Source organism: Oscillibacter sp. (assembly GCF_040505565.1).
In the GTDB taxonomy this organism is placed as follows: Bacteria; Bacillota; Clostridia; order Oscillospirales; family Oscillospiraceae; genus Oscillibacter.
Window position 1 is genome coordinate 1 of the sequence record NZ_JBEUWZ010000002.1, and the last position, 45,334, is coordinate 45,334.

The following is a 45,334-nucleotide window of genomic DNA, read 5'->3' on the forward strand; positions in this document are numbered from 1 at the left end:
AGCCCGGCGCACCCGGAGACCGGAAGCCGTTTGGCAAGCCCGGCGCACCCGGAGACCGGAAACCCTTCGGCAAGCCCGGCGCACCCGGAGACCGGAAACCCTTCGGCAAGCCCGGCGCACCCGGAGAGCGGAAGCCCTTCGGCAAGCCCGGCGCACCCGGAGACCGGAAACCCTTCGGCAGGCCCGGCGCGCCCGGAGAGCGGAAGCCCTTCGGCAAGCCCAGCGCGCCCGGAGACCGGAAACCCTTCGGCAACCCCGGTGCACCCGGCAGAGGGTCAAATCCCTTTGCACACAACCATCCCGTGAAGCACGGGAAAGGCTCCTTCCCCAAGAAACACGACTGAAAACACTCCCCCGTTCCGGGGGTTTAAGCAGAGGGCGACGCTCCCTTTGCTTCGCCACACGGCGGCGAGAGATAAATTGCCTTTCCGGCGGCACATCCGCGGAGAAGAACCCTGACCCACCCGCCCAAGCAGGCGGCACGGGCCGCAGAGAGGAGACGGCGTCCCCCCTCGCAAGCGAACGATGGAGGTGGCTTTATTGAGTACGAGCACAACGAATAAATACAGAGTCCGAGAACTGGCTAAGGATTTCGGCCTGAACAACAAGGACGTGATGGAGATTTTGGGAAAGTACGGCGAGGCTCCCAAGAGCAATATGCAGGCTCTGACCGACGACGAACTGTCGCTGGTGTTTGAGTCCTTGACCCAGGCCCATCCGGTGGCCAGCATTCAGGAGATTTTTGCCGATACCTATCAGGAGTCGAAGAAAAAGGACCAGCCCGCGGGAATCTCTGCTCCGGCTGCTTCCGCTTCGGTTTCTGCCGAACAGCCGGCCCAGACGCAGCGGCCCGCCGCCCCAGGGGCTCAGTCCCAGAAGGACACTCCTCCCGCGGCCCACGCGGTTCCCACTGCCCAGCCGGCCGCCATACAGGCAAAGTCCGCGCTGCAGCAGCCCACTACCCGTGTCCCCCAGAAAAAGGTCGTGGATACCCGTAAGGGCGGAGACGTGAATCTGGCAAAGTATGACGAGCGGCTGGAGCAGATGGCTCCCGAGAAGGCCCAGCGGATGCAGGCGCCTTCCGGAAACAAGCAGAAGTTTCGGCCCAACAACAACCGCCGTCCCACCCCCGGGATGACCTTCTCCAACAAACGGCGGCAAGATGAGCAGGAGAAGATGCGCCGCCTTCAGCTGGAGATTGCCAAGAAGGCCCCGCTGAAGGTGTCCATCCCCGATGAGATCAGCGTGGGCGAGCTGGCCTCCCGCATGAAGAAAACCGGCGCGGAGGTAGTCAAGGTGCTGATGAAAAGCGGCATTATGGCCTCTCTGCCCCAGATTATTGACTATGACACCGCTGCATTGGTGGCGCTGGAGTTCAACTGCAAGGTAGAGCACGAGGTCACCGTCACCATTGAGGAGCAGCTGATCGACTCCCACGAGGACACCGTGGAAGACCTGGTTGACCGCGCCCCTGTGGTGGTGGTCATGGGCCACGTCGACCACGGCAAGACCTCCCTTCTGGACGCCATCCGCAACACCTCTGTTGCCGAGGGGGAGGCTGGCGGCATCACCCAGCATATCGGCGCGTATCAGGTCCAGCTGGATGGCAAGCCTATCACCTTCCTGGATACCCCGGGCCATGAGGCATTTACCTCCATGCGTGCCCGCGGCGCCATGATTACCGACATCGCCATTCTGGTGGTGGCGGCGGACGACGGCATCATGCCCCAGACCGTGGAGTCTATCAACCATGCAAAAGCTGCGGGTATCCCCATCGTTGTGGCAATCAACAAGATCGACAAGCCCAACGCTAATCCGGAAAAGGTCAAGCAACAGATGACGGAGTATGGTTTGTTGACCGAGGACTGGGGCGGCGACACCATTTGCTGCCCGATTTCCGCCAAAAAGAATATCGGAATTGACAAGCTGCTGGAAATGGTGATTCTGACCGCTGAAATGGCGGAGCTGAAGGCCAACCCGAACCGCGCCGCCTCCGGTACGGTGATTGAAGCAAGACTGGACAAAGGCCGTGGTCCCATCGCAACGCTGCTGGTCCAGAACGGCACCCTGAAACAGGGCGATACCATCATCGCCGGCACCGCCGTGGGCCGTGTGCGGACCATGACCAGTTCCAAGGGCAAGCGCCTGGAAGAGGCCGGCCCCTCGGTCCCCGTGGAAATTGCGGGCCTTTCCGAGGCACCCGCGGCTGGCTGCACCTTCAACGTGGTCGCCGACGAGCGCATGGCCAGAGAGCTGGTGGAGCAGCGCAAGGCGGAGGAGAAGCTGAAATCCGCCGCACCGGTCCAGAAGGTATCTCTTGAAAATCTATTTGATCAGATCCAGGCCGGTGAGCGCAAGGAACTGGCTCTGATCGTCAAAGCCGACGTACAGGGCAGCGTTGAGGCTGTTCGGACCTCTCTTGAAAAGCTCAGCAACGATGAGGTCGGCGTCCGGGTCATACACGGCGGCGTGGGTGCCATCAGCGAATCTGACGTGATGCTGGCCGCCTCTACCGGAGCCATCATCGTGGGCTTCAACGTCCGTCCGGACGCCGCCGCCCGTGACGGAGCGATCCGGCAAAACGTGGATATGCGGATGTACCGCGTGATCTACGACTGCATCGACGAGATTGAAGCCGCCATGAAGGGTATGCTGGCTCCCAAATTCAAGGAAGTGATCCTGGGTCACGCGGAGGTCCGCCTGACCTATAAGGTCTCTTCCGTGGGCACAGTTGCAGGCTGCTATGTGCAGGACGGCAAGCTGACCCGCGACTGCGACGTGCGCGTGGTGCGGGGCGGTATCGTGGTTCACGAGGGCAAGCTGGGCTCTTTGCAGCGGTTCAAGGATACCGTCAAAGAGGTCACCACCAACTACGAGTGCGGCTTGACGGTGGAGAAGTTCAATGACCTCAAAGAGGGCGATATCATCGAGGGCTTTGCCATGGAGGAAATTCCCCGGTAATTGGACACAATAGGGGCGGCGCATGGTCGCCGCCCCATACTTTTTTATGATCGCCACAGGCGGATATTTTTCTTGGAGGACCCCCGCAGAAAGGAGCATTCTATGGCAAGCAATCGCATCGGCCGAATCAACGAAGAGATCCAGCGCGAGCTGGCGGCCCAGATACGCAGTTTAAAGGACCCCCGCGTCAGCAGCACCGGTATGGTCTCTGTCACCCGAGTGAACACAACGCCGGACCTTCGCTATGCGCAGGTGTTTATCAGCGTTTTGGACAAGGCCCAGGAAAAGGATGTACTCAAGGGCCTGAAGTCTGCCGCTGGATTTCTGCGGCGGGAGCTGGGCGCGGCTTTGCGCCTGCGGTATACCCCGGAGCTGCAGTTTGTGGCGGACGACTCCATTGAGCACGGCGCTCACATTCTGGAGTTGCTCCGGAGCATGGAGCGCAAGGACGCCCAGAGAGGCGGACAGGAGGAGGACGAATGACCGATCTGACGGTTTCTCAGGCCGCCGCGCTTCTGCGGCGGTTTGACGACGTGCTTATTCTGACGCATGTGCGCCCCGATGGAGACACCGTGGGCTGCGCCGCGGCGCTGTGTGTTGGGCTGCGGGCGCTGGGCAAGCGGGCATATTTGCTGCGTAATTCCGGCCAGACCCGCACCACTGCGCCCTATATTCAGCCCTATGAGGCGCCGGAGGATTTTATCCCCGCGAAGATCGTGTCCACCGATATCGCTTCCCTGGGGCTGCTGCCCAAAAATGCGGAGCGCTACGCAGATAAAGTCGATCTTGCCATCGACCATCACCCCTCCTTTGAACGCTTCGGCAGGGAGAATATTGTGAGGCCGGAGGCTGCGGCCTGTGGAGAGCTGATTTACGATATTTTGCGGGAGCTGGGACCCGTCACGGCGGAGATCGCTCTTCCGCTCTACGTGGCGGTTTCCACGGACACAGGCTGCTTTCAGTACAGCAATACCTCCGCAAACACCCATCGGGTGGCGGCGGAGCTGCTGGATACCGGTATCGACTACCAAACGGCGAACAAAATTTTCTTCCGTACAAAGAGCCGCAAGCGCATGACCATGGAGGGCGATATGCTGGCCAACATGGAGTTTTATGACGGCGGCCGCGTGGTGGTGCTGAAGGTTCCCATCTCTTTGATGGAACGGGTTCAGGCCGACGAGGGGGACGCCGAGGACCTCAGCTCTCTGGGCGGACAGATCGAGGGCAGCGATTGCGCCATCACCATGCGGGAGCTGAAGCCGGACGTGTGGAAATTCTCCGTCCGCACGGGCGAACGCGTCAACGCCAGCACCGTCTGCGCGGAGCTTGGCGGCGGCGGGCACGCGGCGGCGGCGGGCTGTACCGTGGAGGCCCCCCTTTTGGAGGCAAAACGCAAAATGCTGGACGCAGTCGAAAAAGTGGCCGGGAAATTTACAGACTGACGAAGGTATTCCCATTTGGAAATCTGGACCGGGGAGGGCGCTGTATGCCCAATGGAATTATCATCATCGACAAGCCCACGGATTGGACCAGCATGGACGTGTGTGCAAAAATACGCGGTATCCTGCGGGAAAAGCGGGTGGGTCACGGCGGAACGCTGGACCCCATGGCCACCGGTGTTCTGCCCGTTTTTGTGGGACAGGCTACCCGGGCGGTGGAGTTCGCGGAAAACGGGAGCAAAGAGTATGTGGCGGGGCTTCGACTGGGACTGGTCACCGACACGCAGGATGTGACCGGGACGACCATAGAGACCCATGAGGCGGCGGTTTCACGGGAGGCGCTGGCAACTGTTCTGCCGCAGTTTACGGGAGAAATCCAGCAGCTTCCGCCTATGTATTCCGCCATCAAGATCAATGGCAGGAAGCTGTGCGACGTGGCCCGAAAGGGCGGCGAGGTGGAGCGAACCCCTCGAAGCATCACCATCTATGAGCTGGAAATTCTGGAACAGACCGGCCCCGCTGATTTCACTCTTCGGTGCGTTTGTTCCAAGGGCACCTATATCCGCACCCTCTGCCACGACATCGGCCGGGCGCTGGGCTGCGGTGGGTGCATGGCGTCCCTGCGGCGGACCATGGCCGCGGGATTCACGCTTTCCCAGGCGGTGAGCATCGGCGACGTGCAGGAACAGGGCGAGACCCTTCTGCTGCCAACAGACCGGTACTTTGCAAAGTACCCTGCCTATACGATCACTGCACAGAGGCAGGAAAAGCGCTGTCGGAACGGAAATCCGATGGACGCCCCCAACTGTCCGGATGGGATTTACCGGGTGTATGGGTGCGGAGGCGAGTTTCTCAGTCTCTCCAGGGCGGAGGGCGGAGTCCTGACATCGATGAAGAATTTTTTTGGAGCGTAACATATGAAAGAACGCGTGATTGCGCTTGGCTTTTTTGACGGCGTACATCTGGGCCACGCCGCTCTGCTGCGCCGAACGGTGGAGGAAGCCGCGCGGCGGGGCTGCGTCCCGGCGGTATTTACCTTTGACCGGGCGCCGAAAGAGGTGGTCACCGGAACTCCCTGCCCCCTCATCAACTCTCCGGAAGACCGGCGGGATCTGGTCCGCCGGCTGTTCGGCATCGACGATATTTTGATGGTGCCTTTTGACCACGAGATGATGACCACTCCGTGGGATGCGTTTGTGACGGAAATTCTGGTAAAGCGATACCACGCCATTCATCTGGTGGCGGGACACGACCATCATTTCGGATACAAAAATCAGGGTTCCCCGGATCTTTTGCGGGGCAAGTGCGCCGAACTTGGAATCGGCTGTGATATTATTCCGAAGGTGGAGCACGCGGGAATCACCGTCAGCTCCACCTATATCCGCCGGTTGGTGGAACTGGGTCAGATGGCGCGGGCGGCGGAATTTCTGGGCCATCCCCACGTGCTGTCCCAGGTGGTGAAGCACGGGCGGCGCATCGGGCGGACCATTGGCATCCCCACCATCAACTTCACGGTTCCGCCCCATGTGCTGGTGCCCGGTCACGGGGTTTACGCCACGAAAGCCTGCCTGCCGGACGGCAGGGAGCTGGGTGGTGTCACCAATGTAGGGACCCGGCCCACCGTCCACAACGGGACGGATATCACTGTGGAGACCTATTTGTTGGATTTTGACGGCGACCTGTACGGGCAGACCGTCCGGTTGGAATTCTGCCGACACCTGCGGGACGAGGTCCGGTTTGACTCTCTGGAGAGCCTGAAATCGCAGATCGCCGCAGATGCTGACGCGGTCCGGGCGCTGTTCGCGGCAAAATGAATGCGCGTCACCGATCAGGCGCCGGCTTGTAAAGAGCGAAGCAGGGCCTCTCCCAGGAGAGGCCCTGCTTCGCTCTATCCGAATTCATGTGGATCCTGGGACCCGTGAAAACCTTATGCCAGATACAGCAGCTTTTTCAAAAATTCCACGCCCTTGGGCAGAATCAGCTCGTCGTCGAAGTTAAAGGTATTGGCGTGAAGCTGGGCGGTATCCCCCACGCCAAGGAAGAAAAATACGCCGGGAACACACTGCTGATAAAAGGAAAAGTCCTCAGCCGCCAGCGCGGGCTGGGGAAGCAGGGAGAGTGCGCCCGCACCCAATCCGGACCGGACGGTCTCAAACAGCTCCTCGTGGTTCCAGACGGGGGGATAGCCCTCGTTGAGGTGGAGCTTCACATCGCAGCCGGTAGAGCGCTCCACCCGGTCGCAGACCTCTTCCATCCCCTTGCGCAGAAGGGTGAAGGATGCGTCGGAAAAGGAGCGGAGACAGCCCAGCAGCTCCGAGTGGCCGCTGACCACATTCCGGGCATCGCCGGAAGTCAGCTTGCCGAATCGAAGGACCCGGGGCTCCTCCGGCGGCAGCGCCTCCCTCTCCATGGCCATGGCCCGCTGCACCAACTCCACAGCGGCCAGCAGCGCGTCCCGTCCCTCGGCGGCCTTGGAAATGTGAACGCTTTTTCCGGTGATACAAACGGTCATCTCACTGGCGCGAGCCATCTGGGGACCGGGTTTTGCCCAGACCGTCCCCGCCGGAAGACCGGGCCACAGATGCAGTCCGAACACACGGCGGACCCGCCGCCGCTCCAAAATGCCCGTCTCGCAGAGCAGTCCGGCTCCGCCGGTGGTCTCCTCCGCAGGCTGGAACAAAAACAATACGTTTCTGGGCAGCTTCTCCAGATTCTCACTGACGTATTCTGCCAGCGCCAGCGCCATGGCGGTGTGTCCGTCGTGGCCGCAGGCATGCATATTACCCGGGTGCTCCGAGGCAAAGGGCAGATCCGTCTCTTCTGTCTCCGGAAGCGCGTCCATGTCCGCCCGGAAGGCTACCGTCTCCTCTTTTCCAGCGTCAAAAAACGCGCAGACGCTGCCGCGGATGGGATTTAAAATATGGCAGCGCAGAGTCTCCAATTTGCTCTGCACGAAAGCTACCGTCTCCGGAAGATCGCTGTCAAGCTCCGGAATGCGGTGCAGCAAACGGCGATATGTGATGACAGAGTCCATGCCGTCACCTCCTATTTTGCTCAGTATAACACCTTCATGGCAAAAAAAACAGAGGAGGAAGTGCTTTTGTCGAAACACACAAAGCGAGCCGGGGAAGACAAAAAGCGTTCGCCGCAATCTGCGGCGAACGCTTAAGTTTTTGCAGCTCTGTGCCCTTTTCCTGCGCGTCAGCCCAATTCTGCCCTGCGTCTCAGCTGGAAACCACCGAGACGCCGACAAAGCTGAACCAGCCCCGCGCGTCGCGGCAAAGACCGGACCAGCCCTCCCGCAGCTTCCAGCCCGTGCCGGTGGTATAAAGGGGGCAGACCGCAGCTTCATCCAGCAAAAGCGCCTCAGCGTCGTGGAGGCAGGCAAGCCGCGCTGCCGGGTCCGACGCGCTGTCGATGATGTTCAGCAGGGTATCGTAGGCGCCGTTGTCGTAGTGTACCGTGTTTTGAGAGGACTTTTCGGAAAAGGGAGCGAGGAACCCCTCCGCATCGTTCAGCAGCGCAGACACGGAGGTTCCCGCCATACAGTAATCCCCGGAGCTCAGCGCCGCGGACATTTCATTCGGTGCTACTGCCCGCGCCCGGACCTTTATGCCAAGTACGGATTGCCACTCGCTTATCAGTTCGCCGGCGATCTGGGCCGCCGGGCCCTCGTCCACGTAGATATATTCCAGATTATAGTGGCTGTCATAGCTGCTGTCGGCCAGCAGCCCTTTTGCCTGAGCGCAGTTATTTTCGTAATCCTCTTCTGCCGTGTTCAGAAGATCACCGCCGGCTGTGCGGAAATCCTGCTCTTCGCTGCCGGGGATACCATAGGGTACCAGTCCCTCCGCCGCCTTTGCGGTGCTGCCCGCCAGCGCGGCTATGGCCTGCCGGTCCACAGCCAGAGTCAGAGCCCGCCGGACTGCGGGGTCGTCAAAGGGCTGCTGTTTACCGTTGAACAGGACCGTGTAGGTGGAGAGCTGCGGCGTAAGGGACTGTCCTTCCGAGATCAGAGTCTCCAGCTGCGTCTGGGGCAGGGCGTATGTGAAATCCACGGTTTTCTTGTCAAACAGCGTCCAGGCACCCTCCGCACGGTCAGCAAAGAGGAAATGAACGCCGTCGTTGCCGACACGGCCGTAATAGCGGTCGCTGCGCGTCAGATCAAGGGTTTTGCCGGATTGATAGTCGGACACCTGATAGGCCCCGTTGGTCACAAGGCGGGTGGGGTCATGCCACCATTTCAAAGGCGCAACTCCCTCCCCGGCGGATTCTGCGGAGGTCTGGGCGCTCTCCTTCAAAGACTGCACCACATCCTGCCGCAAGGGGCTGGTGGCAGGGGAGGTGCAGACCTGCGTCAAAAACCATTCGTATTTTCCGGAGAGGACGACCTCCAGCGTTGAGTCATTTTTCGCGGTAACAGCAAGCTTGCTGGGGTCTCCCCCGGCGCGGACGGCACCGTAGCCCTGCACTGCGGACAGCAGCTCGGCATTGGGGGACAGCGTCAGCGGATTGGCCAGACGCTGCCAGGCATATACAAAATCATCCGCGGTGACCGCCTGCCCATCGGACCAGCGGGCGCTGCGCAGGTGGAAGGTATAGGTCGTGGTACCGTCAAAGTTTTCCTTCACATCCACACTTTTTGCCATGCCCGCCACCACGGTGGTGCCACCGCTGGTACTGCAGGTCATGCGCATCAGGTTTTCATATAGATTGCCCACCACCGTATTGTCTGCGGCAGTGGAAACATAGGCGGGGTCAAAGGTGGTCACGTCACTTCCTGCGCACACCGGCAGAATCGATACCTCCTCCGTGTCGCCGCAGCCGCACAGCGTCCCGGCGCACAGCACCGCAGACAGCGCCATGGCCACCCATCGCTTCATTTGTCTCATGTGTATTTCTCCTTACAGAATACGGCGCCCGGAGGCGCGTTTTGCCGCATTCACCGCTTTGCGGTGTAAAAGGATTTTCGCAAGGACGCGAAAACATTGAATATTATTATACGTGCTTTTGCGCACGGTTGTAAAGGCGAAGAAAGAAAAAAGTAACAAATATTTACAAATTTAAGAAATTGTTAACAAGTTTCTTCTGCTTTAAACATCCGGGGACTCTGCAAGACTAAAAAAGCTGTTGAAAAAGCACCGGCTTTTTCAACAGCTTGACGGCGGCAGAGGAAACTCCTTCTGCCGCCAAAATATCGGATCAGTGGCTGAGAATATACCGCTCCAATTCCGCGGCGGTCCGCACCACCGCCACAGCCCCGGCTTCTTCCAGTTCACCGGGGGCGGCATAACCGAAAAATTCCACGCCCACGCAGTCGATGCCGCACTCCTTCGCACCCAGCACATCATACTTCCGGTCGCCAACCATCAGGACGGAGGGCTTGTCCGCATCGCTCAGGCCAAGGCGGCGGAGCGTATCCCGAATGACGTCGGCCTTCGTGTAATCACCGTGGAGCGGACTGCCCGCGATGGCGGTGAGGAACGGCGCGAAACCGAATCGCTCACAGATATCCAGGCACAGCTCCTCCGGCTTGGAGGAGGACAGCGCCAACAGGTACCCCGCCTTCTTCAGCCGGGCGCAAAGCTCCGGCAACCCAGGCGCTGCCGCATTCTCGAATTTTCCAATCGGCTCATACCGTTCCCGGAATGCCTCAATTCCCACCGTCGCCTGTTCCTTTGTCAGACCGCCCAACTCCATGAAGGTGTCCTGCAGTGGAGGACCGATAAACTTGATCAGCGTCGCCTCGTCGGGTATGGGCTTGCCCAGCTTTTCAAACGCATAGCGCAGACAGTTGAGTATCCCCTCTTTGGAATCCGTCAGCGTTCCGTCCAGATCAAATAAAATAACATGATACATAAAGTTTCCCTCGCTTCCGTTCCGAAATATTTTATCATGTTCTGCCGCGCCGCGCAAGTCGGCAATTCATGCATGTGATGCTCAGAAAAAGCGGCGTCCTGTAAAAATTTACGGCGGAGGTCTTGACTTTTTGAAAGTCTGTGTTAATGTATTACGTGCGTAATACATTGAGCGGGCGCTTCTGGATGTTCTGGAGATCGTCGCCTGAATTGGGTCCGGTTTCAAGCTTTGTTTAAGGTGAATGATGGAAACTGTCCTATAGTACATAATACGGCCCAAGGCCGGATGCGAGGCTTATGTAAGGAAATGAGGAATAGTATGAGCGAAGAATTGCAGGAAAAAACCGAGGTACAAAAGCCGGACGCCGCGCCGGTGAAAAAGAAAAAGTTTCGAGTTCCCGGAAAGCTGAAGGGACTGTGGAGCCATAAGAAGCTGCGCAAATGGCTGATTTTGGCGGTGGTTCTGGTGGTGGCGGCATCTCTGGTCTTTCACAGCTTCAGCAAAAAAAAGGATGCTGCCGCGGTTACCTATGTGGAGGAGGCCGCGTCCTACCGAGCCATTACCCAGTCCCTCAGCGGCACCGGTACGCTTCAGCCTGCCAACTCCTACACCGTTACCACCCTGAAAGAGGGCGAGGTCCAGTCGGCGGATTTTGAGGAGGGCGATACCGTGACCAAGGGCACCGTCCTCTATAAGCTGGACGGCTCCGACGTCAGCAGCAATCTGGAAAAGGCCCAGCTTTCGCTGAACCAGGCTCAGCGCAGCTATGAAAAAGCGGCCTATGCCCAGTCCCCGGTGGCGGGCACCGTAGCCTCTCTGGACGTGAAGACGGGCGACGTGGTGAAGGCCGGTCAGACCATAGCCACGGTACGCGACAATTCCGCCATGACCCTGAAGGTACCCTTCGCGTCGGACGACGCGGCCGGTTTTTATGTGGGCGAGAGCGCGTCCGTGATTCTGGACGGATCATTTGAAACGCTTGCCGGCCGGGTGACCGCAGTCTCCGCCGCCGATACGGTACTCACCGGCAACCGCATCGTGCGCTATGTGACAGTCTCCGTGACCAACCCCGGCGGTCTTACCAACACGCAGGTCGCCACCGCCACCATCAATGGCTGCGGTTCCAGCGAGAATGCGACTCTTTCGTATAAGGCGGCGGAGGATGTGACCGCAGCCTCCGGCGGCACTGTGGCCGCCGTCAACGTGAAGGAGGGCGGAAACGTATCCGCCGGGCAGACCATCGTCACCTTTGCCTCCAACGCGGCCAATGACTCCGTTCAGTCGGCGGAGGATAATCTGCAAAATGCGGAGCTGAGCATGGAGAACTCTCAGAAAGAGTTGGACGATTACACCATCATCTCCCCCATCGACGGCACCATCGTGGATAAGAAGATCAAGGCCGGTGAAAAGGTTAAGTCCGGTGACACTCTTTGCGCGATCTACGACCTGAGTTATCTGGAAATGAACCTCAACGTGGATGAGTTGGATGTGACGAAGGTGTCGGTGGGCCAGAAGGTTACCATCACGGCGAATGCCGTGGAGGGTCAGACCTTCACCGGCGAGGTGACTAAGATTTCCATGGCCGGAACGACCAGTAACAATGCAACCACCTACCCCGTCACCATTCGCATTAGCGACTACGGCAAGCTGTGGCCAGGTATGAATGTGGACGCGAAGATTGTTACTGCGGAAAATGACAATGCGCTTTCTATCCCCAGCGCTGCTGTGGAGCGGGGCAACAAGGTGCTGATCACCGCTGCTTCTCCCAGTGCGGCCAACGCTCTGAAGGACGCGGCGCCCGAGGGCTACGTCTATGTCTCCGTGAAAACGGGCGTCAGCAATGACGATTACATCGAGGTCACCTCCGGTCTTCAGGAGGGCGACAAGGTAGCCTATCTGCCCTTCGTCAGCACCTCTTCCGCCATGGACGTTTTGATGGGGGATGACTCCGAAAACGGGCCCAACGGCAGCGAAAATAGAGACGGCCGAGGACCCAGCGGCAGCGCTCCCAGCGGCGGAGGTCCGACGGAATGAGCGCGCTGATTGAATTTCAGAATGTCTCCAAGGTTTATGAGATGGGCGATTCCGTTGTCCGAGCCGCGGACCACATTTCCATGCGGATCGAAAAGGGCGAGTTTGTGGCTATCGTGGGCCAGTCGGGTTCCGGCAAATCCACCTGCATGAACATCATCGGCTGTCTGGACGTCCCCTCCTCCGGCACCTATCTGCTGGACGGTCAGGATGTGGGCAAAATGAATAAAAATCAGCTGGCGGAAATTCGCAACAAGATGCTGGGCTTTATCTTTCAGCAGTACAATCTGCTGACCAAACTGACGCTGCTGGAAAATGTAGAGGTCCCCATGATGTATGCCGGTGTTTCAAGGAGCGACCGGCGGGAGCGGGCCAAGGTGGCTCTGGAGATGGTGGGGCTTGGAAGCAAGTTGAACCACAAGCCCGCCCAACTCTCCGGCGGCCAGCAACAGCGTGTTTCCGTCGCCCGGGCGCTGGTGGGTGAGCCTGCGGTGATTCTGGCCGATGAGCCCACCGGCGCGCTGGACTCCCACACCGGACGGGAGGTGCTGGCACTTTTGCAGCAACTCCACGCCGCAGGCAACACCGTGGTCCTCATTACCCACGATAACTCCATCGCCGTTCAGGCCCAGCGCATTATCCGGCTGGAAGACGGTCGCGTCATTTACGACGGGGACGCCCACGCGCCGGAGGCGGTGGTATCGCCGAATTTGGCAGGAACAGGGGGCGGACAATGAAATTAACGGAAGCCTTCCAGCTCGCCATCAAAAACATACGAGGAAGCAAAATGCGCACCTTCCTGACGATGCTGGGAATCATCATCGGCATCGCGGCGGTGATCGTCATCGTGGGACTTGGCAACGGCATGGAGAACTATATGAAAGCCAGCTTTGCCGACATGGGAACAAACTCACTGATGGTCTCTATCAAGGGCCGGGGCAGCTCCCGCAGCGTGTCGGAGGCGCAGATGTATGATCTGGTGGCAGAGAACCCCGACTATCTCGACCAAATCTCCCCCACGGTCAGCTTGTCCGGCGGGGTGAAAATTGGAACGAAGAGTGTATCCTCCACCACCGTCACAGGGGTCAGCGAGGCCTATTTCGACATGAAGAACTATACCGTCTCCGCGGGACGGGCGCTTCAGTATGTGGATGTGTCCAATCGGCGGGATGTCTGCGTGGTGGGCAACTATTTGAATAAGACCTACTATGACGGAAATGCCGTTGGTCAGACCATCCGACTGAGCGGCAGAAGCATTACAATTGTGGGCGTCATGAAGCAGGAGACGGACGGGAAAATGGAGGAGGGCGGCACGGACGACTGCGTCTTTCTCCCCTACTCCACCGCCGCCAGAATGTCCTACACCGGCGTGATCAGCAACTATACCATCACGGTGGTGGATGAAGATCAGTCGCGGGCCTGCGTCACCATCGTCGAGGGATACCTTTACCATATTTTCGAGGACAAAGATGCCTATCGCGTGGTCAGTATGGCGGAGCTGTTAAGCACCATGAATTCTATGATCAACGTCATGATCGGAATTTTGGCGGGCATCGCCGCAATTTCCCTGGTGGTGGGCGGCATCGGCATCATGAATATCATGCTGGTGTCCGTCACGGAGCGGACGCGGGAGATCGGCATCCGCAAAGCCCTGGGCGCGAAAGAGCGGTACATTATGCAGCAGTTCGTAATCGAGGCCGCCACCACCTCCGCCCTCGGCGGCGTGCTGGGCATTGTCGTGGGCTATGGCCTTTCCTCCATTGCCACAATCATCGTCTCCGCGCTGATGTCGGAGGGGCTGGCCGTCACCCCATCCATGGGGGCGGTGCTGGGCGCGTTCAGCATTTCCACGCTGATCGGAATCGTGTTCGGCTATCTGCCGGCGAAAAAGGCCGCGCGGATGAACCCGATTGACGCGCTGCATTACGATTGACCGCGCCCGCGCGGCGTTTTGTCTGTGATCGCACAAACCTCGTCTCCGGGCACGGCGTTCCGGAAGGCGGATATTCGACAGGAGAGAAGCAAGTATGAAGAAACGGATTTTATCCCTTTTGATGGCGGTTTGCATGGCGGCGGCGCTGTTCGCCGTCCCCGCGGGGGCCACTGCCGCCAATGACAGCGGCGAAGTTCAGACCATCCGGGCATTGGGTATCCTGGTGGGTGACTCCGCCGGAAACCTGAATCTGGGCGGCAGCGTCACCCGCGCTCAGTTTGCCAAAATGCTGGTGTGCGCTTCCACTTATAAGGACAGCGTGGGCGACGGGGAGGGTGTCTCCCTCTTCAAAGACGTGAAAAGCAACCACTGGGCCTCTCAGTACATTAAAGTCGCTGTGGACGAGGGATGGATGACCGGCTATACCGACGGTACGTTCCGTCCCAGCCAGACCATCACTCTGGAGCAGGCGTGTACCACGGTACTGCGCCTTTTGGGCTACGACTCCTCCACCCTGGCAGGGTCCTTTCCCTTTGCGCAGTTGAGCAAGGCCAGCTCTCTGGGCCTGCGGGACCAGATTACTCTGAGTAAGGGCGGTCTTATGACCCGGTCCGACTGCGTATACCTCTTCTATAACGCTCTGACGGCCCAGACCAGCGGCGGCAAAACCTACGCCACCACACTGGGCTATACCGTCACCAACGGCAATGTGGATTATGCCGCGGTCGTCTCGGCCAACCTGAGCGGGCCCTATGTGGTGGGTTCCGGCAAGTCGCTGAATTTGCCCTTCGCCTCCACGGCGGCCACTGTGTACCGCAACGGGGCGGCGTCCTCCCTCTCCTCCGTGCAGCAGTTCGACGTTTACTATTACAACTCCGGTATGCAGACCGTGTGGATCTATACCGACCGGGCCGGCGGCACCATCACTGCCCTGTCGCCCAGCGCGGCGGCTCCCACCTCCGTCACCGTGGGCACGACCTCCTATACCATCGGCACCGCCACTGCGGCCTATAAGCTGTCCTCCATGGGCGGATTCAAGGTCGGCGATACCGCGCTGCTCCTGCTGGGCATGAACGGCGAGGTGGTAGATGTGGTCAGCGGCAGCGCGGTAGACACCGTTTATTACGGTGTGGTCACCTCCGTGGCTGACTCCTCCACCTCCGGCACTACCGCCGGGACGGAGGTCCGCGTGGCCGTGGCCTGTACCGACGGTGTGGTACACACCTTCTCTGTCAGCCAGCGGGGCGCCTATACGACGGGCAATTTGGTCTCCGTCAGTATGGCCGACGGCGGTACCTCCATTAAGCAGCTCACCGCAAAGACGCTCAGCGGCGCTGTGGATAAGGCGGGCACCAAGTTGGGTGACAAGACCTTTGCCGGGGACGTGCAGATTCTGGATACAACCTCCTCTGGGGCGTGGGTCAAGATTTATCCCAGCCGTCTGGCGGGGTATACACTCTCCACCAGTGATGTGCGCTATTACATCACCAATACGGACGGCAAGATCACCCATTTGATTTTGGACAACGCCACCGGCGACATCTGGTCCTTCTACTACCTGACCACCGTACCTGAAAAGACGGACGGTACATTGACGATCAGCTATGCCGGACTGAAAAACGGGATCTCCACCTCGCTTAACAGCGATGGCAAAGACTTCAACGTGGCCACTGGCGGCACGGGCGTCCAGTTCAACGGCGACGGCACGGTCAAGAACATGCGACAGCTTACTTCCGTGACGTTGGACAGCCTCAGCTCCGTAAGTGCCATGGGCGGGAATACCACCTATGCGCTGGATACCGGCGTGCAGGTTTATCTGCGCAAGCTGAATGCCTCCAACATTATGAATTATTATCAGGTGTCCCTCAGCTCCATCAACGCGTCGGACTATAAGCTCACCGGCTGGGTCGATCAGTTCGGCAGCACCGCGGGCGGACGGGTCCGGATTATCATCGCGGAGCAAAAGTGACCTTTCAAAGGGCAGATAGAAAGGGAGGCCGCACTCTAAGAGTGCGGTCCCCTTTTTTACCGTGGTGCTCCGGGCGTACAGATGCGCCCGGGCTCAAAACCACAGAGCTGTCTCCTCCCGAAACTGGGGAACGGGTCCTGCTTGATAGGGGTCATATCGGCCGAGATTGCAGCCGAACTCCTTTAAAAAACAGATCTGCCCGCTCTGCGTCCATTTGATCAGCGAAATACCGTCAAACGCCTCGGGTTTTCCGCCGTCCATGGCGTTTTTGAAATACCACTCCACCACCGTCTGATCGCCCTTATGAAAAAACTGCCGAATGTCCCACGCCAGGACGGTGCCCCGGCCGTTCCACTCCTCAAACCACAGTTGTATCTTGTCGGCGCCCTGATATGCCGGTCCCCAACTTTCAATATAGACGGCGTCCTGCGAAAAAACGCGTTCAATTCCAAGATTTTTCTTTTTCAGCCACATGTCAAACCAAAGGCGGACAAGTTCTTCCCGTTTATCCACAAAATCCCTCTTCCCTTTTAAAGTCGCTCCTATTTTATCATGCTTTTTACCCTGAGGCAATTCCCCGCTCCCTGGCCGTCCGGCGCTGAGGCAATCTGGTTGCCAATTTACTCGACAGGGGTTATACTGTCAGCATCCAATTGAAAAAACGAGGTTTTTATGAAAATACTGGTATTTTCTGACTCCCACGGAAACGTGGACAATATGTCTCTGGCGGTGGAGCGGGAGCGTCCCGACCGCATTTTCCATCTGGGCGACGGATGGCAGGACGCGGAGCGCCTTCGGGATATGTTTCCGGACATCCCGCTGGATCAGGTGCCGGGCAACTGTGATTTTCGCTTTACGGAACCCACAGTGAAGCTGGTAAAGCTTGGCGGAAAGCACATCCTGCTGTGCCACGGGCACACCTACCGGGTGAAGGAGGGATTGATGGACGTGGGTTACGCGGCACGGGAGCAAAAGGCGGATCTGTTGTGCTTTGGCCATACCCACATCCCCACGCAGGAGTGGGCCGGAGAGTCCCTGCTCTTGAATCCCGGCAGCATCGGCTATTGGGGCAAGCCCACTTACGCCGTGGTGAAAATTGAGGACGGCCGCCTTACAGCGGACCTTCGGAAGTTGGTATGATGGCGGGCGCGGAGACAGGTCGCTTCGCCCCCTCCCCCAGCGGGCGGATGCACCTTGGGAACCTGTTTTCCAGCTTGCTTGCCTGGCTTTCCGCCAAAGCCGCCGGAGGCCGGGTGGTCCTGCGGATTGAAGATCTGGACGCCCAGCGCTGCACCCGGTCCTACGCGGACCGGCTGGAGGCGGACTACCGCACTCTGGGCCTCGTCTGGGACGAGGGCGGCAGTTTGGGCGGGCCCCACGGCCCCTATTACCAGAGTCGGCGGGGGGAGCTTTACGCCGCCGCACTGGAGGCCCTGCGGCAAAGAGGTCTGGTCTACCCCTGCTTTTGCACCCGCGCCCAACTCCATGCCGCTTCCGCGCCCCACCGGGAGGACGGCCAGACGGTCTACGCGGGCCTCTGTCGGACCCTGACGCCCGATCAGGCGGCGCAGTGCGCTCGGACGCGTGCTCCCGCCCTTCGCCTGCGGGTGCCCAACCGGGAGATTGAGTTTCAGGACGGCCACCTTGGCCGGTATTTTGAAAATCTGGAACGGGACTGCGGCGACTTTCTTCTGCGCCGGTCGGACGGCCTGTGGGCCTATCAGCTGGCGGTGGTTGTGGACGACGCGGCCATGAAGATCACGCAGGTGGTGCGGGGGAGCGACCTGCTTTCCTCCACGCCCCGGCAGCTGTATCTCTATGACCTGCTGGGACTGACACCTCCGGATTTTTACCATGTGCCGCTGCTGCTGTCGCCCGATGGGCGGCGACTGAGCAAACGGGACGGCGATCTGAGTCTGGACGTTCTGCTGGCCCGGTGTACGCCCGCGGACATCATCGGAAAGCTGGCGTATCTGGCAGGGCTCAATCCCACGGCGGAGCCCCGGACGCCGGAGAGTTTGCTGCCGGATTTCAGTTGGGAAAAAGTACCGAAGACAGACATTCTTGTACCGGAGGAATTGTTTTCCTGAATCTGCATAAAAGCACCTCCTTTTGCGCATTCTGACGCAAAGGAGGTGCTCAATAATTATGGATTTGAAAAACAGCGAGACGAAAATCAATCTGCTGCGGGCTTTCGCGGGAGAGAGTCAGGCCCGAAACCGCTATACCTTTGCAGCCGCGCAGGCAAAACAGCAAAAGCTCCACGTAATCGAGGCGGTGTTCACCTTCACCGCCAATCAGGAAAAGGAGCATGCGGAGATCTTTTACAACCACCTGAAGGAGCTGTCCGGCGAGACGATTCAAATGGACGGCAGCTTCCCTGTGGACGCGGCGCAAAACATGGTGCAGCTACTGCGGATGGCCCAGCACAATGAGTTTGGGGAGTTTGACCCGGTATATCCGGCCTTTGCAGGGATTGCCAAAAAAGAGGGATTCCCCCAAATTGCCAATTCCTTTGACTGGATCGCCGGAATTGAAAAAACCCACGGGAACCGGTTCGGCACGCTGGCGGATCTGCTGGAGCAAGACCGGCTGTTTCTCTCCGACGTGGAGTGCGGGTGGATGTGCCTGAACTGCGGGTATGTGTTTACCGGCAAGGGTGCGCCGGAAAAGTGCCCAGTGTGCGATCACGACCGGGGGTACTTTATCCGTCTGACCATGGCGCCTTACACCGAAGCGTGACGGGAGAACCGTGCGTGACTGAACAGCGCTTTAATGCCCGGCCACGCTTTCGATCTCCCGCAGCTCAAAGCGGTAGGTCTGCCCGGCATCCGGATACTTCTCGCAGTCCACCGGCTCGAGAAACATCCGCAGCGGGCGAATCCACAGGCTTCCGTCTCCGTACAGCTTCCGGTAGACCACATACTCCTCGCCGGTCTCAGAGTTCCTGGCGACATCCTCCACCAGATAATCGTCTCCTTTAAAATGGCGATAAACGCGCTTCAATTTAAGTTCCCGCATCATTTTCCTCCTCATAAAAAATATGCAGCTCGGTTTTTGCATGATAGTATGCAGATTGTCTTTTGTCAACGCCTTTTTTATTCAATGTGTTGATTTACGTGAGCGTTGGTGGTAGGATCTATGCAATAACAAGGAACTTGCCGGAGGCAGCTGTATGGGTGGTTTTGCAGAAAATCTAAAAGTTCTTCGCAGTCAGAAGGGATGGCGGCAGGAAGATTTAGCCAATGCACTCGGCATCAGTAAGCAGGTCTACCTCCTTGGAGCAAGCGATTATGAGGATCACAATTAGGAAGAGGCTGAAACATGTATATCAGAGATATGAGCGTCGGCGACCAACTGGAAGACTTTTTTCTTTTGCAGGATGCGTTTATTAAAACAACACTGAGCGGGAAACCGTTTCTGAGCATGGTCTTGTCTGACTGCACAGGCACGATTGTCTCGCAGGCCTGGGATTATACCGGGCCTGTAACGCCGAAGGATACAGGGGCTGTGGTGAAAATCCGTGGGACTGTATCTGAGTTTAAGGGCGCCTTGCAGATAACGGTACAGCGCATGCGCATTGCCGATTCGAACGACCAATACAAGATCAGCGACCTGGTCCCCACGGCGCCTATTGATGTTGAGGCAACTTGGCAAAAACTGCAGGGAATCGTTGATACAATGCAGGATCAGGACTATGCGGCAATCTGCAAGGAGATGCTAAGGCGGTACGGCGAGAAGGTCAAAAGGATACCCGCGGCTAAAAGCATCCACCACAGCTTTCTAAACGGGCTTTTGATGCACACAGCGTACATGCTTCAGACGGCGGATTTTCTGGCCGGCATGTACGAGTCGGTCATTGACCGCAGTTTGCTGATCGCAGGGACCTTGCTCCACGATTTTGCAAAGTGCGAGGAGTTTACAACGTCGCCTCTGGGGCTTGTCACGGATTATTCCCTGAAAGGACAGCTCTTGGGACATCTGGTCATGGGCGCTCACGAAGTGGCCAAGGTCAGTGACGAGCTGCGTATTCCGGAGGAGAAATCGGCGCTGCTCCAGCATCTCATCCTGTCGCACCACGGCGAGCCGGAGTACGGCGCGGCTGTTCAGCCGATGTGTGCCGAGAGCGAGCTGCTGTCGTTTATCGATATGATTGACAGCCGAATGGAAATCTACCGTGAAACACTGGAGGAAATCCCCGCCGGAGAGTTCAGCAAGAAAATTTTCGCCCTGGATCGTAGGATTTATCACCATAATTAGAGGTACATCAAAGCTCTGGTTGCGATTTCAAAACAATCCGCCCCCGCCCGAGCAGGACAGGGGCGGAAGCTTTTCCGGGGCTTCCCGGCGGTTTCAGACGAGTCACCCTATGGACAGGCTCCTGATGCTTTTGGGAAATTCAACTTTTCTCAGCCAATAACCTTGCAGATCACTGAGAAATTATTGCATGGCAGCAACACCTCTAACTTTTTATAGCATTTCAGTTGACAACGATTGCATGATTGCATATACTATTACGTATCTCTTTGCACTGCATTACATTCATCATGAATGCGAGATCAACGGTACAAACTGAGCAGGCGATGAACCTTTCCGGAGAGGTCACGAAAGGTCATGGGGCCGGGTCGCTTAACGAGCGGCAGCAGAGTGCATCATTCGCACATCTGTGGGACAGTAGTATGTTCCACGGGTGTGCTATTTTTATACTCAATTTGGGAAATAGTCGCACATTTTTGGAATATGACCCCGAAAATGGAGTGCCATAGGAGAAATCAAACGCTGCCGCAAGGCAAACAACGGAGGGTTCTTTTATGACAGACAACCGGTCAAACATGGCGGGACTGACGACCGCCGAAGCAAAGCGATTGCAGGAGCAATACGGCAAAAACGAACTGGCGCAGCAGAAGAAAGAGAGCTTTTTCAGAAAAACGCTCCATATCATCTGCGAGCCCATGTTTTTGCTGCTAATTGTTGCCGCAGTCATTTATTTTATTCTGGGTGAGCCCAGAGATGGCGCGATCATGCTCATTTTTGTAGTGGGAATTATCAGCATCGACATCATTCAGGAGTGGAAAACCGACAAAACGCTCAATGCGCTCAAGGATTTATCCGCACCTCACATCACGGTCATCCGCGATGGGGCGGAGCATACAATCGCCAGCGCGGATCTGGTTCCCGGCGATCTGATGATGATCTATGAGGGTGTTAAGATTCCCGCTGACGGTTCCGTTGTCAGGTGCAACGACCTGTGCGTGGATGAATCGTCCCTGACCGGCGAAGCGGAGGGCGTATGGAAGATTCCTGCGGAATCCGCCCAGCCGACCGGCGACTACTGGCGGCGGGACTATTGCTATGCCGGTACTCTTGTCACGCAGGGTACCGCCACCGTGCTGGTGGACAAAATAGGCAGCACCACCGAGTATGGAAAAATCGGCGTTCATGTCGCCGCCGCGCCGGAGGAGCCCACGCCCCTGCAAAAGCAGACGGGAAGCCTCGTAAAGCTGTGTGCGGGGATCGCGGCCGTTCTGTTTGCACTGGTAGGCATCTTTACATGGTTCAATATTCCCGACCATTCCTTCGGTGCCCGGCTAATTGAGAGTATCCTCTCCGGCGTTACGCTGGCCATGGCCATGATTCCGGAGGAGTTCCCGGTGATTCTCACGGTGTTCCTCTCCATGGGCGCATGGCGGCTGGCCAAAAAGCAGTCGCTGGTACGAAAACTCCCCAGCGTGGAAACGCTGGGAGCCGTCTCGGTCCTCTGCGTGGATAAAACCGGAACCATCACCATGAACCAGATGGCTGTGCAGAGCACATGGGCCGTGGACGGCGACGCGCGCGCGCTGTGCGAGATCATGGGAATGGGCTGTGAAACCGACGCCTACGACCCCATGGAAAAAGCCATGCTGGCCCATTGCGAACGTCTGGAAATGTCCAGAGACTACCTCTTTGGCGGCGAGCTGGTGAATGAATATGCCTTCACCAACGAACTGAAAATGATGGGGCACATCTGGCGGCGGGACGACAAACTGGTGATTGCCGCCAAGGGCTCCGCCGAGCAAATTCTGACCATTTGTGATCTGACGGGGGAAGAAAGGGCGACGGCTGAGCGTAAGACTATGGAAATGTCCACGCAGGGACTGCGGGTCATTGCGGTCGCTACGGCAACCCCGGCCGGCGAATCGGAAATTCCGCCGCAGATCACGGACTGTCGTCTGCGCCTGTGCGGCCTCGTGGGTCTTGCCGATCCTCCCCGGGAAAGCGTCAAGGCGGATATTGCCATGTGCAACAAGGCAGGGGTTCGCGTGGTCATGATTACCGGCGACAATGGGATTACCGCTTCCGCCATTGCAAAGAAAATCGGAATACCTGGCAGCGATCATATTATTACGGGCGATATGCTCAATGAAATGAGCGATGAGGAGCTGCGGGAAAGTGTCCGGGATGTCAGCATTTTCTCCCGTGTCATCCCGGAGCACAAAATGCGGATTGTGAAGGCGTTTAAGGACAACGGCGAGATCGTCGCCATGACCGGCGACGGTGTCAACGACGCCCCTGCTCTGAAGTATGCCGACATCGGCATCGCCATGGGCAAACGTGGCAGCGAGGTCTCCCGGGAGGCCGCCGATCTCATCCTGATGGACGATAATTTTACCACCATCGTGGAGACGGTGAAAGACGGCAGACGTATCTACGACAACATCCGCAAGGCTGTGGGCTATGTCTTTACCATCCATATCCCCATCGCCTTCTCCTCTCTGCTTGCGCCGATTCTGGGCATTGCGCCCGCGGCGCTGTTGCTGCTGCCTCTGCACGTGGTGCTGCTGGAGCTGCTGATCGATCCCACCTGCTCCATCGTGCTGGAGCGCCAGCCCGCCGAAACGGACATCATGGAGCGCAAGCCGCGCGATCCCAACGAAAAACTGCTGACGGCCGGAATCCTTACCAAAAGCGTTTTACAGGGCCTTGTGATTTTTGCCACCTCCTTCGGCACATATTTTACCGTGCTGGGCGGCAATGCCGACAATGCCCCCGTCGCCCGTGCCATGGGGCTTGCCATCATCATGCTATCCAATCTTTTCCTGGTGCAGGTCAACAGCTCCGACCGCGATTTTGCCATGCAGGCGGCGAAGCGCCTTGCAAAGGACGCTGTGATGTGGGCGGCTAATCTGGGCACGCTGGCAATGCTGGGCGTCATCCTTTACTCTCCGCTCAACGGTGTGCTAAAGCTGTCGCCGCTGTCTGCCCCGCAGTTTTTCAGTGCGGTTGGAGTTGCGGTCATTTCCGTATTCTGGTATGAACTTGTAAAGCTTTTCAGGAAATTGCGCCGGGGTTAAGCCCCATAAAACGTTTCTGATAATTTTACAAGAAATTGGGACAGAGGGGAAGGTTCGTACCTTCCCCTCTGTTCTTGCGAGGTTTCCCGCATCACCGCTTTCAGCCCTCTCAAACCTTTTTATCGTTCATTGACAGAGCCTATAAGATGTACTATCATACAAATTAGTTGATACTACATCTTTCTTCCTGGAGGTACGATCATGGACGCCACCAATCGGCAAATTACAAAGATTGCCCGTGAAGTCAATAAGTTTACCGCCCGTATGCTGAAGCTGGACGGTATTGGAACTGCGGAATATGATTTCATCCATGTGGTTCGCAAAAACCCCGGCATCACACAGGCTGCCATTCGGGAGATTCTCACATTGGATAAGGGGGCCGCTGCCCGCCGTGTAGCCAATCTGGAGGCAAAGGGGTATCTTATCAGAAAGGCAAACCCTGCGGATGGGCGCAGTCAGCTGCTCTATGCCACCGAAAAGGCGGACCGGCTGAAAAACTCCAAGGCTTGCGTTGAAGCTCTCTATTATGAATACCTGCAGGAAATATTGTCTTTAGAAGAAAGTGCCGAGTTTTGCCGGCTGCTGAATATTCTCTACACGCGCTCCAAGGCAGAGAGCAAGGCAGACTTTCCAAACCTCACGCACCGCTTTTTAGAAGGGAGCGGAGGAAAATGAGCCGCTCAAATCAAAAAATCAAACGGGTTTCTCAGCCTGACCATATTCTGTCCTACTTCAAACTGGAACGCTGGTCTCTCACGCTGGTCACGGTTTCCGGTATCCTTTACAATGTGGGAATGATTGCGGGGCCTTATTTTGAGGGCCGTCTGGCACAGTGCCTGTTCGACGTGATGGGTGGCCGCGAGCCCTTTTCCGCCATGCTGTCACTTGCCGCGGTCTATCTGATGGTTATTTCAGTCGTCCAGGTCATGCGCTGCGTGAAGCGCTTCTATGTGCGCCGTTTTGCAAATAATACCAGCCGCAACATGCGTCATATGCTCTACAACAGCCTTGTGAACATGAGCAGGGAGGAACTGGAGCGGGAAAGCATCGGAGCGGTGATGACCAAAGCGGTATCGGATGTGGATACCTGCGCGGAGGGCATGCGGAAGTTCGCCACAGAGGTGTTTGACACCGGCGTGGTGCTGATTGCGTACCTTGCCATGCTGTTTTATTACGACTGGCATCTGGCGCTGCTTGCCTGCGCCTTTACCCCGATCGCTTATTTCATCGCAGGAGGTTTGAAGCACCGGGTGGCTCAGTCCAACGGGGCATACAAAAAAAGTGCCGAACGGCTGAACGGCGCCACCATGGACAGAGTCTCCAATGCGGTTACCTATCGCATCTACGGCTGTGATGAAAGCAGGGACCTGGCTTATGAGGCGCGCCTGAGAGACTACGAAAGGTGTGCGGTGGCGGCAAATTTTTGGGAGAACACCATGCAGCCGCTCTACCACATCATTTCTATGTGCGGTGTGCTATTTGTTTTGTACCTGGGTGCTAAAAATGTTTCCGGTACTGGCTGGAGCAACTGGAATATTGCCGCTTTTACCACATTTCTGTCCTGCTTTGTCAAAATGGCGCTCAAGTCATCCAAGGCAGCCAAGCTGTTTAATTCCGTCCAAAAGGCCCAGGTTTCCTGGGCGAGAATCAAACCGCTTATGAAAGAGTATGTGGAGCGGTCCACTTTGTCCGATGTGGATTTTTCCGCTGCGGTATCGCTTAAAGTGCGGGATTTATCGCTGCGCTGGGAAAACGGGACGCAGGTGCTGCACGGAATTTCTTTTTCCGCGCAGCCGGGACAAATCATCGGCGTGACAGGAGCGGTTGCCAGCGGAAAATCCATGCTGGGCAGGGCGCTTTTGGGGGAACTGCCCTACGAGGGCAGCATTGAGGCAGATGGGCGGGAACTGCGCACGCTGAGCTTATACGAGCGCAGCCGGCTGCTGTCCTATCTGGGGCATGAACCGGAGCTGATGACGGAGAGCATTGAAGAGAATATTCGCCTAGGCGAAAAAGGGGAAATTGCTCACTGCCTGCAAGCGGTGTGTCTGGCAGATGAAATTGATCAAATGCCGCAGGGAGCGGCTACCTCTGTCGGCAGCGGCGGAATCCGCCTGTCGGGCGGACAGCAATCCCGGCTTGCACTGGCCCGCACCTGCTATCATGCACGGCAGATTTTGATATTGGATGATCCTTTTTCCGCGGTGGATCAGAAAACCGAACAGGAGATCTTTGCAAATCTGCGACAAGTGGGCGCAGACCGCATAATTGTTTTGATTTCCCACCGCTTGCAGCTGTTTCCGCAGCTGGATCACGTACTCTTTTTGGAGAATGGTACGAGTGTATTTTCTACCCATTCCGCGCTGATGCGGGAAAACAGCGCCTATGCGGCACTCTATCAGGCGCAGGCAACGGGAGGTGCAGAACATGAAGAATAAGAACGGACTTGGCGTCGTTTTTCGGAAGACGATCTGTCAAAACAGCGGGATGACACTTCTCACCGGAATTCTCGTTGCCGCCTGTGTGGCAGCCGCTCTGTTTCCACCCCTCGTTCTGGAAAAGATCGTAAACCAGCTGACCGGGCGGCAGGCTGTTTCGCTTGTGCTGCCCGTTGGTTACTTTGGGCTGCTGGCACTTTCCGATTTGCTGGAGTCAGGCCAGAATGTGATGATTACCGTGTTCGGACAAAAGATGACCCATAATCTGCGTAGCGAGCTCTGCGCCAAGCTGAAACGACTGCCTGCATCTTATTTTACACAGCATGCCCCCGCCAAAATCACCTCTCGCTTTGTCAATGATGTGGATGTGGTGGATTCTCTTTTTACAAACGGCATTATCGGGATGGTTGCCGATGCGTTTAAGGTATTGAGCATCCTTATGGTCATCTTTTATAAAAGCACCGGACTTGGCATTCTGATGCTTTTGGTGACTCCGGCGCTGTTCGCCATGACGCGTCTGTTTCAAAAGCGAATGCTCAGGGCGCAGCTTGTAAACCGCGTCGCCGTCAGCAAGGTGAACAATCATATGCCCGAAACCATTCATAACATCCGTACGATTCATACCCTGTTTCGGCAAAAGTACATGGAAGAAACGTATGATTCCTATATTGAGGAAAGCTACCGAGCTCTCGATAAGTCCAACCTGTATGATTCCATTTATTCTCCCATTGTCATTTTTGTCAGCTCCTGCGTAATTGCAGGGATGATGGTGCTTGCCGCGTTGGGCGGCGGAATGCAGCAGTTTTTTGGGCTTACCGTGGGTACGGCGGTCGCTATGATCGCCTATGTGAACAAGGTGTTTGAGCCGCTTGAAAGTATCGGCATGGAGATTCAGAACATTCAGTCTGCTGTAGCAGGCGTGAAGCGAATCAATGAATTTCTGTCTGAAACCGAGCGCACCGTACCGGAGGACACCTCGAACAGGGAGCGGTCCGACGCAAACGAGGAATCACCGATCAGCTTTGACCATGTGGAATTCAGATATGATGATAAAACGGTGGTTTTACAGGATATGAGCTTTTCTGTACAGCAGGGCGAAGCAGTCACATTTATAGGCAGAACCGGCGCCGGAAAAAGCACGCTGTTCAAGTTGATTCTTGGCCTGTATGCTCCGCAAAAAGGGCACGTACGGATCAACGGCATGGATGCCGCCCAAATTTCAGACAAACAAAAAAGAAAGCTGTTCGGCTATGTCGAACAGACCTTTCATTCGGCTGCCGGAACTGTGGGGGAGCAGATTTCTCTGTTTGATGATTCCATCGGTCAAAGACAGACGGAAGAAGCTGCAAAACTGGTAGGCCTGCATGAAAACATTATGGAGCTGGACCAGAGGTACGACACGCCGGTGGAAGAGGTTACCTTCTCTCAAGGTCAGTTTCAGCTTATCTCTATTGCACGGGCGGTTGCGGCACAGCCTGAAATTTTACTGTTGGACGAAATCACCGCAAATCTGGACAGTGAAACCGAACTGCGGATAATGCAGGCCCTGGAGCGGGCGTGTAAGGGGCGGACCGCATTGTCGATCTCCCATCGTCTGAATGAGAGCACGCACAGTTCTCGTTTGATTCAAGTTGGCGAATAACAAAGCGGAACGCCTGTCTGCCGACCATGGAATTGATCTGCAAGCTGGGATTAACTTTAACGCGACAGTCGGACAACTGCTCAATTTTCCTGCGTATGGAGTATCAAAAAAGACGCCGCGGGGAGAATCTCTCTTCTCCCCGCAGCATTGTAAATTGATCAGGAGGCGGACGCCGTCTTGACATTCTTGGCAAAACGCATCAGGATGACAGCCACCTGGCCCCGGGTAGCTGTGCCGGTGGGATTGATCTTACTGACAGCGGTCCCTGTGGAGGTGCCCTGAATCAATCCGGCGGCGTTTGACCAGGTCATGGCCGCGCCGGCATAGGAGGCGATCTGGTCGTAGTCGGAGAACTCCCGGATTGCCATGCCGCCCTGGGTGGTGTCGTACTTCATGAGCTTGGCATACTGATAGAGGAAGGTTGCAAACTGTTGGCGGGAGATGGGGGCCTTCGGGTCAAAGGAGGTCGTGCTCTTGCCGGAAGTGATGCCGTTTTCCACCGCCCAGTTCACGGCCTTTGCGTAGTAGGCATCGCTGACCACGTCGGTAAATGCGGCGGTCTTGGTAGGCTCGGGAGAGCCGGCCATACGCCACAGCACGGCGACCAACTGACCCCGAGTCATGGTTGCGGCGGGAGAGAACGCAGAGGCGCTGGTACCGGAGAAAACACCGTTTTCATAGGCATACACCACGCCGTCATAGTACCACGCCGTGTCGGTCACATCGGCAAAGGGCTCGCGGACGACGGTAATGCGGCCCTGGGCCTTGGCATAGGCGGTGGAAATTACGCCGCTCAGATTCTTGGTGATGTACTGAATCAGAACCTCGTTGTCCAGCATCGGGGTCGCGGTCACTACCTTGTCGTTCTTGAACATCACAAGACCGTCGCCGCCGCTCTTGAGCATATAGTCGTGGCTGGCCAGCCGGTAGGTCTGGGTGGCCACAATGGCCTTGCCGCCGACCATCACGTTGCTGACGCGGCGCGCGCCGGTCACGCCGGTGAACTCGCCCTTATCGTTGACCGTAACCGTGGAGGGAACGGAGGTATCAATGGTATAGGTCAGGCCGGAGACCTGCAGAAATCCTCCGTTTTCGCCGGGGCAGTTGCGGGAGGCCATTTCCAGTGCGTCCAGGACCTGCTGGCCGGAGACCTCCATCACGCACAGGGCGTTGTTGAACGGGAACACGTTGATGATATTACCATAGGTCACGTTGCCGGCAGCAAGGTCGGCCCGCACGCCGCCACCGTTGGAAAAGCCGATGTCGGCGCTGCCCACCGTGCGGTAGGCGTCGGCGCACAGGTCGCCCAGGTTGGTCTCCTGACTGCGCACGGCGCGGGTTCCGTCAGCCTTCAGAATGGTCAGCGGCACCGTGGTGGTCGCTACCACTTTGTCCAGCAGGGCCTGATTCTTGGACTGGATACCCTTGACAAACGTATTCACCGTGGCGTCCTTGGCGGTGTAGTCATCCTTGCTCACAAGTCCGGTGGACACAGTGCCGTCGGCCTTGATGACCAGCTTGCCGAGATTGGCCAGCTTGGTGCCGGTAGAGGTGAGAAGGACGGTTTTGTTGTCCTTGTCGGATACCTTCTGGGCGGCGATCACGGAGTGGGAATGGCCGTCGATAAAGGCGGTCAAACCGGAGACGTTGGCGATGATGTCGGTGGAGCGCCAGGGTGCACTCTGCTGGTCGGTGCCGCAGTGGCCGACGGCAATGACATAATTGGCGCCGGCCGCCTTGGCCTGGTCCACCGCAGTCTGGACGGACTTGTAGAGATCCTTGCCGTTATTCCCCTCGCAGAAGCTGTAAATATAATTGCCCGCGGCGTCCTGGAAGAGGGTCGGATTACCCTTGGAGAAGGTCTCGGGGGTATCGATTCCCACGTAGGCCACCTTGGTGTCTCCGTAGGAGATCATTTTGTAGGAGTCAAACACGGGCTTTCCGGTTTTAAGGTCGATGAAATTGCAGCAGACATAGCCGCACTTCATGCTCTTGGCCAGCGTCAAGAACCCGTAATCGAATTCATGGTTGCCTGGCACGGCCACATCGTAGCCCACCTCATTCATGATGTCGATGATGTAGGAGCCCTTGGACAGCGTGCCGATGGGGCCGCCTTGGATGGCGTCGCCGTCATCCACCAGCGTCACATAGTCCGTGAGCTTCTTCATGTCGTTGCGGTACGCGGCCAGACCGGCATAGCCGATATTGTCATCCACGGCGCAGTGCACGTCGTTGGTGTAGAGCACCACAATGTTGCCCTTTGCGGGAACGGTGGTGGTGTCCGCCGCCTGTGCAGTCACTGCCAGGGACATCGCCATTGTCAGTGCCAGGATCAGGGATAGAAATTTCTCTCTCTTCTTCACGGAAACAGCCTCCTTCATTTTTTTGCTTTTTACAGTGCAGAATACGCGGACAAGTTTTCTACGTCAGCGCCGATGCCAGCCGATCGGCGAGAAACGCCAGCGGGATATATGCGAGAAACAGAAAATAGACCGTGCGATCTCCCGGCCCGTATTCCAGGGGATGCAGCTTGGTGGCGCGGTTATCTCCGGAATAACCCCGGGCTTCCATGGCGGTGGCCAGATCGGCAGACCGCCGCAGTACGGAGACAAACAGAGGGATTACCAGCGTCGGCATACGGCACATTCTCCCCAGCGGGCCGCCGCGCTGAAAATCCACGCCCCGGGCGGCCTGGGCGTCCATCATGGCGCGGGCTTCGTCGTTGAGCACCGGGATAAAGCGGAAGGTGATCGTCACAATCAGCGCCAGATCATCCAGCGGCACGCCGAACCGTTTCAGGCCGGAAAGCGCCTTTTCCATGCCGTCGGCCAGCTGCCGGGGAGTCGTGGTATAAGAAAGCAGGGATGCGGCGAGGATCATCAGGCTGATTCTTGCCACCAGCCGCACCGCCAGATGCAGTCCGGCTCCGGTCAGATGCAAAATGCCCCAGCTCCACAGAGGAGCCCCCGGGGAAAAAAATGTGCGGAAAATGAAGGTAAACACCAGCAGTACGGCGATTCCCCGCATGCCGCGCAGCAGATAGCGCAGTGGGACCCTCGCCGCCCGATAGGCCAGCAGAATCAGCCCCAGACACAACGCGTAAGTCAGGTTGTCCCGGATCAGAAACAGCGAGACGATGAACAGCAGGGTCCCAACCAGCTTTGTGCGAGGGTCCAGACGGTGGACCGCTGAGTTTGCCGCAAAGTAACGACCGATGGTCAGATCATTTCCCATGGCGGCCGCCCCCCAGCAAATCCGCGAAGCTAGACACCGCCTCCTCCATGCGCACCGGCAGAACCGGGATGTCCAAGCCCCGCCGCCGCAGCTCTTCCGCCGCCGAGGTGACGGCCGGAACGCCGATTCCAATTGCACGCATACGGTCGGTCTCCTGAAATACCTGCGCCGCCGGCGCATCATATAAAAGCGCTCCCTCGCTGAGTACCAGCAGTCGGTCTGTATATTCCGCGAGGTCCTCCATGCTGTGAGACACCAGCAAGATTGCGATTCCGGTTTCGTCCCGCAGACGCCGCAGGTGTTTCATGAGCCGGGTTTTGGCAAGACCGTCCAGCCCTGCGGCAGGCTCATCCAGCACCAAAACCTCCGGTCGCATTGCCAGGACCCCCGCAATGGCGGTCAGCCGCATCTCCCCGCCGGATAGCTCCAGCGGAGAGCGGTTCTCATACTCGTGCCCTAAATTCATCAGCGCCAGCGCATCCCGGGCGGCCGCGGCAGCCTCCTCCGGAGAATCGCCCAGATTCACAGGACCAAAGGACACATCCTCCAGAACGGTTTTTTTGAAGAGCTGCTGCTCGGGATATTGAAACACAAGCCCCACGCGCCGCCGCAGGATGGAGATACGGAACCCCCGGCGTCCGGTGTCCTCGCCGTGAAACAGGATTCGCCCCCGGGTGGGGCGGAGCAGACCGTTAAGATGCTTCAAAAGGGTGGTTTTCCCCGAGCTGGAGGGTCCCGCCAGACCGACCAGTTCTCCCGGGGAGACAGAAAATGAAATCTCCCGCAGAACAGGGCTGACGGATTCAGAATAGGAAAAGGAGATGCGGTCGGCTTCCAGTATATTCACAGCGTACCCCCCTCTGCCTGCGCCAGATGCAAAAATTCCTCCACAAACTGACGCTGGGAGAGAACGGGGGAGGAAAAGGCAAAACCCTGCTCCCGCAGCGCATCCGCCACCGCAGGAATGGGCGGAATATCCAGATGAAGCGCACGCAGGGCGGCAGGGTCTGCAAAAAGCTGCTCCGGTGTGCCGTCCAGCACGACCCGGCCGCGCTCCGTAACGAGGACGCGGTCCGCTTGGACTGCCTCCTCCATGTGATGGGTGACCAGCACCACCGTTATTCCAAGCTCCCGATTCAGGCGGTGAAGCAGGGAGAGAACTTCTCCTCGGGCCGCAGGGTCCAGCATGGCGGTGGGCTCGTCCAAAACAAGACAGCGGGGGAGGCATGCCGCCGCCCCCGCAATGGCCAGACGCTGCTTGCCGCCGCCGGAAAGGCGGTCGGGCGAGACGCCGCGCTGTTCGGAAAGTCCCACGGTTTCAAGGCTCTCATCGACCCGACGACTAATCTCCGCGGACGGCAGACCGCGCACCTCGGGACCGAACGCGCAGTCCTCCTCCACTGTGGCACCGATAATCTGATTGTCGGGGTTCTGGAAAACCATCCCCACGCGGTCGCGGACGCGCTTGAGCGCCTCTTCCGCACCGGCATCCAGCCCGTCGATCAGGACAGTTCCCTCGTCGGCGCGCAAAAGGCCGTTCAAATGCCGGACCAGCGTAGATTTGCCGGAGCCGTTCGGCCCCAAAATCACCGCAAACTGTCCGTCCGGAATTTCAAGACTGACCCCGTCCAGCACGGTTTTGAGCACGGGTTCGCCGCCACCCGAGGGATATTCCCGGTACCGATGTACCAGATCGGAGACCCGAATCATTTACTGCGCGACCTTCTGATGGACAAAGTTGTCCTTGAACCGCATGGGAAGAGCTTTCAAAATAGCCCAGCCAATGACGCAGGTACCCACTTTGTCAATCAGGTTGGATCCAATATTGCGGATAAACGAGGCGGCAAAAATACTGTGGCCGGTCTGTTGCAGGGCCACCACCAGAACATCGGACCAGCTTCCGTTCAGACCGCCGTAAACCAGGATGCCGATGGGTGTTCCGATTACGGGGCACACCACGCTCAGCACGAGGCCCAGAATCAGAGCCGTGGGGAGCGTGAACTTCCACTTCTTTGCCGCAAGACCCACAATCAGGCCCACGGCGGCGTTAACCAGGAAGAAGGGGATGTCGGATACGCTATACATAAAGCCGGTGATGATATTGCTCAGGGAGCCCACGATCACGCCGGGCAGGGGGCCGATCAGGGCAGCTGTCAAAACGGTGCCGAGGGTATCCAGGTACAAAGGGATGCCCAGCGCGGAGGTGATGATGCCGAGCACAATGTTCATGGCGATGCACACGCCGCAGAACGCGATGATGTAGGCTTTGTTGTTTTTCATGATTTTCTCTCCTTACACACTACACAATCCAAAATTTACACCTGCTTGTCCGCCCGCTCCAAAAGCTCCGCCGCCTGCCCCATGGTGAGGAAGGGGAGGTTCAGGCCCACTTCCCGCAGCTGCCCGGAAATGATCTCCATAAAGACGCCGGACCCGGCCGTCATGGTCACGGGGGGAACCACATCACTTCGGAGGTCAGAGATCTCCCCACCCCAGGCACCCTCACAGGTAAGGGCATGGCCGCAGGTGGGACTCCCCTCCACGCTGACAACGCCCAAAAGGGAAAAGCGCGCCGGGTCGGAGGCATATTCCTCAAGCTGCATCAGGACGGGCCGGAACAGATCCCGGCAGGAGGCGCGGAAAGACGGATGGTCAAACTGGGAGCGGACATGCCCCCACCGTCTGGAGCCGTATAGGAGAAGCTCCGGGCAGGGAAGCTGAAGGAGCTGGACATCCCGGTCCAGCACCAGACGCAGCAGCCGCTCCCGCAGCGCATACTCCTCCGTAAGGCCGGATTCATCCTGTCGAACCTTGGAAGCCGTATTCAAAATGCAGTGGGAAACGACCAGAATCCGCTTCATTGCGTACCTCCGTCTCTTCCGGCAAAGGGGCTGCATTGCAGATGCCGGATATCTTTTCATTGTAAGAAAGGGCCGGACGGTTGTCAATTCACGGAAACGATGTACAAATGTGAAAAAACGACAAAAACGATCATTCCAAAAGTGAAAAATTCGTCAGAAATTTTTGGTATTTTTTATGTGGAGAGTTTATGTTCACGGCCACCTCTATAGGAAGCACGCAGGCCCGGGCATAAAACCGGGCCTGCGTGCTTCCAACTTTTATTTTGCGCTTAGAAGAATCACAATTGATGAGCAGTTGTATCGAAAGCCATTTCTAACTTTAAAAAGTATTACGTTTACTGCGCGTCATCATTTTTACGACGCTTGCCGGAGAGCACCAGCCAGACAAGGCCTGCACCGGATACCGCGGCAATACCAAACCATACGGCCGCGCAGTCCCCAGTCTTGGGAGCCTGTGCCAGAGGCGTAGTCTCATCGGGAATCTCGGTTTCAGTGTCGCCGGGTACATCCGTTAGGGGCGTCTCACCATCGGAAATCTCTGCAGTGGGTTTTGCGGCGACGGGAGACCCCGCCAAAGGTGTGGTATTGTCGGGGATTTTTGTAGGTGTGTTATCGTCATCACCATCATCGTTGTCATTGACAGGGGTCACGGGGGTCACAGGGATCACAGGGATAACCGGAGTAACAGGGGTAGCCGTATAGGTAACGGTCACCACGCCATCCTCATTGCCCATGGTCCCCGACACCTCCGACTTGTCAGCGGTGTAGCCAGACAGGCTGGGAGAGAGAACGGAATACGCTTCCCCGACTGTCTTCGTGACTTTGTTGTCTTCAGCAGCAATTCCGCCGGTCGCATACACATAGTGGATAATCAGCGTGTGTGTGGCAGGAGTAGGGGGATTCTCTTTCCACTGCGCATATAGCGTTACAGCTTCTCCCTGCACTCCAATCTCGGCACCGGATGCATAGGCGGTTCCGGTTCCATCGGCAGCGGTGTTCCAGCCAGTGAAGACATAGCCATCAAGAGTGGGCACAGATGCGGAAACAGTTGTGTTCGTGTTGATCTTCACGGCTACCGCGCTGGGAAGATTGCCGACCGTGGCGTCCCCTGCGTTTGCGTCATAGCTGAACTTCACCAGCCGGGCGGTAGTGTCGTAAACCACGCCGTCCACATGATAGCAGCCGGAGACCTTCACCACATACCAGAGAACCGCGTAATTACTTAGATTCTCCGTAATGCTGTTCTTCTTCAGAATTTCGGCTTTCAGATTCTCCAGATACTCAGCCGTGGGCTTGATCACGATCTTGTCATTCACATTTTTAAAAATCTCCGAGACGTTCAGCTCACTGATATTGCCCGTGATTTTGTCTGCATGAGCGGTGCCGTTAATCATACCCATCATATTCAGCCTGTCTCTTGCGGTATAGTTGCCGCTGGAATACTGGGTTGTGCCGTCTTCAAGGGGAATCTCATTGATCTTATTTAGAATATAAAATTCCGCGTTGAGAATCTCCCACTTGGCTTTCAGGGTAGTGTTCTTGGTAACTTTGGTGTTGAAATCATATTCCGTCCCGTCGGCGGTGAACCAGCCCAGGAACCGGCCGGCATCCTTGGAGGGGTCGGCGGGTTTCGCAGCGGTGGTATTCTGTTCGATCGTCTGCATTGGAACAGAACTGCCGCCGTCCGTGTTGAACGTCACGGAAAAACCCCAATGGGCCGTCAGGGTAAGGTCCTCGGTAACCGGTGTGTTGAAATCATACACATTTCCTTCGGAATCGAGCCAGCCCATAAACGTAAAGCCTTCCATGGTGGGGTCTGCGGGCTTCTCAGCGACATAATTGCTTCCGTCCCAAGCCGCACCAGCAGAAGTTACTGCGTTACCGTTGTTAGAATTATAAGTCACAGTATAGGGAGAGACGACTTTGACCTGATAATACTCACAGGCAGTTTGCTTTTGGTCAACAATGTTGTTATCCCAGTGCTGATAGACGAGGGTATACGTGTTGCCGATAGCCTTTGGACCTGCGTCAATATAAATTGTTTTCTGCCAATTTCCCTTGTCGCCAATGTCAAAGCCCCATTTTAAAAACGTCCCGTGGCCCCAATCGTTTGCCATCTTGTAAGCCTTAATTTCACCCGGAACCACTGTGATGCTGTTTGCGTTGTCATTTTTGGCGTTTGCGTCGTCAAAGAACCACACCGCATTGATAGCGGATGCAGCGGTGAGCGTGGCTTTGTCGCCGTTCGCCGTGTTCTTCGTGAAAGTGGTGTCGGAGTAGTCCCCGGGAGCACCTACGATTTCAATAGAACCTGCATATGTCACATCGGAGGAAACATTGACGGTGAAAGTTTCGGAATCAACAGCCTTACTACCCAATAGATCGGTTTTCCACGTGTGCTCAATTTGGAACGTTTTCGCTTCGCCAGGGGTATTATTTGTAAATTTGATACTTGCATTGCAAGATAACACCGCTTTTCCAAACTCACAGAGCTGCGCATCATCCCCAACAACTGTCCACTGATGGTCATATCCTACACACAATATAGAATTATTCCAACCACGCCATGTGCCTATCTTTCCAAAAAGAGTAACTGTCTCACCTGCTTTTGCGTCAATTGACGTTGCATTTAAGAAATTACCATTCTCTGGGGTTGAAATGGTCACCACATACACCGAGAAGCTCTCGGCCTCCACGGCGACTTCCGCGCCCTGACTGCTGGAAGCGACCTCGTCGCCTACGGGCGTGGCGTTCTGCTGGTCATCCACATGATAAACCTGCAAGGTGGCGTCGTCCTGCGCCAGAGAGCTGACAGGGGCCACATCAAAGCGCACATCCACCGTTTTGCCGTCGGCGGGCTGCAGCTCCTGATCGTCTCTGCTGTAAAACGTGATGCCAAACGCGGCGATGGTATTGGGATCGTCCATGCCGTCAATGGAATCCATCACATCCTTCGCCAGGACCGGAGTGATCTCCACATAGGCCCCATCAGGGAACACTCCCTCGGGGGCATCCACCTTCACCGTAATTCCGGCAAAGGTTTTCTCTCTGTAAATTTCCGGGAAAGAGGGAGCAGCGGGCAGAGACGCGGGAACCTCAGCGGGCTGAGTGGGAGTCTCCGTACCAGTCTCCTCGGCAGGCTGGGCAGAAGTCTCTGTGCCGGTCTGCTCGGTAGGCTGAGCGGGAGTCTCCGTACCAGTCTCCTCGGCAGGCTGGGCAGAAGTCTCTGTGCCGGTCTGTGCGGCAGGTTGAGCGGGAGTCTCCGTATCGGTCTGCTCGGTGGGCTGGGCGGGAGTCTCCGCGCCAGCGTTTTCGTCAACGGCGCTTTCGGACTCAGTGGAAAGATTTTCCTCCACCTGCGGGTTCCCGGTCATTGTGTCATCGGCGGCGAATACAGCCGTAGGTAGCAAGCTTGTTGCCATAGTCAGAGCCAAAAGTACTGCAGCAATTTTTCTCTTTTTGTGTACCATGTCTTTTGAGTTCCTTTCATCTGTGTATCAAAATTGTGGCAGCTGGGCTGGCGTAGCTTTCACCGTAGCCCCTCTAGCTTTGAGTCCTGCTTTTTAAAACGGTTTACCCCTTTGACATTTTTTTATTAACTGTCATATACTGCATGATCAGGGAATTATGTATGTTCATTTGTCAGGTTCATCGTGCTGTTCATTAACAACAGCAATTCCAATGCGCTGCGAAAGCTCTCTTCCTGTCGGCCTTCCAGCCATTGAACGGAACCCTGCCAGCTGGCATTCTGCCGAAACAGAACTCGCAGATTAAAGGTAGCCAGACAGCCATGCGCCGTATCCTGTGCCGTATTTGCGGGAGGCTTCGCCGTCATCGCAAAACTTCGTGTCTGCACAAATGGTTCTGGAAAACGCATATCGTCCAGCAGCTCTTCCACTTCTAGTAAGAACTGCATCACCCCGTGGAACATAATCGGCTTAGGGAGTCCCAGATTGATCAGCCGGCCCGTATATACGCCATCCGCGCAGCTATCAATACAGACCAAGGTATCACGGTACTGGTTTTCCAATAGCTTTTCACCCAATTGCCCTAACCACCTTCCCAAGATTTTCTTCTATAGCCAGAATTGTAGCACGTGTTGGTTACAGCTTCGGGTACATTTTCACATTTTACTTTCATTATTTAAAAAAATATTTGTAAAATTAAAATGTTGGACACATAAAGCCTGTGTACGGTTGTTACCAAAGGTCTTCTCGAAGGTAAGAAAACCCGTATCAAATTTCAACCCGCCCCCACATTTGACGGTTCTATAAAATGACTTGAAGTGGCCTCTAAAAACAAAGGGGCAGATGCAGGCTCCCAGAGCCAGACGCAGAGGCTTTGCCACATTGCCCTTCCGGTTGACGAACAATGCTGCATAGCGCTGTTCGATCTCTGACCAGGGAATGGGCTGCGCCTTCTTCATCCGGCGGTTGTCCTCCTTCAAGTGCATCTCCGCCCAACATTGAGCGAAAATAATAGTTTATTCGCATAAGAAAGCAGGAACTCAATGAAGAGTCCCTGCCCTTTGAGCTGGTAATTTGTGCTTTCCTATCCGACATTAAAATACCGCGTTCCGGCGTGATGCGGCAGTATATTTTTTCGCCTATTGAGGGTAAATTTGCGTCGGCTTTCCATTGTTTGCAACAAAATGCTGCCGAGCCGGACTTGTTGAACTTTATTTCGCAGGTTGACTGTCCGCTCACCGTTCCAGTGGAATATCCAGAAGTACCCGCACGCCGCCACTATCCAGCGGCTCCATACGCATGGTTACCGCGTCTCCAAAATAAATGCGCAGTCGATAAAGAACGTTGCGCAGACCGATTCCTCCGTCTCCGGTCAGTTCTTGCCTTTCCTCGGCCAGATCCCGGTTCAATGTTTCCATACGGGCAGGGGAGCAGTCCGTCCCGTTGTTTTCGGTCAAAATGCGAAGAATACCGTGATCCACAAGAGCGTGAAGCCGAAAATAGGATTCCTCCTGTTGGCAGAGCTGCCCGTGCTTGAACGCGTTTTCAACCAGTGGCTGCAAAATCATTTTTGGTACGACGATGCCCTCGGCCTCTGGGCTCAAAAGAATGTCAGCACGCAGCCCCCGCCCGAACCGCACATTTTGCAGGGTCAGATAGTCACGTACATAGCCGACCTCCTGCCCAAGCTCCGCAGTGGGATGGTCCAAATTCATACTATATTGCATACGAACGCCCAGCATGGTGATATAGCGCCAGGTTTCCTTATCTCCGTGCTGAAGTGCCAAAGAGGCAATGCTTTGGAGAGAGTTGTATAAAAAGTGGGGGTTAATCTGTGCCTGAAGCATTCGGGCCTCTGCGGTGCGCTGAGCCTTGCTGATCTTTTGCTGTCGTTCGAACATCTCTTTGATGGTCGCCATGGTTTTTTGGGTGTGCAGCACCAAATGGCCAATCTCGTCATCCCGGCGGTAGACAACGTAATCCTCCATCAGGCAATGCAAGTCGCCTCCATCTACAGCACGCATGTAAGCGTCCAGTCCGCGGATAGGGCGGGTACTTTGCCCTACAATCAGTTCCACCAGCCCGCAGCAGCCCAAAAAAGCGACTAGTATAATCACCAGATTTCGGGTAAATATGGCATCGGCCTCACCGTATAATGCCTGGCGGGGCACCAGCTGCACCAGATTCAGACGCAGGTTGTCCAGACGCGCACCACAGCAGAACGCAATGCCTGTGAATGATTTACCGGCTATGTCGCTCCAGCCAACGTCCTCACAGGCGTTCAGAATGGATTTCGCCTCCTGCGTGGTCAGCGGGTCGCGGCTGGCAAACAAAATTTCGCCGTCATCCTGAAGCATATATTCGGCGTACTCCGTAGAGCGGTTGCTGTCAACAAACACCAACGCCTGCAAGGAGCTAGCCTCCACATCAAAGCTGATGGTGCCCAGACACTGGGTATTGGCGGAGTCATAAAGCTTCCAGTGAAACGAGTATACCGGCGTACCCGCACCGCTCAGGGAGTATCCGTAAGTGCTGGCTGAACGGGGGCCTTCGCCGTACACCGCCTCGGGGCCGAGATCCGCGGGCATGTCAATATGATAGCGGCTGGGTCCGTAAGAGCTGCCTGTGGCGCCGATAATAAAGCTTTGTCCGGAGTGGTAGACGTCCAAATAAATTTGAGACAGCTTGATTTGGGGCGACAGGGACATGAGTGAGCGCAGGAATAGATAGACGCGATAGCTGTCATAGCTGTTCAAAAAGGGCTGCTGAAGCAGGCTGTACACGTCTGCGTTGCTGTAAAGGTTGCCTGAAAGCTGACGAATCTGTCCCAAATATAGATCCAGAAAGGCGGCCTTCGTACGCACGTTTTGCAGCCCGGTTTCCACGGCATTGCTTCGCAGGGTGTTGAGAGTTGATACCTGAGTGGTGGTTGCTACCAGCAGGAAGGCCGCCAAAATTGTGGCGGTGAGTCCTAATAACAGGCGCTTGGAGAAGCCGAGCTGTTTCAGTCTCATAACCGTTCCGCCTTTGGGGCCGCCCGATATTCGGCCGGGGTGCATCCCTCCACCCGCTTAAACACACGGCTGAAATACTTGGGGTCCACAAAACCGACGGCAGTGGAAATTTCCGCCTGGCGCAAGTGACTCCGGCGTAAAAGATCCTTTGCGTGCGTGATGCGCGTGTGGGTGATGTAATCCACCAGTCCCACCCCAAATTTTTTTTTAAAGGAGCGGGACAGGTAAGCAGCGCTCAAAGAAAACGTGTCGGCAAGGGAGTCCAGCGTGATAGGAGCGTGGTAATTTTCGGCAATGTACCGGCGCACCTGCTCAAATACCTCGCCGATTGCCGCGCTTTGACCGTCACTCAGATACTGGGACCATATGGCAAGCAAGTCATCACACAGCGACTGGACGAACGCCCGGCGGGAAAATCGACCATCTGGCAGGCAAAAGTCGAGACGATGCGCAGATAGGGACAGCAAGCTTACGCCTCGCTCACGCTGAAACCCTTGGATCCATTTGGTACGCAGTCCGGCGTAAGACGACTCAAAATTTTCAAGCTGCCGGATGGTAAGCAGCTTGCCAGCCAAAATGCTGTCTGTAAATTCTTCCACAGTCCCGCGTACCCGCTCCGGCCGCCCACTAAGCAAAGCCGGATAAAGCACCTGCTCCATGTTTTCATAAACTTTGAGCGACGGAACGGGCGACGCCTCTGTGTGTACCCGGATTTGCAGATCGAGCAGATTACAGGACAGCGCATTCTCCCTGGCGGACCGAAAGGTGACATTCAGCTTATGGGGGAATGCTGCATAGGGTCCCAGCCCCAGATGCAGTGTGACGCCAAGCTGGCATTCCAAAAGCTCCATAAGCTGGGTGCAGGGGGAAATCAGATCGCCGATCCCCGCATTCAGCAACACCGCGATGTCGGCTCCGGTTCCCCAAATGGTTGCTACCCCAAGGCCAAGACCGTAAAAGTAGTCATGTACAAAATTAGCCAGCGAGTAAGCACCGGCGTATTCTCCGGGGAGATGTCGGGTGCATATCACCCCCATACGGCATCGGTCAATTCCGTTCAAAAAAGGAGCGGAATTCAACAGGCTTTGCATCACGGCGGGGGAATGCTCTGCCCCCAGGTACAATGCCAGTAAATTCTGTGCCCTGCGCCGTGAGGATTCATTCAGCAGCGAGCGCTGACTGCGGTATTGACTGACCGCCTTGGCCACTGCGGCGTTGAGCCCCTCATCGGTGAGAGGCTTCAGCAGATAATCCACGCATCCCAACTGCACAGCTTTTTGCGCATATGCAAAATCGCCATACGCTGTGATCAAAATGGTACGGATAGCGGGGTCTAACATCTGAATGCGCTCAATGAGTTCCAGCCCGCTCAGTCCCGGCATACGGATGTCTGACAGAATCACCTCCGGGCATTGTTCCTGAATCAGGCACAGGGCATCCTCCGCGTTTGAGCGTTCATAAAGCTCGGTAATTCCATGCTTTTTCCAGTCTACCAGAAGTTTGATTACAGCAATGACGTGGGGTTCATCATCCACAATAAGTGCCTTCATTGGTCATTTCCTCCGGCTCTCTTCCTACCAACCAAACGTGAGCAAGCGCAAAAAAATCCACCCAATTTGAGCAAAATTTTGAGTTTGCAAGTTTAAAGAGGTATGATATTGTCATTTCAGACAAGGAAAGCGAAAAATTCAGGGCTGTTTTATCTACTTTGATCAATATAGCACGGACTTAAAAAAAAGTCTAGAACCAACTGGCGGCTGTGGGCGCCGCTTCGTGGCACCCACAGAATTATAATCCAGCGCGTTACCACAAAAGGAGGAGAAATAAAATGAAAAACAAAGCAATCTCTCTGATCGCTGCCTGCGCACTGCTCAGCGGAACGCTGGTCGGCTGTGGCAAGAGCGGTACGCCCGCAGCAACGACCACTGCTCCGGCGGCATCCAGCGCGACGGCCTCGGTCTCGAACAGCGGAAACACATTTCCCACCCAAGACATCAACGGAATCGTGCAGTGGGGCGAGGGCGGCGGAACCGACTCTTTGATGCGCCCACTGGCTGCTCTGGCACAAGAAAAGCTGGGCCAGAGCATTGTTGTGCAAAATATGACCGGTGGCACCGGCTCCATCGCTACTCAGTATGTATACGACCAGGATGCCGACGGCTACAATTTACTTATGGGCGCCGAGAATCCCTCTTTGTACCAAGCATTGGGTATCTTGGATCTGACCTACGATAACTTTACCTGCGTTCTCCTGATCGGAGACGAGACGACAGGCGTGGCTGTGGGGAAGGACTCCCCCTATCACTCCCTGAAGGATATCTGCGATGCCGCCAACGGCGGCAAGGAAATTACTCTCGCCACCACAGGAACCGGCGGATTGCCCTGGGAAGTGGGCGCGCTGATCACCAGTATCACCGGCGCAACCTTCACCCAGGTTCAGTATGACTCGGACGCCTCTGCCCGGGTGGCTGTGCTGGGCGGCGAGTGTGACTTTACCATTTGTAAGGTGCAAAGCTGTCTGGAAGAGTATAAATCCGGCGATCTGAAACTGCTGGACATGCTGGCCACTGAGTCGGTGAAGCAGATGCCGGAAGTGCCTTTGGTCACCGACGAGTATCCCGAGTTCAGCAAGTATCTGCCCTGGGGCCCCTTCTATGGCGTGTTTGTAAAAGAAGGAACCGATCAGGCCGTAGTGGACAAGCTGTCTCAGGCCTTTACCGCAGCGTTCAATGACCCAACCTACCAGGACGTACTGGCCAACTACAACATTAATCTTATGGGGTATACGGGCGATCTGGCAAAAGAGTACTTGAGCAACTGGCAGGCCAACACCATCACGGCGCTGACGGAAGCAAAAGCCATTTCCTGAACCACAGCGGGCGGGAGCTTAACATAAGTTTTCGCCCGCTTTCTTATCATAAAGTGATCGGAGAAATTGCGATGAACAAAATGCAAGGGTCTGAAGTCCAGGGCGAAAAAAAGCCTGTCCCGTTTCAGGCGGGAGAAAAGGGATTTGCTGTTTTCTGGCTGTTATTCGGCGGTTTCTTTTTTTACCAGTCCATTTTGCTGTGCCGGGCGCATCCTGGCCTGAATTCCTGCGCGGCCATACCGCTTTTTGTCACGGGAAGCATTGTACTCTGTGCGATCACCCTTTTGTTAATTGACCGGAAGGCTCCTTCGGTAACCCACGGTGTGCACAAGGGGAAGACCATCCGTATGGCATTAGATACAATGTTCCCCGTCAATGTTCTGGCGCTTCTTGCCCTTATCATACTGTATTGTTTGGCTTTGTACTTTAAACTTGGATTTTACCTGTCTACCGGGCTATTTTTGTGGTGCGGTATGACATTTTATATGCGCTCTCAATATCATGTAAATGGAGTGCCGAATACGGCTACTTTGGGCAAAGTTATGTTAAAGAATCTACTTTGGACGGGGCTTTCGCTGCTGTTCATCCTTGCGGTCTTTACGTATTTGTTCCATGTTGTACTGCCATAAGGGGGGGGACTTACAATGGACGTTTTCAGTTATCTTTTGATTCCGTTTCAACAGCCACTTTTGATTCTGCTCACGGCAATCGGCGTGTTTGCAGGCATCTATGTGGGCGCAATTCCCGGACTTTCTGCGACGATGGCTGTGTCGCTGCTGGTTTCCTTTACCTACGGGTGGAGTACATATGAGGCACTGGCGCTGATGTTGGGGATTTTTGTGGGTACCGTGTACGGCGGTTCACGCAGTGCCATTTTGCTCAATATTCCCGGTGCGCCCAGCGCCGTAGCTACCTCGCTGGACGGATATCCCCTGGCAAAAAAGGGCCAGGCCGGCCGGGCCATGGGCATTGCCACCACACAGTCGGTCATTGGTACGATTCTTGGTGTGATCGTGCTGGCTGTCGCGGCTCCCGTGGTGGCTACCTTTGCGGTGAACTTTTCCTCGGTGGACTATCTGTTGCTTGCGGTTATGGGCATGATGATGGTGGGCAGCCTGAATTGCAAGTCTATATTCCGCGGCCTGCTGTCTGCCTCAGTTGGCTTGTTTTTTGGGACCATCGGAATGGATTCCATGACGGCCGTGCGCCGATTTACCTTTGGCGTGAGCTACCTGAACGGGGGCGTGAGCTTTGTGGTAGCCATGATCGGTCTGTTCGGTGTATCTGAGGCGTTAATTCAGATCATTGATCTGGATGTGACCAGTGTCAAACAAAAGGTAGATAAGATACTGCCCTCGCTGGACACTATTATCAAGTACATTCCGCTGACCCTGCGCTCTTCTGTGGTGGGCGTGTTGGTGGGCGCACTGCCCGGCGCAGGTGGCGATATTGCGGCGCTCTTGACCTATGACCAGGCCAAGCGCACCGTCAAAAACCCGGAAGTGCCCTTTGGCGAGGGCGCAATCGAGGGCATCGTGGCCCCGGAGTCGGCCAACAACGCAGCTATCGGCGGTGCATTTATCCCCATGCTCACGCTCGGCATCCCCGGCGATGCCGTGACTGCCGTATTGTTGGGTGCGCTGCAGATCCATGGCCTGCAGCCAGGACCAAACCTAATGACAAGTACACCAGATCTGTTCTATCTCATTGTCAGCGTACTTTTACTGGACAGCATTTTCTTGACGGTGTTCGGACTGACCGGCGTTAAGCTGTTTGCCAAGATCGTGGAGATTCCAAAGAGTATCCTGATGCCGCTGATCGTCATTCTCTCTGTGGTGGGCAGTTTTGCGTTGCGCAAGAGCTTATTTGATATCTTTTGGATGCTTGGCTTTGGCATACTGGGTTATTTTATGAAGCGTTACGAATATCCAGTGGCCCCCTGTGTGTTGGGTGTGATCCTGTGCAATCTGCTTGAGAACAACTATCGTCGTGGGATCACGCTGGAAAAAAGCATTCCTGGCCTGTTAGGCAGCATTTTTAGCGAGCCCATGGCGATCATCCTGCTTATGGTAATCGTGATAATGTTCGGCACGCAGACCAAGACCTACAAAAACTGGAAAGCGCGGCGGGACGCAAAAAAGGCGGCAGCCTTGTAAGGGCCAGCTCTTCAACAAAATCTTCCGCCGGCACAAAATTAGAGAGCGGAAAGAGGAAAGGAAGATATTATTATGAAAACGGTTCAATTACGAAATTTGACCATCGGCGAGGGCGCAACCAAAGTGA

Annotated in this window: 38 protein-coding genes and 2 riboswitches; of the genes, 22 read left to right on the top strand and 16 right to left on the bottom strand. The window is 56.3% G+C overall.

Annotation, left to right across the window (positions count from 1 at the left end; translation table 11 throughout):
* The 6 genes from ABWQ15_RS00225 to ribF form a co-directional block, all read left to right on the top strand.
* The coding region (locus ABWQ15_RS00225) for a collagen-like triple helix repeat-containing protein (protein ID WP_353906810.1) at positions 1 to 344 on the top strand (344 nt) is incomplete at its 5' end.
* A 181-nt stretch (positions 345 to 525) separates the two neighbouring features.
* On the top strand, positions 526 to 2,961 hold the full coding sequence (gene infB, locus ABWQ15_RS00230) for a translation initiation factor IF-2 (RefSeq protein WP_353906811.1): 2,436 nt from the start codon (positions 526 to 528) through the stop codon (positions 2,959 to 2,961).
* Between the two features lie 102 nt (positions 2,962 to 3,063).
* Positions 3,064 to 3,444 (top strand): 30S ribosome-binding factor RbfA, encoded by a 381-nt coding sequence (gene rbfA, locus ABWQ15_RS00235; protein ID WP_353906812.1) that lies wholly within the window; start codon positions 3,064 to 3,066, stop codon positions 3,442 to 3,444.
* A complete protein-coding gene (locus ABWQ15_RS00240; RefSeq protein WP_353906813.1) occupies positions 3,441 to 4,403 on the top strand; it encodes a DHH family phosphoesterase in 963 nt (320 codons plus the stop codon). Before rbfA ends, ABWQ15_RS00240 begins: the two co-directional genes overlap by 4 nt.
* 44 nt (positions 4,404 to 4,447) lie before the next feature.
* The gene (gene truB, locus ABWQ15_RS00245) at positions 4,448 to 5,314 is read left to right on the top strand and encodes a tRNA pseudouridine(55) synthase TruB (protein ID WP_353906814.1); all 867 of its coding nucleotides are present in this window, start codon (positions 4,448 to 4,450) and stop codon (positions 5,312 to 5,314) included.
* A 3-nt stretch (positions 5,315 to 5,317) separates the two neighbouring features.
* Positions 5,318 to 6,214 (top strand): riboflavin biosynthesis protein RibF, encoded by an 897-nt coding sequence (gene ribF / locus ABWQ15_RS00250; protein WP_353906815.1) that lies wholly within the window; start codon positions 5,318 to 5,320, stop codon positions 6,212 to 6,214.
* Positions 6,215 to 6,327: 113 nt separating this feature from the next.
* On the opposite strand, the gene ABWQ15_RS00255 is transcribed toward ribF, so the two are convergent.
* The 3 genes from ABWQ15_RS00255 to ABWQ15_RS00265 all read right to left on the bottom strand — a co-directional run bounded on the left by ABWQ15_RS00255 (position 6,328) and on the right by ABWQ15_RS00265 (position 10,259).
* On the bottom strand, positions 6,328 to 7,434 hold the full coding sequence (locus ABWQ15_RS00255; protein ID WP_353906816.1) for a M20 metallopeptidase family protein: 1,107 nt from the start codon (positions 7,432 to 7,434) through the stop codon (positions 6,328 to 6,330).
* A 190-nt stretch (positions 7,435 to 7,624) separates the two neighbouring features.
* Positions 7,625 to 9,292 carry a peptide ABC transporter substrate-binding protein gene (locus ABWQ15_RS00260; RefSeq protein ID WP_353906817.1) on the bottom strand — a complete coding sequence of 556 codons (1,668 nt, stop codon included), beginning with the start codon at positions 9,290 to 9,292 and terminating at the stop codon, positions 7,625 to 7,627.
* Positions 9,293 to 9,602: 310 nt separating this feature from the next.
* A complete protein-coding gene (locus tag ABWQ15_RS00265; RefSeq protein WP_353906818.1) occupies positions 9,603 to 10,259 on the bottom strand; it encodes an HAD hydrolase-like protein in 657 nt (218 codons plus the stop codon).
* A 318-nt stretch (positions 10,260 to 10,577) separates the two neighbouring features.
* Here ABWQ15_RS00265 and ABWQ15_RS00270 point away from each other — a divergent pair, with 318 nt between their 5' ends.
* The 4 genes from ABWQ15_RS00270 to ABWQ15_RS00285 all read left to right on the top strand — a co-directional run bounded on the left by ABWQ15_RS00270 (position 10,578) and on the right by ABWQ15_RS00285 (position 16,192).
* Positions 10,578 to 12,293 (top strand): efflux RND transporter periplasmic adaptor subunit, encoded by a 1,716-nt coding sequence (locus tag ABWQ15_RS00270; RefSeq protein ID WP_353906819.1) that lies wholly within the window; start codon positions 10,578 to 10,580, stop codon positions 12,291 to 12,293.
* Entirely contained in the window at positions 12,290 to 13,027 is a 738-nt protein-coding gene (locus ABWQ15_RS00275; RefSeq protein ID WP_353906820.1) for an ABC transporter ATP-binding protein, read from the top strand. Before ABWQ15_RS00270 ends, ABWQ15_RS00275 begins: the two co-directional genes overlap by 4 nt.
* Positions 13,024 to 14,223 carry an ABC transporter permease gene (locus tag ABWQ15_RS00280; RefSeq protein WP_353906821.1) on the top strand — a complete coding sequence of 400 codons (1,200 nt, stop codon included), beginning with the start codon at positions 13,024 to 13,026 and terminating at the stop codon, positions 14,221 to 14,223. Before ABWQ15_RS00275 ends, ABWQ15_RS00280 begins: the two co-directional genes overlap by 4 nt.
* A gap of 94 nt (positions 14,224 to 14,317) precedes the next feature.
* On the top strand, positions 14,318 to 16,192 hold the full coding sequence (locus ABWQ15_RS00285) for an S-layer homology domain-containing protein (RefSeq protein ID WP_353906822.1): 1,875 nt from the start codon (positions 14,318 to 14,320) through the stop codon (positions 16,190 to 16,192).
* Between the two features lie 93 nt (positions 16,193 to 16,285).
* Here the strand turns inward: ABWQ15_RS00285 and ABWQ15_RS00290 are convergent, their stop codons facing one another.
* Complete coding sequence (locus ABWQ15_RS00290; protein ID WP_353906823.1) at positions 16,286 to 16,705, bottom strand: nuclear transport factor 2 family protein; 420 nt, start codon at positions 16,703 to 16,705, stop codon at positions 16,286 to 16,288.
* Between the two features lie 159 nt (positions 16,706 to 16,864).
* On the opposite strand from ABWQ15_RS00290, the gene ABWQ15_RS00295 reads away from it, so the two are divergent.
* Genes ABWQ15_RS00295 through rbr form a run of 3 tightly spaced genes read left to right on the top strand, consistent with a single transcriptional unit; the run spans position 16,865 to position 18,934 of the window.
* Positions 16,865 to 17,332 (top strand): YfcE family phosphodiesterase, encoded by a 468-nt coding sequence (locus ABWQ15_RS00295; RefSeq protein WP_353906824.1) that lies wholly within the window; start codon positions 16,865 to 16,867, stop codon positions 17,330 to 17,332.
* A complete protein-coding gene (gene gluQRS / locus ABWQ15_RS00300; RefSeq protein WP_353906847.1) occupies positions 17,332 to 18,282 on the top strand; it encodes a tRNA glutamyl-Q(34) synthetase GluQRS in 951 nt (316 codons plus the stop codon). Before ABWQ15_RS00295 ends, gluQRS begins: the two co-directional genes overlap by 1 nt.
* A gap of 58 nt (positions 18,283 to 18,340) precedes the next feature.
* Positions 18,341 to 18,934 (top strand): rubrerythrin, encoded by a 594-nt coding sequence (rbr, locus tag ABWQ15_RS00305; RefSeq protein ID WP_353906825.1) that lies wholly within the window; start codon positions 18,341 to 18,343, stop codon positions 18,932 to 18,934.
* 30 nt (positions 18,935 to 18,964) lie between these two features.
* Here the strand turns inward: rbr and ABWQ15_RS00310 are convergent, their stop codons facing one another.
* Positions 18,965 to 19,213, bottom strand: coding sequence for a DUF1653 domain-containing protein (locus ABWQ15_RS00310; protein ID WP_353906826.1), 249 nt, complete (start codon positions 19,211 to 19,213; stop codon positions 18,965 to 18,967).
* Positions 19,214 to 19,367: 154 nt separating this feature from the next.
* Between ABWQ15_RS00310 and ABWQ15_RS00315 the strand changes: the two genes are divergently transcribed.
* The 6 genes from ABWQ15_RS00315 (at position 19,368) to ABWQ15_RS00340 (ending at position 27,606) form a co-directional block, all read left to right on the top strand.
* On the top strand, positions 19,368 to 19,502 hold the full coding sequence (locus ABWQ15_RS00315; protein ID WP_353906827.1) for a helix-turn-helix domain-containing protein: 135 nt from the start codon (positions 19,368 to 19,370) through the stop codon (positions 19,500 to 19,502).
* A gap of 14 nt (positions 19,503 to 19,516) precedes the next feature.
* Positions 19,517 to 20,452, top strand: a complete 936-nt coding sequence (locus ABWQ15_RS00320; RefSeq protein WP_353906828.1) for a 3'-5' exoribonuclease YhaM family protein — start codon at positions 19,517 to 19,519, stop codon at positions 20,450 to 20,452.
* Between the two features lie 302 nt (positions 20,453 to 20,754).
* A riboswitch (NiCo riboswitch) is annotated at positions 20,755 to 20,869 on the top strand.
* Positions 20,870 to 21,003: 134 nt separating this feature from the next.
* Complete coding sequence (locus ABWQ15_RS00325) at positions 21,004 to 23,526, top strand: cation-translocating P-type ATPase (RefSeq protein ID WP_353906829.1); 2,523 nt, start codon at positions 21,004 to 21,006, stop codon at positions 23,524 to 23,526.
* Positions 23,527 to 23,727: 201 nt separating this feature from the next.
* Positions 23,728 to 24,201, top strand: a complete 474-nt coding sequence (locus ABWQ15_RS00330; RefSeq protein ID WP_353906830.1) for a MarR family winged helix-turn-helix transcriptional regulator — start codon at positions 23,728 to 23,730, stop codon at positions 24,199 to 24,201.
* Positions 24,198 to 25,964: an ABC transporter ATP-binding protein gene (locus ABWQ15_RS00335; RefSeq protein WP_353906831.1), complete on the top strand. Its 1,767-nt coding sequence runs from the start codon at positions 24,198 to 24,200 to the stop codon at positions 25,962 to 25,964. Before ABWQ15_RS00330 ends, ABWQ15_RS00335 begins: the two co-directional genes overlap by 4 nt.
* The gene (locus ABWQ15_RS00340) at positions 25,954 to 27,606 is read left to right on the top strand and encodes an ABC transporter ATP-binding protein (RefSeq protein ID WP_353906832.1); all 1,653 of its coding nucleotides are present in this window, start codon (positions 25,954 to 25,956) and stop codon (positions 27,604 to 27,606) included. The genes ABWQ15_RS00335 and ABWQ15_RS00340 overlap by 11 nt, the downstream gene beginning before the upstream one ends.
* A 158-nt stretch (positions 27,607 to 27,764) precedes the next feature.
* On the opposite strand, the gene ABWQ15_RS00345 is transcribed toward ABWQ15_RS00340, so the two are convergent.
* From ABWQ15_RS00345 to ABWQ15_RS00395, 11 genes are all read right to left on the bottom strand, one after another.
* Positions 27,765 to 29,969: a 5'-nucleotidase C-terminal domain-containing protein gene (locus ABWQ15_RS00345; RefSeq protein WP_353906833.1), complete on the bottom strand. Its 2,205-nt coding sequence runs from the start codon at positions 29,967 to 29,969 to the stop codon at positions 27,765 to 27,767.
* A gap of 58 nt (positions 29,970 to 30,027) precedes the next feature.
* Entirely contained in the window at positions 30,028 to 30,840 is an 813-nt protein-coding gene (locus ABWQ15_RS00350; protein WP_353906834.1) for an energy-coupling factor transporter transmembrane component T family protein, read from the bottom strand.
* Positions 30,830 to 31,687: an ATP-binding cassette domain-containing protein gene (locus tag ABWQ15_RS00355; RefSeq protein ID WP_353906835.1), complete on the bottom strand. Its 858-nt coding sequence runs from the start codon at positions 31,685 to 31,687 to the stop codon at positions 30,830 to 30,832. Before ABWQ15_RS00355 ends, ABWQ15_RS00350 begins: the two co-directional genes overlap by 11 nt.
* The gene (locus ABWQ15_RS00360) at positions 31,684 to 32,550 is read right to left on the bottom strand and encodes an energy-coupling factor transporter ATPase (RefSeq protein WP_353906836.1); all 867 of its coding nucleotides are present in this window, start codon (positions 32,548 to 32,550) and stop codon (positions 31,684 to 31,686) included. The genes ABWQ15_RS00355 and ABWQ15_RS00360 overlap by 4 nt, the downstream gene beginning before the upstream one ends.
* Entirely contained in the window at positions 32,551 to 33,120 is a 570-nt protein-coding gene (locus ABWQ15_RS00365; RefSeq protein WP_353906837.1) for a CD3073 family putative ECF transporter S component, read from the bottom strand.
* 35 nt (positions 33,121 to 33,155) lie between these two features.
* Complete coding sequence (locus ABWQ15_RS00370; protein ID WP_353906838.1) at positions 33,156 to 33,701, bottom strand: CD3072 family TudS-related putative desulfidase; 546 nt, start codon at positions 33,699 to 33,701, stop codon at positions 33,156 to 33,158.
* A gap of 335 nt (positions 33,702 to 34,036) precedes the next feature.
* On the bottom strand, positions 34,037 to 37,171 hold the full coding sequence (locus ABWQ15_RS00375) for an InlB B-repeat-containing protein (protein WP_353906839.1): 3,135 nt from the start codon (positions 37,169 to 37,171) through the stop codon (positions 34,037 to 34,039).
* A 34-nt stretch (positions 37,172 to 37,205) separates the two neighbouring features.
* Positions 37,206 to 37,289: riboswitch (cyclic di-GMP riboswitch) on the bottom strand.
* 37 nt (positions 37,290 to 37,326) lie between these two features.
* Entirely contained in the window at positions 37,327 to 37,746 is a 420-nt protein-coding gene (locus tag ABWQ15_RS00380; RefSeq protein ID WP_353906840.1) for a hypothetical protein, read from the bottom strand.
* A gap of 78 nt (positions 37,747 to 37,824) precedes the next feature.
* Positions 37,825 to 38,127 carry a hypothetical protein gene (locus ABWQ15_RS00385; RefSeq protein ID WP_353906841.1) on the bottom strand — a complete coding sequence of 101 codons (303 nt, stop codon included), beginning with the start codon at positions 38,125 to 38,127 and terminating at the stop codon, positions 37,825 to 37,827.
* Positions 38,128 to 38,403: 276 nt separating this feature from the next.
* The gene (locus ABWQ15_RS00390; RefSeq protein WP_353906842.1) at positions 38,404 to 40,182 is read right to left on the bottom strand and encodes a sensor histidine kinase; all 1,779 of its coding nucleotides are present in this window, start codon (positions 40,180 to 40,182) and stop codon (positions 38,404 to 38,406) included.
* Positions 40,179 to 41,732 (bottom strand): response regulator, encoded by a 1,554-nt coding sequence (locus ABWQ15_RS00395; protein WP_353906843.1) that lies wholly within the window; start codon positions 41,730 to 41,732, stop codon positions 40,179 to 40,181. The genes ABWQ15_RS00390 and ABWQ15_RS00395 overlap by 4 nt, the downstream gene beginning before the upstream one ends.
* A 278-nt stretch (positions 41,733 to 42,010) precedes the next feature.
* Here ABWQ15_RS00395 and ABWQ15_RS00400 point away from each other — a divergent pair, with 278 nt between their 5' ends.
* The 3 genes from ABWQ15_RS00400 to ABWQ15_RS00410 all read left to right on the top strand — a co-directional run bounded on the left by ABWQ15_RS00400 (position 42,011) and on the right by ABWQ15_RS00410 (position 45,207).
* Positions 42,011 to 43,051 carry a Bug family tripartite tricarboxylate transporter substrate binding protein gene (locus ABWQ15_RS00400; RefSeq protein WP_353906844.1) on the top strand — a complete coding sequence of 347 codons (1,041 nt, stop codon included), beginning with the start codon at positions 42,011 to 42,013 and terminating at the stop codon, positions 43,049 to 43,051.
* A gap of 71 nt (positions 43,052 to 43,122) precedes the next feature.
* A complete protein-coding gene (locus tag ABWQ15_RS00405) occupies positions 43,123 to 43,680 on the top strand; it encodes a tripartite tricarboxylate transporter TctB family protein (RefSeq protein WP_353906845.1) in 558 nt (185 codons plus the stop codon).
* A 15-nt stretch (positions 43,681 to 43,695) separates the two neighbouring features.
* Positions 43,696 to 45,207: a tripartite tricarboxylate transporter permease gene (locus ABWQ15_RS00410; RefSeq protein WP_353906846.1), complete on the top strand. Its 1,512-nt coding sequence runs from the start codon at positions 43,696 to 43,698 to the stop codon at positions 45,205 to 45,207.
* Positions 45,208 to 45,334: the final 127 nt, after the last annotated feature.

Bases quoted from the DNA above. Each gene is read 5' to 3' on its own strand.
- ABWQ15_RS00275 (WP_353906820.1), top strand. From the start codon at position 12,290: ATGAGCGCGCTGATTGAATTTCAGAATGTCTCCAAGGTTTATGAGATG.
- ABWQ15_RS00315 (WP_353906827.1), top strand. From the start codon at position 19,368: ATGGGTGGTTTTGCAGAAAATCTAAAAGTTCTTCGCAGTCAGAAGGGA.
- ABWQ15_RS00295 (WP_353906824.1), top strand. From the start codon at position 16,865: ATGAAAATACTGGTATTTTCTGACTCCCACGGAAACGTGGACAATATG.
- ABWQ15_RS00335 (WP_353906831.1), top strand. From the start codon at position 24,198: ATGAGCCGCTCAAATCAAAAAATCAAACGGGTTTCTCAGCCTGACCAT.
- rbfA (WP_353906812.1), top strand. From the start codon at position 3,064: ATGGCAAGCAATCGCATCGGCCGAATCAACGAAGAGATCCAGCGCGAG.
- ABWQ15_RS00310 (WP_353906826.1), bottom strand. From the start codon at position 19,213: ATGCGGGAACTTAAATTGAAGCGCGTTTATCGCCATTTTAAAGGAGAC.
- ABWQ15_RS00395 (WP_353906843.1), bottom strand. From the start codon at position 41,732: ATGAAGGCACTTATTGTGGATGATGAACCCCACGTCATTGCTGTAATC.
- ABWQ15_RS00390 (WP_353906842.1), bottom strand. From the start codon at position 40,182: ATGAGACTGAAACAGCTCGGCTTCTCCAAGCGCCTGTTATTAGGACTC.
- ribF (WP_353906815.1), top strand. From the start codon at position 5,318: ATGAAAGAACGCGTGATTGCGCTTGGCTTTTTTGACGGCGTACATCTG.
- ABWQ15_RS00285 (WP_353906822.1), top strand. From the start codon at position 14,318: ATGAAGAAACGGATTTTATCCCTTTTGATGGCGGTTTGCATGGCGGCG.
- truB (WP_353906814.1), top strand. From the start codon at position 4,448: ATGCCCAATGGAATTATCATCATCGACAAGCCCACGGATTGGACCAGC.
- ABWQ15_RS00370 (WP_353906838.1), bottom strand. From the start codon at position 33,701: ATGAAGCGGATTCTGGTCGTTTCCCACTGCATTTTGAATACGGCTTCC.
- ABWQ15_RS00410 (WP_353906846.1), top strand. From the start codon at position 43,696: ATGGACGTTTTCAGTTATCTTTTGATTCCGTTTCAACAGCCACTTTTG.
- ABWQ15_RS00255 (WP_353906816.1), bottom strand. From the start codon at position 7,434: ATGGACTCTGTCATCACATATCGCCGTTTGCTGCACCGCATTCCGGAG.
- ABWQ15_RS00350 (WP_353906834.1), bottom strand. From the start codon at position 30,840: ATGGGAAATGATCTGACCATCGGTCGTTACTTTGCGGCAAACTCAGCG.
- ABWQ15_RS00385 (WP_353906841.1), bottom strand. From the start codon at position 38,127: ATGAAGAAGGCGCAGCCCATTCCCTGGTCAGAGATCGAACAGCGCTAT.
- ABWQ15_RS00320 (WP_353906828.1), top strand. From the start codon at position 19,517: ATGTATATCAGAGATATGAGCGTCGGCGACCAACTGGAAGACTTTTTT.
- ABWQ15_RS00405 (WP_353906845.1), top strand. From the start codon at position 43,123: ATGAACAAAATGCAAGGGTCTGAAGTCCAGGGCGAAAAAAAGCCTGTC.
- infB (WP_353906811.1), top strand. From the start codon at position 526: ATGGAGGTGGCTTTATTGAGTACGAGCACAACGAATAAATACAGAGTC.
- ABWQ15_RS00375 (WP_353906839.1), bottom strand. From the start codon at position 37,171: ATGGTACACAAAAAGAGAAAAATTGCTGCAGTACTTTTGGCTCTGACT.
- ABWQ15_RS00365 (WP_353906837.1), bottom strand. From the start codon at position 33,120: ATGAAAAACAACAAAGCCTACATCATCGCGTTCTGCGGCGTGTGCATC.
- gluQRS (WP_353906847.1), top strand. From the start codon at position 17,332: ATGGCGGGCGCGGAGACAGGTCGCTTCGCCCCCTCCCCCAGCGGGCGG.
- ABWQ15_RS00270 (WP_353906819.1), top strand. From the start codon at position 10,578: ATGAGCGAAGAATTGCAGGAAAAAACCGAGGTACAAAAGCCGGACGCC.
- ABWQ15_RS00260 (WP_353906817.1), bottom strand. From the start codon at position 9,292: ATGAGACAAATGAAGCGATGGGTGGCCATGGCGCTGTCTGCGGTGCTG.
- ABWQ15_RS00265 (WP_353906818.1), bottom strand. From the start codon at position 10,259: ATGTATCATGTTATTTTATTTGATCTGGACGGAACGCTGACGGATTCC.
- ABWQ15_RS00240 (WP_353906813.1), top strand. From the start codon at position 3,441: ATGACCGATCTGACGGTTTCTCAGGCCGCCGCGCTTCTGCGGCGGTTT.
- ABWQ15_RS00400 (WP_353906844.1), top strand. From the start codon at position 42,011: ATGAAAAACAAAGCAATCTCTCTGATCGCTGCCTGCGCACTGCTCAGC.
- rbr (WP_353906825.1), top strand. From the start codon at position 18,341: ATGGATTTGAAAAACAGCGAGACGAAAATCAATCTGCTGCGGGCTTTC.
- ABWQ15_RS00325 (WP_353906829.1), top strand. From the start codon at position 21,004: ATGACAGACAACCGGTCAAACATGGCGGGACTGACGACCGCCGAAGCA.
- ABWQ15_RS00280 (WP_353906821.1), top strand. From the start codon at position 13,024: ATGAAATTAACGGAAGCCTTCCAGCTCGCCATCAAAAACATACGAGGA.
- ABWQ15_RS00330 (WP_353906830.1), top strand. From the start codon at position 23,728: ATGGACGCCACCAATCGGCAAATTACAAAGATTGCCCGTGAAGTCAAT.
- ABWQ15_RS00360 (WP_353906836.1), bottom strand. From the start codon at position 32,550: ATGATTCGGGTCTCCGATCTGGTACATCGGTACCGGGAATATCCCTCG.
- ABWQ15_RS00340 (WP_353906832.1), top strand. From the start codon at position 25,954: ATGAAGAATAAGAACGGACTTGGCGTCGTTTTTCGGAAGACGATCTGT.